Source organism: Citrobacter sp. wls613 (assembly GCF_005281195.1).
Taxonomy (GTDB): domain Bacteria; phylum Pseudomonadota; class Gammaproteobacteria; order Enterobacterales; family Enterobacteriaceae; genus Citrobacter; species Citrobacter gillenii.
The window spans coordinates 1-57,671 of record NZ_SZXN01000010.1 but is presented as its reverse complement, the minus strand read 5'-3'; the positions used below and the strand labels follow the sequence as shown (position 1 = coordinate 57,671).

The 57,671-nt window shown below is 53.6% G+C and carries 53 protein-coding genes and 5 tRNA genes (1 of these 58 running past the window's edge); 15 read left to right on the top strand and 43 right to left on the bottom strand.

All coding sequences use genetic code 11. The features are described 5' to 3' along the window. On the bottom strand, window positions 1–140 hold the start of the coding sequence (pldB, locus tag FDX01_RS02070) for a lysophospholipase L2 (protein ID WP_096758917.1). Its footprint begins 877 nt before the window's first position; only the first 140 of its 1,017 coding nucleotides appear in the window; it begins with the start codon at window positions 138–140; its stop codon lies beyond the left edge, outside the window. A gap of 110 nt (window positions 141–250) precedes the next feature. Here pldB and rhtB point away from each other — a divergent pair, with 110 nt between their 5' ends. Further along, window positions 251–871 (top strand): homoserine/homoserine lactone efflux protein, encoded by a 621-nt coding sequence (gene rhtB, locus FDX01_RS02065; protein ID WP_096758918.1) that lies wholly within the window; start codon window positions 251–253, stop codon window positions 869–871. 163 nt (window positions 872–1,034) lie between these two features. After that, window positions 1,035–1,919 (top strand): Rpn family recombination-promoting nuclease/putative transposase, encoded by an 885-nt coding sequence (locus tag FDX01_RS02060; RefSeq protein ID WP_137399140.1) that lies wholly within the window; start codon window positions 1,035–1,037, stop codon window positions 1,917–1,919. Between the two features lie 38 nt (window positions 1,920–1,957). Here the strand turns inward: FDX01_RS02060 and rhtC are convergent, their stop codons facing one another. From rhtC to pldA, 3 genes are all read right to left on the bottom strand, one after another. Then, the gene (rhtC, locus tag FDX01_RS02055) at window positions 1,958–2,578 is read right to left on the bottom strand and encodes a threonine export protein RhtC (RefSeq protein WP_096758919.1); all 621 of its coding nucleotides are present in this window, start codon (window positions 2,576–2,578) and stop codon (window positions 1,958–1,960) included. A gap of 63 nt (window positions 2,579–2,641) precedes the next feature. Beyond that, window positions 2,642–4,471: an ATP-dependent DNA helicase RecQ gene (recQ, locus tag FDX01_RS02050; protein WP_115259840.1), complete on the bottom strand. Its 1,830-nt coding sequence runs from the start codon at window positions 4,469–4,471 to the stop codon at window positions 2,642–2,644. Between the two features lie 88 nt (window positions 4,472–4,559). Next, a complete protein-coding gene (gene pldA / locus FDX01_RS02045) occupies window positions 4,560–5,429 on the bottom strand; it encodes a phospholipase A (protein ID WP_137399139.1) in 870 nt (289 codons plus the stop codon). Between the two features lie 165 nt (window positions 5,430–5,594). Between pldA and yigI the strand changes: the two genes are divergently transcribed. After that, on the top strand, window positions 5,595–6,062 hold the full coding sequence (yigI, locus tag FDX01_RS02040; RefSeq protein WP_005133301.1) for an acyl-CoA thioesterase YigI: 468 nt from the start codon (window positions 5,595–5,597) through the stop codon (window positions 6,060–6,062). Window positions 6,063–6,113: 51 nt separating this feature from the next. After that, on the top strand, window positions 6,114–7,010 hold the full coding sequence (gene rarD, locus FDX01_RS02035; RefSeq protein ID WP_096758922.1) for an EamA family transporter RarD: 897 nt from the start codon (window positions 6,114–6,116) through the stop codon (window positions 7,008–7,010). Window positions 7,011–7,127: 117 nt separating this feature from the next. Here rarD and corA read toward each other — a convergent pair whose 3' ends face one another. The 8 genes from corA to FDX01_RS02000 all read right to left on the bottom strand — a co-directional run bounded on the left by corA (window position 7,128) and on the right by FDX01_RS02000 (window position 14,147). Next, entirely contained in the window at window positions 7,128–8,078 is a 951-nt protein-coding gene (gene corA, locus FDX01_RS02030) for a magnesium/cobalt transporter CorA (protein ID WP_096758923.1), read from the bottom strand. Between the two features lie 154 nt (window positions 8,079–8,232). Further along, the gene (gene ysgD, locus FDX01_RS23130) at window positions 8,233–8,289 is read right to left on the bottom strand and encodes a YsgD/CorL family protein (RefSeq protein ID WP_212723238.1); all 57 of its coding nucleotides are present in this window, start codon (window positions 8,287–8,289) and stop codon (window positions 8,233–8,235) included. Window positions 8,290–8,536: 247 nt separating this feature from the next. Then, window positions 8,537–10,699 carry a DNA helicase II gene (gene uvrD / locus FDX01_RS02025; protein ID WP_096758924.1) on the bottom strand — a complete coding sequence of 721 codons (2,163 nt, stop codon included), beginning with the start codon at window positions 10,697–10,699 and terminating at the stop codon, window positions 8,537–8,539. Window positions 10,700–10,763: 64 nt separating this feature from the next. Then, the gene (yigB, locus tag FDX01_RS02020; protein ID WP_096758925.1) at window positions 10,764–11,480 is read right to left on the bottom strand and encodes a 5-amino-6-(5-phospho-D-ribitylamino)uracil phosphatase YigB; all 717 of its coding nucleotides are present in this window, start codon (window positions 11,478–11,480) and stop codon (window positions 10,764–10,766) included. Continuing rightward, on the bottom strand, window positions 11,480–12,382 hold the full coding sequence (gene xerC / locus FDX01_RS02015; RefSeq protein WP_137399138.1) for a tyrosine recombinase XerC: 903 nt from the start codon (window positions 12,380–12,382) through the stop codon (window positions 11,480–11,482). The genes yigB and xerC overlap by 1 nt, the downstream gene beginning before the upstream one ends. Next, complete coding sequence (locus tag FDX01_RS02010; RefSeq protein WP_115259843.1) at window positions 12,379–13,086, bottom strand: DUF484 domain-containing protein; 708 nt, start codon at window positions 13,084–13,086, stop codon at window positions 12,379–12,381. Before FDX01_RS02010 ends, xerC begins: the two co-directional genes overlap by 4 nt. Then, a complete protein-coding gene (gene dapF, locus FDX01_RS02005; RefSeq protein ID WP_003017933.1) occupies window positions 13,083–13,907 on the bottom strand; it encodes a diaminopimelate epimerase in 825 nt (274 codons plus the stop codon). The genes FDX01_RS02010 and dapF overlap by 4 nt, the downstream gene beginning before the upstream one ends. Before the next feature lie 36 nt (window positions 13,908–13,943). Further along, window positions 13,944–14,147, bottom strand: coding sequence for a lipoprotein (locus FDX01_RS02000; RefSeq protein ID WP_115259844.1), 204 nt, complete (start codon window positions 14,145–14,147; stop codon window positions 13,944–13,946). 139 nt (window positions 14,148–14,286) lie between these two features. Between FDX01_RS02000 and cyaY the strand changes: the two genes are divergently transcribed. Beyond that, entirely contained in the window at window positions 14,287–14,607 is a 321-nt protein-coding gene (cyaY, locus tag FDX01_RS01995) for an iron donor protein CyaY (protein WP_096758930.1), read from the top strand. Between the two features lie 95 nt (window positions 14,608–14,702). Here cyaY and cyaA read toward each other — a convergent pair whose 3' ends face one another. Continuing rightward, complete coding sequence (cyaA, locus tag FDX01_RS01990; protein WP_096758931.1) at window positions 14,703–17,249, bottom strand: class I adenylate cyclase; 2,547 nt, start codon at window positions 17,247–17,249, stop codon at window positions 14,703–14,705. A 394-nt stretch (window positions 17,250–17,643) separates the two neighbouring features. On the opposite strand from cyaA, the gene hemC reads away from it, so the two are divergent. From hemC to hemY, 4 genes are read left to right on the top strand one after another with little or no spacing between them, the layout of a single operon-like run. Next, window positions 17,644–18,585 carry a hydroxymethylbilane synthase gene (gene hemC / locus FDX01_RS01985; protein ID WP_137399137.1) on the top strand — a complete coding sequence of 314 codons (942 nt, stop codon included), beginning with the start codon at window positions 17,644–17,646 and terminating at the stop codon, window positions 18,583–18,585. Next, on the top strand, window positions 18,582–19,322 hold the full coding sequence (hemD, locus tag FDX01_RS01980; RefSeq protein WP_117343795.1) for a uroporphyrinogen-III synthase: 741 nt from the start codon (window positions 18,582–18,584) through the stop codon (window positions 19,320–19,322). Before hemC ends, hemD begins: the two co-directional genes overlap by 4 nt. A 21-nt stretch (window positions 19,323–19,343) precedes the next feature. Then, window positions 19,344–20,531, top strand: coding sequence for a uroporphyrinogen-III C-methyltransferase (hemX, locus tag FDX01_RS01975; protein WP_137399136.1), 1,188 nt, complete (start codon window positions 19,344–19,346; stop codon window positions 20,529–20,531). A 2-nt stretch (window positions 20,532–20,533) separates the two neighbouring features. After that, window positions 20,534–21,733: a protoheme IX biogenesis protein HemY gene (hemY, locus tag FDX01_RS01970; protein WP_096759491.1), complete on the top strand. Its 1,200-nt coding sequence runs from the start codon at window positions 20,534–20,536 to the stop codon at window positions 21,731–21,733. 634 nt (window positions 21,734–22,367) lie between these two features. On the opposite strand, the gene FDX01_RS01960 is transcribed toward hemY, so the two are convergent. The 20 genes from FDX01_RS01960 to trxA all read right to left on the bottom strand — a co-directional run bounded on the left by FDX01_RS01960 (window position 22,368) and on the right by trxA (window position 39,515). Then, window positions 22,368–22,444: transfer RNA gene (locus FDX01_RS01960), tRNA-Pro, on the bottom strand. A 41-nt stretch (window positions 22,445–22,485) separates the two neighbouring features. Further along, window positions 22,486–22,571, bottom strand: a tRNA-Leu gene (locus FDX01_RS01955). Between the two features lie 20 nt (window positions 22,572–22,591). Then, window positions 22,592–22,667, bottom strand: a tRNA-His gene (locus FDX01_RS01950). A 56-nt stretch (window positions 22,668–22,723) separates the two neighbouring features. Beyond that, window positions 22,724–22,800 (bottom strand) — tRNA-Arg (locus FDX01_RS01945). 102 nt (window positions 22,801–22,902) lie between these two features. Then, window positions 22,903–24,288 (bottom strand): amino acid permease, encoded by a 1,386-nt coding sequence (locus tag FDX01_RS01940; protein WP_115259850.1) that lies wholly within the window; start codon window positions 24,286–24,288, stop codon window positions 22,903–22,905. 279 nt (window positions 24,289–24,567) lie between these two features. Next, on the bottom strand, window positions 24,568–25,308 hold the full coding sequence (gene wecG, locus FDX01_RS01935) for a lipopolysaccharide N-acetylmannosaminouronosyltransferase (RefSeq protein ID WP_096758936.1): 741 nt from the start codon (window positions 25,306–25,308) through the stop codon (window positions 24,568–24,570). Between the two features lie 2 nt (window positions 25,309–25,310). Continuing rightward, window positions 25,311–26,663 (bottom strand): ECA oligosaccharide polymerase, encoded by a 1,353-nt coding sequence (gene wzyE, locus FDX01_RS01930; protein WP_096758937.1) that lies wholly within the window; start codon window positions 26,661–26,663, stop codon window positions 25,311–25,313. Beyond that, window positions 26,660–27,739: a TDP-N-acetylfucosamine:lipid II N-acetylfucosaminyltransferase gene (locus FDX01_RS01925; protein ID WP_115259852.1), complete on the bottom strand. Its 1,080-nt coding sequence runs from the start codon at window positions 27,737–27,739 to the stop codon at window positions 26,660–26,662. The genes wzyE and FDX01_RS01925 overlap by 4 nt, the downstream gene beginning before the upstream one ends. Then, window positions 27,736–28,986, bottom strand: a complete 1,251-nt coding sequence (gene wzxE / locus FDX01_RS01920; RefSeq protein WP_096758939.1) for a lipid III flippase WzxE — start codon at window positions 28,984–28,986, stop codon at window positions 27,736–27,738. The genes FDX01_RS01925 and wzxE overlap by 4 nt, the downstream gene beginning before the upstream one ends. Window position 28,987: 1 nt before the next feature. Next, window positions 28,988–30,118 carry a dTDP-4-amino-4,6-dideoxygalactose transaminase gene (gene rffA / locus FDX01_RS01915; protein ID WP_096758940.1) on the bottom strand — a complete coding sequence of 377 codons (1,131 nt, stop codon included), beginning with the start codon at window positions 30,116–30,118 and terminating at the stop codon, window positions 28,988–28,990. A 4-nt stretch (window positions 30,119–30,122) separates the two neighbouring features. Next, on the bottom strand, window positions 30,123–30,800 hold the full coding sequence (gene rffC, locus FDX01_RS01910; RefSeq protein WP_137399146.1) for a dTDP-4-amino-4,6-dideoxy-D-galactose acyltransferase: 678 nt from the start codon (window positions 30,798–30,800) through the stop codon (window positions 30,123–30,125). After that, on the bottom strand, window positions 30,778–31,659 hold the full coding sequence (gene rfbA, locus FDX01_RS01905; protein WP_137399135.1) for a glucose-1-phosphate thymidylyltransferase RfbA: 882 nt from the start codon (window positions 31,657–31,659) through the stop codon (window positions 30,778–30,780). The genes rffC and rfbA overlap by 23 nt, the downstream gene beginning before the upstream one ends. An 18-nt stretch (window positions 31,660–31,677) precedes the next feature. Beyond that, complete coding sequence (gene rffG / locus FDX01_RS01900; RefSeq protein WP_135912803.1) at window positions 31,678–32,745, bottom strand: dTDP-glucose 4,6-dehydratase; 1,068 nt, start codon at window positions 32,743–32,745, stop codon at window positions 31,678–31,680. Next, complete coding sequence (gene wecC / locus FDX01_RS01895) at window positions 32,745–34,007, bottom strand: UDP-N-acetyl-D-mannosamine dehydrogenase (protein ID WP_137399134.1); 1,263 nt, start codon at window positions 34,005–34,007, stop codon at window positions 32,745–32,747. Before wecC ends, rffG begins: the two co-directional genes overlap by 1 nt. Further along, window positions 34,004–35,134 (bottom strand): UDP-N-acetylglucosamine 2-epimerase (non-hydrolyzing), encoded by a 1,131-nt coding sequence (gene wecB / locus FDX01_RS01890; RefSeq protein WP_137399133.1) that lies wholly within the window; start codon window positions 35,132–35,134, stop codon window positions 34,004–34,006. The genes wecC and wecB overlap by 4 nt, the downstream gene beginning before the upstream one ends. A gap of 55 nt (window positions 35,135–35,189) precedes the next feature. Further along, window positions 35,190–36,236, bottom strand: coding sequence for an ECA polysaccharide chain length modulation protein (gene wzzE, locus FDX01_RS01885; RefSeq protein WP_115259857.1), 1,047 nt, complete (start codon window positions 36,234–36,236; stop codon window positions 35,190–35,192). Between the two features lie 11 nt (window positions 36,237–36,247). Then, the gene (gene wecA, locus FDX01_RS01880) at window positions 36,248–37,351 is read right to left on the bottom strand and encodes a UDP-N-acetylglucosamine--undecaprenyl-phosphate N-acetylglucosaminephosphotransferase (RefSeq protein ID WP_135912806.1); all 1,104 of its coding nucleotides are present in this window, start codon (window positions 37,349–37,351) and stop codon (window positions 36,248–36,250) included. Window positions 37,352–37,586: 235 nt separating this feature from the next. Then, the gene (gene rho, locus FDX01_RS01875; protein WP_096758948.1) at window positions 37,587–38,846 is read right to left on the bottom strand and encodes a transcription termination factor Rho; all 1,260 of its coding nucleotides are present in this window, start codon (window positions 38,844–38,846) and stop codon (window positions 37,587–37,589) included. A 78-nt stretch (window positions 38,847–38,924) separates the two neighbouring features. Next, window positions 38,925–39,053 (bottom strand): rho operon leader peptide, encoded by a 129-nt coding sequence (locus tag FDX01_RS01870; RefSeq protein WP_102191218.1) that lies wholly within the window; start codon window positions 39,051–39,053, stop codon window positions 38,925–38,927. A gap of 132 nt (window positions 39,054–39,185) precedes the next feature. Then, on the bottom strand, window positions 39,186–39,515 hold the full coding sequence (trxA, locus tag FDX01_RS01865; RefSeq protein ID WP_001280776.1) for a thioredoxin TrxA: 330 nt from the start codon (window positions 39,513–39,515) through the stop codon (window positions 39,186–39,188). 117 nt (window positions 39,516–39,632) lie between these two features. On the opposite strand from trxA, the gene rhlB reads away from it, so the two are divergent. Continuing rightward, complete coding sequence (rhlB, locus tag FDX01_RS01860; RefSeq protein WP_096758950.1) at window positions 39,633–40,901, top strand: ATP-dependent RNA helicase RhlB; 1,269 nt, start codon at window positions 39,633–39,635, stop codon at window positions 40,899–40,901. A 91-nt stretch (window positions 40,902–40,992) separates the two neighbouring features. Then, a complete protein-coding gene (gene gppA / locus FDX01_RS01855) occupies window positions 40,993–42,474 on the top strand; it encodes a guanosine-5'-triphosphate,3'-diphosphate diphosphatase (RefSeq protein WP_115259859.1) in 1,482 nt (493 codons plus the stop codon). Between the two features lie 47 nt (window positions 42,475–42,521). On the opposite strand, the gene rep is transcribed toward gppA, so the two are convergent. Then, window positions 42,522–44,543, bottom strand: coding sequence for a DNA helicase Rep (gene rep, locus FDX01_RS01850; RefSeq protein ID WP_117343783.1), 2,022 nt, complete (start codon window positions 44,541–44,543; stop codon window positions 42,522–42,524). Window positions 44,544–44,627: 84 nt separating this feature from the next. On the opposite strand from rep, the gene ppiC reads away from it, so the two are divergent. After that, entirely contained in the window at window positions 44,628–44,909 is a 282-nt protein-coding gene (gene ppiC / locus FDX01_RS01845; RefSeq protein ID WP_015960967.1) for a peptidylprolyl isomerase PpiC, read from the top strand. Between the two features lie 210 nt (window positions 44,910–45,119). On the opposite strand, the gene ilvC is transcribed toward ppiC, so the two are convergent. Next, window positions 45,120–46,595: a ketol-acid reductoisomerase gene (ilvC, locus tag FDX01_RS01840; RefSeq protein WP_096758953.1), complete on the bottom strand. Its 1,476-nt coding sequence runs from the start codon at window positions 46,593–46,595 to the stop codon at window positions 45,120–45,122. Between the two features lie 151 nt (window positions 46,596–46,746). Here ilvC and ilvY point away from each other — a divergent pair, with 151 nt between their 5' ends. Next, window positions 46,747–47,637, top strand: coding sequence for an HTH-type transcriptional activator IlvY (gene ilvY / locus FDX01_RS01835; RefSeq protein WP_117343782.1), 891 nt, complete (start codon window positions 46,747–46,749; stop codon window positions 47,635–47,637). 32 nt (window positions 47,638–47,669) lie between these two features. On the opposite strand, the gene ilvA is transcribed toward ilvY, so the two are convergent. The 6 genes from ilvA to ilvL all read right to left on the bottom strand — a co-directional run bounded on the left by ilvA (window position 47,670) and on the right by ilvL (window position 54,222). Further along, window positions 47,670–49,214 (bottom strand): threonine ammonia-lyase, biosynthetic, encoded by a 1,545-nt coding sequence (gene ilvA, locus FDX01_RS01830; RefSeq protein WP_096758955.1) that lies wholly within the window; start codon window positions 49,212–49,214, stop codon window positions 47,670–47,672. Window positions 49,215–49,218: 4 nt separating this feature from the next. Continuing rightward, window positions 49,219–51,069 carry a dihydroxy-acid dehydratase gene (ilvD, locus tag FDX01_RS01825; protein WP_137399132.1) on the bottom strand — a complete coding sequence of 617 codons (1,851 nt, stop codon included), beginning with the start codon at window positions 51,067–51,069 and terminating at the stop codon, window positions 49,219–49,221. 61 nt (window positions 51,070–51,130) lie between these two features. Continuing rightward, complete coding sequence (locus FDX01_RS01820) at window positions 51,131–52,060, bottom strand: branched-chain amino acid transaminase (protein WP_096758957.1); 930 nt, start codon at window positions 52,058–52,060, stop codon at window positions 51,131–51,133. A 17-nt stretch (window positions 52,061–52,077) separates the two neighbouring features. After that, the gene (gene ilvM / locus FDX01_RS01815) at window positions 52,078–52,341 is read right to left on the bottom strand and encodes an acetolactate synthase 2 small subunit (RefSeq protein WP_096758958.1); all 264 of its coding nucleotides are present in this window, start codon (window positions 52,339–52,341) and stop codon (window positions 52,078–52,080) included. Further along, entirely contained in the window at window positions 52,338–53,984 is a 1,647-nt protein-coding gene (ilvG, locus tag FDX01_RS01810) for an acetolactate synthase 2 catalytic subunit (RefSeq protein WP_115259864.1), read from the bottom strand. The genes ilvM and ilvG overlap by 4 nt, the downstream gene beginning before the upstream one ends. 139 nt (window positions 53,985–54,123) lie before the next feature. After that, entirely contained in the window at window positions 54,124–54,222 is a 99-nt protein-coding gene (ilvL, locus tag FDX01_RS01805; protein WP_001311244.1) for an ilv operon leader peptide, read from the bottom strand. 353 nt (window positions 54,223–54,575) lie between these two features. Between ilvL and FDX01_RS01800 the strand changes: the two genes are divergently transcribed. Beyond that, window positions 54,576–56,096, top strand: coding sequence for a YifB family Mg chelatase-like AAA ATPase (locus FDX01_RS01800; RefSeq protein ID WP_115259865.1), 1,521 nt, complete (start codon window positions 54,576–54,578; stop codon window positions 56,094–56,096). Between the two features lie 25 nt (window positions 56,097–56,121). On the opposite strand, the gene maoP is transcribed toward FDX01_RS01800, so the two are convergent. Continuing rightward, complete coding sequence (gene maoP / locus FDX01_RS01795) at window positions 56,122–56,460, bottom strand: macrodomain Ori organization protein MaoP (protein WP_096758961.1); 339 nt, start codon at window positions 56,458–56,460, stop codon at window positions 56,122–56,124. Between the two features lie 118 nt (window positions 56,461–56,578). Here maoP and hdfR point away from each other — a divergent pair, with 118 nt between their 5' ends. Beyond that, window positions 56,579–57,412, top strand: coding sequence for an HTH-type transcriptional regulator HdfR (gene hdfR, locus FDX01_RS01790; RefSeq protein ID WP_117343779.1), 834 nt, complete (start codon window positions 56,579–56,581; stop codon window positions 57,410–57,412). A 103-nt stretch (window positions 57,413–57,515) separates the two neighbouring features. Here the strand turns inward: hdfR and FDX01_RS01785 are convergent. Further along, window positions 57,516–57,591 (bottom strand) — tRNA-Trp (locus tag FDX01_RS01785). Window positions 57,592–57,671: the final 80 nt, after the last annotated feature.

Sequence of the window (57,671 nt, the reverse complement as noted above, 5' to 3'; positions counted from 1 at the left end):
CGAACAAAGCGTACGGGAACATTATCTACGCCAGTGAATTCCGCTTCCTCCCGCTGACGCCAGAAATCTGTCAGTGGCCCCATGGAAAAAGCGGCAAACGCGTTTTCTCTTGTTTCCCAGTCTTTTTGCTGCTGAAACATCGGGTATCCAGCCTCGTTGACCAAGTAAAATCGTTTTTTTTGCCGAGTCTGTTACAACGCATCGGCAGTAGCGTATTGTGGCATAAAAATAGACAAGTCGGGAGTTTCTCATGACCTTTGAATGGTGGTTCGCCTACCTGCTGACGTCCATTGTTTTGAGCTTGTCGCCAGGTTCAGGGGCGATCAACACCATGACAACCGCCATCAGCCATGGTTATCGGGGAGCAGCGGCGTCGATTGCCGGTTTGCAGACCGGGCTTGGCATTCATATCGTGCTGGTCGGTGTTGGGCTAGGAACGCTATTCTCACGGTCAGTGATCGCCTTTGAGGTACTAAAGTGGGCGGGGGCAGCCTATCTTATCTGGTTGGGCATTCAGCAATGGCGCGCGGCGGGAGCCATCGACCTGAACACCATCGCCAATACGCAATCACGCAGTCGCCTGTTCAAGCGCGCCGTCTTCGTCAACCTGACCAACCCAAAGAGCATTGTATTTCTCGCCGCCCTGTTCCCGCAGTTCATCATGCCGCAGGAGCCGCAGTTGATGCAGTACGTGGTGCTGGGCGTGACCACCATCGTGGTCGATATTATTGTGATGATCGGTTATGCGACGCTGGCCACCCGCATTGCGGGCTGGATTAAAGGGCCAAAGCAAATGAAGGCGCTGAACAAAGTGTTTGGTTCGCTGTTTATGCTGATAGGTGCCCTGCTGGCGTCAGCACGGCATGCCTAGATAACTGGAATCGTGCTCGCAATGAAATGCGAACGATCTGAACATCGCTATATGACTTCTCGAAACTCGCTACAAAGGGAGAAACATCTTTTATTCTGTGCTGTCAGGTGTTGAGTGCTAATGCCAGAATGCCGCCATATTCACCACTCAGGGATGATGAACAATGGCGGAAGCAACCACACCTCATGACGCAGTATTTAAGACCTTCCTCTCCCGTGTAGAAACCGCCCGGGACTTTATCGAACTCCATCTTCCGCCCTCGTTACTCAAAATCTGCAAACTGGAAACGCTACATCTGGAATCAGGCAGCTTTGTGGAGGACGATCTACGTCCCTATTTCAGTGACATACTTTATTCACTCGAAACGACCAGCGGCTGCGGCTATGTACATGTGCTCATTGAGCACCAAAGCTCACCAGACAAACATATGTCGTTTAGACTAATGCGCTATGCTATCGCTGCCATGCAGCGTCACCTTGAAGCGGGACACGACCGCCTGCCGCTGGTCATTCCTGTGCTTTTTTACCATGGGAAGCAAAGCCCCTGGCAGGGTTCAATGAGCTGGCTGGATCACTTTGAGGATCCGGCTACCGCCGGTCAGCTTTACAGCACACCGTTTCCGTTGGTGGATGTGACGGTTATTCCAGATGATGAGATCATGCAGCATCGCAGTATGGCGGCACTGACGTTAGTACAAAAACATATTCGCCAGCGCGACATGGCGCAGTTGCTGGATAAACTTACCCGCCTGTTTACGCTGGAGAAGATGAGCGGACAACAAGTAACCGTACTGGTAAACTACATGGTGCAAGCAGGGAATACACAAGATGTTCAGACATTATTGTATAAGCTGGCACAACGTGTGCCGCAGCATGGAGATAAATTGATGACAATGGCGGATCAACTAAAGCAAATAGGCCGCGAAGAGGGCAAGCGCATTGCTCTGACAGATGTCGCAAAAGCGATGCTCAAGCGGGGTCTTGATACCAACGCAATTATGGAAATGACCGGCCTTTCGAAGGACGAATTACAAAAGCTTGCGCAATAAACCGTATTCCGCCTGGGCCCCCCAGGCGGGTAACAAAGTTAACGCGAAATAATCAGATGAATGCCGAAGCCCGCGAATAACGCGCCGGCAAAGCCGTCAATCCACTTCGCCAGACGCTGATAGCCACGACGCATTTTCGGCAGCGCAAACAGGCTGGCGACCACGGTAAACCACGCCAGCGTCTCGACGATAATCAGCGCGAAAATACCCCAACGGGCAGCGGTACCGACGTTGTCGCCGACAAACAGCGAAAAGACGGAGCCAAAATAGATAATGGCTTTGGGATTCGCCAGGTTGGTCAGCAGACCTTTTAAAAAACTGCGACCGCTCTGCGCCAGCTCAACCTGCGGCGCGGGTGCCGCAACGTCCTGTTTTTTAAACGCGCCGCGCAGCATCTGATACCCCATCCAGCACAGATACAGACCACCGCCGACCATAATAATAGTGTGCAGCCAGGCCATTTTTTCGATGATCAGATGCAGACCGAGCAGTGCCACGCCCGCCCAGACCATGACGCCGCAGGTAATACCCAGCACACCCATCATCGCCTCTTTGCGCGAGCGGCTAACGGCCGTTTGCGAAACAAAGAAAAAATCGGGGCCAGGACTCATCAGCGCTACGATGTGTACCAACGCAACGGTAAAAAATAGCGTTAACATAAAAATGACTCGCGGGGAAATAGTTCAGAGAGTCACCATCCTGGCACTTTTTTGCCTGGCTGACTACTCTTCGTCGTCACCATCAACATGTGCGCGGATAAGTGCCATAAACTCTTTGCCAAAACGCTCAAGTTTACGCATTCCCACGCCGTTGACGCTCAGCATTTCGCTCGGTGACACCGGCATTTGCTCGGCCATTTCAATCAGCGTGGCGTCGTTAAAGACCACATACGGCGGGATATTCTCCTCATCGGCAATGGCTTTACGCAGCTTACGCAGTTTGGCAAACAGCTTACGATCGTAGTTACCGCCAAAGGATTTCTGCATTGCGCGTGGTTTAAGCGCCACAATACGCGGCACGGCAAGCTGTAGCGGCACAACGCCGCGCAGTACCGGACGCGCAGCTTCGGTTAACTGCAACGCGGAGTGGTGGGCAATATTCTGCGTCACCAGTCCGAGGTGAATCAGCTGGCGAATGACGCTCACCCAATGTTCGTGGCTCTGTTCACGACCAATACCGTAGACCGGCAGCTTGTCATGCGCCATCTCACGAATGCGCTGATTATTCGCCCCGCGCAGAACCTCGACGACATAGCCCATACCAAAACGTTGGTTAACGCGGTAGATCGTCGACAGCGCTTTACGCGCATCCATTAAGCCGTCGTACTGTTTTGGCGGATCGAGACAAATATCGCAGTTGCCGCACGGCTCCTGACGCCCTTCGCCAAAATAGTTCAGCAGCACCAGACGACGACAGGTTTGCGCCTCGGCAAAGGCCCCCATCGCGTTGAGCTTGTGACGCTCGATATCCAGCAGTTGTCCGGCGGGTTTCTCTTCGAGACAACGGCGGAGCCACGCCATATCGGCCGGATCGTAAAACAGCATCGCTTCTGCGGGCAGGCCATCACGCCCGGCACGCCCGGTTTCCTGATAGTAGGACTCGATATTACGCGGGATATCAAAATGCACCACGAAGCGCACGTTGGGTTTGTTAATTCCCATGCCAAACGCCACGGTCGCGACAACGATTTGCAGGTCGTCGCGCTGAAATTTCTCCTGCACGTCGGCGCGCACGTTGTTGTCCAACCCGGCATGATAGGCTCCGGCGCTTATCCCACGGCTTTGCAGACGCGCCGCGGTGTCTTCAACCTTCGCGCGGCTGTTACAGTAAATAATGCCGGACTTTCCGCGTTGCTCCTGCACGTAGCGCATCAGCTGATCGAGCGGCTTAAACTTCTCCATTAGCATGTAGCGGATATTGGGACGGTCAAAGCTGCTGATCTGAATGAGGGGATCGTTAAGCCCGAGCAGACGCACAATATCCAGCCGGGTGGTGTCATCAGCGGTGGCCGTGAGCGCCACAAACGGCAGTGCAGGGAAACGCTGACGCAGCTGACCCAGCGCGGCATATTCCGGGCGGAAATCATGCCCCCACTGGGAAATACAGTGCGCTTCATCTACCGCCAGCAGTACCGGGTTCCAGTGCGCCAGATTATCAAGGAAGTTATCCAGCATCAGGCGCTCGGGCGCAATGTACAGCAGGCGGATTTGCCCGCTACGGCAGCCTGCCATCACCTCTTGCTGCTGTTCACGGCTCTGGGTGGAGTTCAGGCACGCCGCCGCTACACCGTTTGCCAGCAGCTGATCGACCTGGTCTTTCATCAGGGAAATCAGCGGCGAGACAACAACGGTGAGGCCGTTCAGCAGTAATGCGGGAATTTGATAACAAAGGGATTTACCACCACCGGTTGGCATAACGACCAGGCAGTCGCGGCCAGAGAGCACGGTGTCGATGATTTCTTCCTGACCAGGGCGAAACTGTTGGTAGCCAAAGGTTTCCTGCAAAACCTGTTTAGCGCCCATTTCCAGATTCAACACTTCCGCCTGCGCCACATTAACCCCGTTAACCTTAAATAAAAACAGGCGCTATTTTCAGCGCCTGAGAGAGAAACTGCAATGATTAAAATACTCTCAATGCCGATCAGAAGATATCGTTGAGCATTACGCCCACGCCAACGCGCGTCTGATTAAAGTTATAGTCAATCAGCGACTCGCCATAACCACTGTAGACCTGGGTATAAAGACGAACATGTTTGGTGATGGGGTAGCTGACACCCAACTCAGCGCCGCCGTAGCCGGTATTCCAGTTGTACTGACCTTTCACGCTTAACACGGCGTCACCGAGGTGGTAACCCAGTTTGAGCTGATAGTAGCCCATATATTTAGTGATATCAGGGTTATCGTCAGTGCTGCCGATGACGTACCACGGCTTCACTTCTACCAGCCAGTTACCGTTTTCTGCCATCAGGCGGGTATACAGGCGGTTCCAGCTGCGCGAGGTCGGTTCGGAACGACCGTTAGAGTCGTGGTTGTATCCCATTTCCACATCACGTAGCGTCCAGCCGGCAACGCGGTAATCGGTGGCGAAACCGAGGAACAGTTGTGGTTCGTAGTTAGTTTCGCGAAACGGTGCCGATTCTTCGCTATTAGAAAGCTGCCACCAGGATTTCTGGGTATAGGAACCACCAAGCACGGAGTTCGGGCCTAAAATCCCGCGCCACAGCGGAAACGCCAGGCTCAGCTGAAACTTCACCTCATCTTTACGCGCATTTTCAGACCAGCTATAGCTGCTGATGGCCTCTTTATTCATGTCGCTGGTATTGGTGTAGATGAGGTAGTTGGTGTCATAAGGGTAAAGCGTGAAAGGATTGTCATGCTCTTGCAGCATGTTGGCAATAATACTGCCGCGCACAGCGGGTGCATCATGAATCTCTTTCACTGTCGCTTCCTGCGCATACACGGTCAACGGCAGCATAACTGCTGGTAGTAACCATCCCAGAATCGCCCGCATCGGTCATGTTCTCCTGAACTAAAATATTGATGAATTGTAAGATTTTATTGATAGCATTTTACATACTTAGTGCGCTCTTCGTTAGTTATCCCGTCCCAAAGTAGAAAACAACAATTAAGAAGCATAATATCAACACCTCATTAACCATCGAGAGTTAGGGATTGTATGTCTGCCGTACTGACTGCTGAGCAAGCACTGAAATTAGTGGGCGAAATGTTTGTCTACCATATGCCGTTTAACCGGGCGCTGGGGCTGGAGCTGGAACGTTACGAAAAAGAGTTTGCCCAACTGGCCTTTAATAACCAACCGATGATGGTCGGCAACTGGGCGCAAAGCATCCTGCATGGCGGTGTGATTGCCTCAGCATTGGACGTAGCAGCCGGACTGGTGTGCGTGGGCAGTACGCTGACCCGTCATGAAACCATCAGCGAGGACGAGCTGCGCCAGCGGATGTCGCGCATGGGAACCATCGATCTCCGCGTCGATTATCTGCGCCCGGGCAGGGGTAATCGCTTCACGGCTACCAGCAGTTTGCTGCGGGCAGGCAATAAAGTTGCCGTTGCACGCGTGGAGCTGCATAACGAAGAGCAGCTTTATATCGCCAGCGCCACCGCAACGTATATGGTGGGGTAAGCGCCTGAAACAAGGTAAACTGCCGTTACATTTCTGAAATGAGTTTTCCCGATGGATGCTAAGCAAACGCGGCAGGGCGTATTACTCGCTCTTGCTGCCTATTTTATTTGGGGCATTGCACCCGCATATTTCAAGTTGATTTACTACGTCCCCGCAGACGAGATCCTGACGCACCGTGTGATTTGGTCATTTTTCTTTATGGTGGTGTTGATGAGCATCAGCCGCCAATGGTCAGGGGTCAAAACGCTGCTGCAAACGCCAAAGAAGGTATTCCTGCTGGCGCTTTCCGCGGTGCTCATCGGCGGAAACTGGCTACTATTCATTTGGGCGGTCAACAACCACCATATGCTGGAAGCCAGCCTCGGCTACTTTATTAACCCCCTGGTGAATATTGTATTGGGCATGATTTTCCTCGGTGAGCGCTTTCGCCGCATGCAGTGGCTGGCCGTGCTGCTCGCCGCCTGCGGCGTGCTGGTACAGTTGTGGACGTTTGGATCACTGCCAATCATTGCGCTGGGACTGGCCTTCAGCTTTGCTTTTTATGGCCTGGTGCGTAAGAAGATCGCCGTCGAGGCGCAAACCGGCATGCTGATCGAAACCTTGTGGCTGTTACCGATTGCGGCAATCTATCTGTTTGGTATTGCCGACAGCCCAACCAGCCATATGGGACAGAACCCCATGTCGCTCAATCTGTTGCTGATTGCAGCAGGGGTCGTGACCACCATTCCACTACTGTGCTTTACCGGTGCAGCGACCCGTCTGCGTCTGTCCACGCTGGGCTTTTTCCAGTATATCGGGCCGACGCTGATGTTCCTGCTGGCGGTAACATTCTACGGCGAAGTACCGGGCGCAGATAAGATGGTGACGTTCGCCTTTATCTGGGTCGCGCTGGCGATATTCGTGATGGATGCGATTTATACCCTACGCAGAACGCGAAGGGGGCTGTGATTGCGCCTGATGGCACTGATTTTGTAGGCCGGATAAGACGGTTACGTCGCCATCCGGCATCTTTCTGCCTGATGGCGCTGCGCTTATCAGGCCTACGGGAGCGTTAATAATTCTCTGCTACAGCCAGTTCTTGCGCTTAAAGTACAAATACGGTGCCAGGCCCGCGAGCATCATAAAGACAATCGCTCCGGGATAACCGAAGCTCCAGTGCAGTTCCGGCATGAACTCAAAGTTCATGCCGTAGCTGGATGCCACCAGCGTCGGCGGCAGGAACACCACGGAAACCACCGAGAAGATCTTGATGATGCGGTTCTGTTCGATGTTGATAAAGCCCATCGCCGCCTGCATCAGGAAGTTAACCTTCTGGAACAGGGATTCATTGTGCGGCAGCAGGGATTCGATATCTCGCAGGATCTCGCGCGCCTGCTCCAGTTGACCGCCCGGCAGTCGCGCCTTACGCACCAGGAAGTTTAATGCGCGCTGGGTATCCATCAGACACAGACGAACTTTCCAGCCGATATCTTCCAGTTCCGCCAGCGTGGAGAGCGCTTCGTCATATTCATCGCCCTGACGCCCTTCCATAATCACGCGGCTGAGTTTTTCCAGATCGCTGTAGATATTCTCTATTTCATCCGCCAGCTGTTCAATTTTCGTTTCGAACAGATCGAGTAGCAACTCGTAAGCGTTACCGTCGACCATCGACTGGCTGCGCGCACGCATACGGTACAGGCGAAACGCCGGCAGTTCGCGCTCGCGCAGGGTAAACAGACGACCTTCGCGAATGGTGAATGCCACGGTTGAGTTGCCCGCATGATCGTCGGCATCTTCATAGAAGAAGAAGGAGTGGATGTGCAGGCCGTCTTCGTCTTCAAAAAAACGTGCGGATGCTTCGATGTCTTCCAGTTCAGGGCGCGTAGCCAGGTTCTGGCCCAAGTCCTTTTGCACACGGTTTCGTTCATCGTCATCCGGCTCGACTAAATCGACCCAAACCGAACTGGCGAGATGATCAATTTCATCCGCCTCAAGACGTATTAAACGATTGTTTTCCAGTTGAAATGCGCTCAGCATGACCGGGACTCCCAATGCAAAAAATTATCGGACAGTTCGGTGGGCACACAGAAACAAATTGGGTTTCAGACCATTAAACAGCCTGACTCGGCGCGACGAGAAAAAACAGAAGGTCGCTGACAACCGCGAAGGCTATCAGCAAAAAGGGATAGCCTTAGGAGTTGATCCTGGATGACAGGATAATGAGCCAGTATCTACTGGGTGTGTCCAAGGCGAATGTCCTCTTAGCGTAATCGTGCGCGCATGTTACGCCAGCAAAATTTTGACGTCAACACGCAACAGATGGCGAAAAAGTAATAATTTCCCCTCATGCTGCAAGGTTAGCAGAACGGGGGGATTTATCTATGATTTCAGAATATTAACCGAAAGATTGCCGGATGGTGGCTTCGCCTTATCCGGCCTACAAATCATAATATTAAGCGACATGCAGGCCTGATAAGCGTAGCGCCATCAGGCGATCAAACGGTTTCTAGTCTGGCGTAGGCGGCAACCAGCCATTTGATCCCCTGCCCCTGGAACGCGACCTGCAAACGACTGTGTTCACCGCTACCTTCCAGGTTGACGATGGTGCCCTCGCCAAATTTGGCGTGACGCACACGCTGACCGAGCTTATAGCCGGTGTCGTTCTCCGCCATCGGCGTACCCATCCGTTGATGACTTACCGGACGGCTGACCGTGGCGCGCAGGCGAACCTCTTCCACGCAGGTCTCTGGTAATTCACCAATAAACCGGGATGGACGGTGGTAAACCTCTTTGCCGTACAGGCGACGCGTTTCGGCGTAGGTCAACGTCAGTTTCTGCATCGCACGGGTAACGCCCACATAGGCCAGGCGGCGTTCCTCTTCGAGGCGCCCACCTTCATCGAGTGACATCTGGCTGGGGAACATGCCCTCTTCCATTCCGACGATAAACACCTGCGGGAACTCCAGACCTTTGGCCGAGTGCAAGGTCATTAGCTGGACCGCATCCTGCCAGGTATCCGCCTGCCCTTCGCCCGCTTCCAGCGCCGCGTGGGAGAGGAACGCCTGTAGCGGCATCAAGTCTTCGTCTTCTTCGTTGTAGCTGAACTGGCGCGTTGCCGTCACCAGTTCCTCTAAGTTTTCGATACGCGTCTGGCCCTTCTCACCTTTTTCCTGCTCGTACATCATGCGCAGGCCGGAGTCTTTTATTACCCGGTCGGTCTGCACGTGCAGCGGCATATCGGCGGTTTCCTGCGCCAGTGCGTCGATAAGTTCCATAAAGCGCTGTAGTGCGCTGGCGGCACGCCCGGCCAGGGCTTTTTCCTGCAGCAGTTCACGACACGCCTGCCACATTGTCAGCTGGCGGTCGCGCGAGGTCTGCCGCACCACGTCCAGCGTACGATCGCCGATACCGCGCGTGGGGGTATTCACCACACGCTCGAACGCGGCGTCGTCGTTACGATTAGCTATCAAACGCAGGTAAGAGAGCGCGTCTTTGATTTCCTGACGCTCGAAGAAGCGCATTCCACCGTAAATACGGTACGGCATACTAGCCTGCAACAGCGCTTCTTCCAGCACGCGCGACTGGGCGTTGCTGCGATAAAGAATGGCGCACTGTGTCAACTGACCGCCATTGTCCTGCCAGGCTTTGATGCGGTTAACCACAAAACGCGCTTCATCGAGTTCGTTGAACGCGCAATAGAGTGAGATCGGCTCACCGTCGACGCCCTCGGTCCACAGCTTTTTGCCCAAACGCCCGTTATTGTTTTCAATCAGGGCGTTAGCCGCGCTAAGGATATTGTTGGTCGAGCGGTAGTTCTGCTCCAGACGAATAGTTTCGGCACCGGGGAAGTCGTTGAGGAAGCGCTGGATGTTTTCCACCTGCGCCCCGCGCCAACCGTAGATTGACTGATCATCATCGCCGACGATCATCACCTTGCCGGTGTCACCCGCCAGCAGGCGGATCCAGGCGTACTGGATATTGTTCGTATCCTGGAATTCGTCCACCAGGATGTTGGTAAAACGTTCGCGGTAGTGCTGCAGAATGTGCGGTTTGTTGAGCCACAGTTCATGCGCGCGCAGCAGCAGCTCGGCGAAATCCACCAGCCCGGCGCGATCGCACGCTTCCTGGTAGGCCTGGTAAACCTTCTGCCAGGTTTGCTCGACCGGATTGCCGTAGCTCTGCAAATGGTGCGGGCGCAGCCCTTCGTCTTTCTGGCTGTTGATAAACCACATAGCCTGGCGCGCTGGCCACTGCTTCTCATCGAGGTTCATCGCTTTGATCAGACGCTTCAGCAGGCGCAGCTGGTCTTCGCTGTCGAGGATCTGGAAATCCTGCGGCAGGTTGGCATCCATATGGTGCGCACGCAGCAGGCGGTGTGCCAGACCGTGGAAGGTACCGACCCACATACCGCCCTGGCTGGTTCCCATGATCTGACCAATACGGTGGCGCATTTCTGCCGCCGCTTTGTTGGTAAAGGTCACCGCCATAATCGAGTATGGCGAGTTGTTTTCAACCGTCAGTAACCAGGCGATGCGGTGTACCAGCACGCGCGTTTTACCACTCCCCGCGCCTGCCAGAACCAGCATGTTGCTGCGTGGCGCGGCCACAGCCTGGCGCTGTTCGTCATTGAGGCTATCGAGCAGGTAAGAAACGTCCATTGGCACCGCCGGAATCAACAGGGCCCAGCCGGACCCCTGGGAATTTATACAGAGTTGTTGATGATTATATCAGCGAGGTCAGAGATGCCAACTGTGAAATTTCGATATGCGGCAGTAAACGGCTGTCAGCGGTTTGCATCAGGTCGGCATTTTCCGGCTTGATCCAGCAGGCCTGCATGCCACAGCGGATGGCCCCGGCGACATCTGTCGTCAGGTCGTCACCGACGTGCAGGATCTCACCCATGGGCATATTCAGTTTTTCCGCCGCCAGCAAATACATGTCGCTGAACGGTTTTGATCGCCCATCGGGGCCGGCACGCAGTACAAACTCAAAATATTCGCCCAGACCAAACAGCTCCGGCTGCGCGTTACCGTTGGTGATCGCCACCAGCGGCCACTTGCGGGCCAGTACCTTCAACGTGTCATGCGTAGATTGCGGGACGTCGATGCGGCTGCGCCATTTGGCGAAGTTCATCATCGCCGCGTTCGCCCCCATTTTCGCCTCTGCCGCCGACAGGCCAGCCTCCAGCATAGCGCGCTCTACGGCACGATGACGCCATTGGGTGACGTCATGGTAAATATCCGGCTCGGCGTCGCGCACAGCCTGGCGCAGGCGCTGCAGGTCGGTATTTTGTAAGGAGCTCAGCGCCGGGTGATAATTTTGCACAAACGCGAGCGCTTCCTGTTCGGTGCGCGTGATAACGGGACGGTTATCGTAAAGGGTGTCATCAAGGTCAAAGGTGAGCGCAGAAATACGCCCCAAAGGCCGGTAAAAACGCATTATTTCCCCCGTTTGGCGCGCGGATGCGCCGCATCGTACACTGAAGCCAGGTGTTGAAAATCAAGATGGGTATAGATTTGCGTGGTAGAGAGGTTGGCGTGTCCCAACAGCTCTTGTACCCCGCGCAGGTCGCCGCTCGACTCCAGCATATGCGTCGCAAACGAGTGGCGCAGTTTATGGGGATGCACATGGCTATTCAGCCCCTGCTTGATACCCCATTCGGCAAAACGTTTCTGCACGTTACGCGCGGAGATACGTTTGCCCAGTTTTGACAGAAAAAGCGCGTCTTCGTCACTGCCGAAAAGCCCGCGCAGATCCAGCCAGTGTTCAATCCAAGCCACCGCATTGCGGCCAATTGGCAGGCGGCGCTCTTTGCTGCCTTTACCCATCACCCACACTTCGCCGGTGTCGAGATCGAGATGTTTAATATCCAGGCCAACCAGTTCCGACAAACGCAGTCCCGCGCCGTACATCACCTCCAGCATAGCCCGGTCGCGCACGGCGAGGGGATCGTTGAGATCGATATCCAGCAGTCGGTTAATGTCATCCACATCAATATTTTTCGGCAGATGCCGCGGTGCCTTCGGCGCAGAAATACCTTTTGCCGGGTTGGCTTTCAGCTCACCCTGATTCACCAGCCAGTCGAAGAAACTGCGTAAGGCGGAGAGGCGCAATGCCAGGCTCGCCGGTCCCAGACCGTTGCGGCGACTGCGCACAGCAACGCTGCGCACCCTTGCAGCATCACATTGTTGCCAGCTTTGCAGGCCGGTTTCTTCGGCTATCGCGATGATGGCATCCAGCTGACGCCGATAATTGAGTAACGTGATGGGACTAAGCTGACGCTCCACGCCCAGATAGCGTAAGAAGCGTGCAACGTCCTGAGAAAGCGGTGAGCCGGTCATACGCGTTCAATCCAGCGCTCCAGCAGTTCCGGCAACATCAGCGAGATTTCCTGCAATAGCTGCGTGCCTTGCCCTTGCTGGTAATGATTAACATCACGGCTGCTGAACAGCATGACGCCAAGGGAACCATCTTGCCCCAACATCGACATGGCTACCGAACCAATCGCTTTCGCCTCCGGCATCATCACCAGCAGTTCCGGGCCATTGAGCGGACCCAGATAGTGCTGTGACTGCCCGAGACGCTGAATACGCAGCGGCTCGAAGGCCTGACGACTTAATGCCAGATGGGTAAACTTTGAAGGGGCACCAAGCCGCCAGCGATCCGGGAACAGACGAACCGTCGCGCCAGCCAGCCCCAGCTCACGTGCCCAGCGATGAAATCGCATCAGCATATCGTCGAGGCTGCTGGCCGCCGCCAGCCGTCCTTGCAGATTTAACAGGCGATAAAACAGACTTTCGTTGGCGTTAGCCTGTTCCATCAATAGCGTCATGTTCTCTTCAAGCACGTTGATGTGATTACGCGCTCGAGCCATATGCCATTCAACTAAAGAGATCGTACCCCGCACCGGGTGCGGGACGCGCATCGCTTCAACCGCTTGCGCATTACGGATAAAAAACTCAGGGTGACGTTGTAGATATTCGACGACCGCCCGATCGTCAAGTTCCATGAGTGTTTCCTGTAGTTCTTCCCCTGGTTGCTTCATAGATGAATAAATCCGTCGTAGACATGTGCCGCCGGGCCAGTCATATACAACGGATGACCCGGGCCTTTCCAGGCGATATCAAGGCGACCGCCCGGTAGTTCCACGCGCACTTCTTCTGCCAGCAGGCCCTGCTGAATACCAACAGCGACAGCAGCGCACGCTCCGCTGCCACAGGCCTGCGTTTCACCCGCCCCACGTTCATAGACGCGCAGCCGGATGTGCTCGCGTTTCACCACTTGCATAAATCCAATATTGGCGCGCTCCGGAAAGCGTTCATGGCTTTCCAGAACCGGTCCCAGCGTTTCCACCGTGGCCGTATCCACATCATCAACCTGAATGACGCAGTGTGGATTCCCCATTGATACCACGCCGCACAATACTGTCTGCTCGGCCGCCCGCATAATATAGGTCTTCTCTGCTTTATTGGCGCGAAAAGGCACCTGCGAGGGTTCAAAATTGGGCTCGCCCATATTGACCCGCACCAGCTCATCGTCCGTCACAGTTAATACCATGCGGCCATTCGCCGTACTGACGCGGATATCACGTTTATTGGTCAGCCCTTTCAGGCGTACAAAACGCGCAAAACAACGGGCACCGTTACCGCACTGCGACACTTCGCTACCGTCAGCATTAAAGATACGGTAATGGAAATCCAGCTCCGGATCATACGGAGGCTCAACCACCAGCAGCTGATCAAATCCCACACCAAGATGCCTGTCGGCCAGGCGGCGGATCAGCTCAGGTGAAAAAAAGACATTCTGCGTTACCGCGTCGACGACCATAAAATCGTTGCCAAGGCCATGCATTTTAGAGAATTGCATCGTTCACTCCGTTCACGCGGGTACAGAGACTTCGCTTTAGTAGTTTACCTGGGAAGGCCCATCTCCCGTTGCTCGATCGTTTCGATCGGGCACTGTGGACTGCGATTGCGTTTCAACTGGCTTCGTCGGTGGCGGCGCGGTTTTATCTGCTGGCGGGAAATAGAGTGGACCTTTCAGACCACAGCCCGTCAGGCTGAACAGAGTAAGAAGTACAGCGAGTGCCTGAAACACGTTTTTCATTATGGATTGCCCGTAAAGTTCATACTTTCTGTTTTCTATCATCGCAGGAGAAGACGTAAAAGCAAGAGTTTGGCTAAAACTGCAACGTGAATTCTTTCAGGTTATACTCTCGCCATCATGAAAAAACGGAAAAACACCAATGAACGACAGTGAATTTCACCGCCTTGCCGACACCCTGTGGATGACCATTGAAGAGCGTCTGGACGACTGGGACGGCGACAGCGATATCGACTGCGAGATCAACGGCGGCGTGCTGACCATCAGCTTTGAAAACGGCAGCAAGATTATTATTAACCGTCAGGAGCCGCTGCATCAGGTGTGGCTGGCGACCAAACAGGGTGGCTACCATTTTAACTTGAAAGGTGACGAATGGATTTGCGACCGTAGCGGTGAACGCTTCTGGGATCTGCTGGAGCAGGCTGCAACGCAACAGGCGGGAGAAGCCGTGAGTTTCCGTTGAGGTTTTGTGCCGGATGCGCTTTGCTTATCCGGCCTACCCGTTTCGCGTCAATTGTAGGCCGGATAAGGTGTTTACACCGCCATCCGGCACCATAATCACGAAAAATACTGCTGCAACATCGGCGTGTCATTATCCTGATTAGCCGGCGGGACCGGGTTAATCGGCTGGGTACGGAACGGGATAACCTGCGCGCGACCATCGGTTTTCACAATCTGATAGAACTGCGGCAGATTAAAGTTAATGAAGCTGGAGCCGTAGGTAAAGCGATCGTGCGACGAGGAGTAGAAGCGGCTAACATCGCGAACCAGCTCTTCTTTGCTGCCTTCGCAATGGTGATACACCTCGACCCGATTACTCTCGTCCAGAATGTAGATATTAAAGCCCTGCTCATCACCCGTTTCTTCGAAAAAGAACTGGATGATCCCTTCACTGGCAAAACCATCCACTACAGACGGTAATTTCACGTGATTGGTCTCAACCTGAACGGAAAGACCGTGCAGCTTGTTGTGTGAAATTGCGCCGTAGAATTCAATGGCGTTTTCCAGTTTCTGTACCGACACATTCAAACGCTCAAAGAACAGTCCCCACGTCTGCCCTGCAACGCGCAGCGCTTTGAAGCGACCGGTTTCATGGCGTGTACTGGAAAGGCGCAGCTCAATGCACTCGGACACCAGTTGCTGGACGCGTGTACGGATCAGGCCACGTAAATGCTGGCTATAACAGAAGACCTCGACGCTATCCGGCGGTGCCGCATCTTGATGCATTTTACCGAGAATCGTTTTTAACGCTTCTATCATCGCCTGCTCGCCGTTGAAGTGCAGCGTACGTACTTCGTTCCACGAGTTGCGGTACAGCAGGTCTACGCTACCGACCAGGCAATTTTGTTCTTCGCCAAAGCTGAAGACGTCCAGCTTACGGAAATCAAAATGCACCACCTGATTGCGGAATGCCGCCGTCGGGTCGTATTCAAGGTTGACGATAATCGCCAGATGGCGAATCTCACACGGGCTGTACAGCGCTTTCGGCGTAGGTGCCGGCAAGCGCAGCGGGAAGTGGTGCGATACGTCAGCGACCATCTCCTGCAGCTTCGGCAGATCGACAATGCCGTTGCCCTTAATAAACAAATGCGTACGTGATGTCAGCAGACCGTTAAACCACGCCCACGCCACCAGTTTGTTCAGGTAGCGGTTATATTCCAGCGGCTGATGGCTGATGATCGAATCCATGTTGGGCGCACGGTTGTAGAGATACCAACCTGAACGGTTAGCACGACCCGGCGGCACATGGATAAAGGTCAGATACGGTTCCGAGAGGTCCGGTGAGATCTGCGGGTTCACCAGCGTCACTTTGCCCGGCAGGGCCTCAAACGCAGCGTAAAGCTTACGGGTCAGCACGCCAATGTCCTGCGGGCTGGCGCTGACGCTGAGGTTGTTACGACGCGCGAAGCGGATCAGGTTACGGTAGCTCTGCATCATCGCATCGAGCAGTTCGTTGTGCGCTTCACGTACCTGGTCAATCTTCCAGTTGGCGCGGTTATCCAGCATGGTCAGACGGGCGTCGTCCCAGCCCCACTCTTTCACTAACTGACTTAGCACTTCACGACGCCAGCCCACACAGGCGCGCTCGCGGCTCAGTTTCTCGCACACTTTTAAGTAGAAACATCGACGAACTAAATCGAGGCGCGTCGGATCTTCGATTGCCGTGAGGTACTCGGTCACGCGCTCCAGCATCATGCAGTAAGGATCGAGACCAAAAGAGACGATCTCGCCGTCGTGCAGGCGCTGTTTAATGTCTTTCGCCAACAGGCGTGGATTGGGGTATTCCCAGGAGTACGCTTCCAACAGCAGCGTTTTCAGCACCGCTTTGTACGGGGAGTCGATACTCTTGTACAACTGCCAAAGGCTGGCGCCAAAGTACTCTTCGGCGGAAAGCGAGCTGAGCCCACCCAGATCCAGCCATTCGTTTGGCGTTAACACCCCCTGTGCGTAGAGCGTCATAACGTAATCGTCGTAATGCTCTTCTTCGTCGCCCGGCACCATATTCCATAGAATACGTTTGCCCGCGAGGCGCACGGCGGTGCGATAAAATTCATCAAGCAACAGGATGTGCTGCGTTGAGCCACAGTCTTCACCACCCAGACTGCCGCTTTCATTGTGACGGAAACGGTTTTCATCAATCAGGAAGAAACTGACTTCCACGCCCAGCGAGGCGGCCCAGCTTTCCAGCAGGCTGCATTTACGCTGCAGCAACTGGCGCTCTTCGCTATCCAGCCAGGATTGATGGCAGACCCAGATATCCAGGTCAGAGGAACAGCTTTGCCCGACTGAAGAGGTGCTGCCCATCGAGTAAACGCCGGTAATCGGCAGCTCACCCTTCGGGGGGTCCTGCGGCGACATGCCGCGGTACAGCTCCAGCTCATTCAGGTAGTGACGTTGGGTTTCATCAGGCGTGTAAAAGCATATGCCTTTGGGAACGTTACCATCGAGGTAACCCGGCATCAGCGGATGGTGGTAGTGCAATAATGTCGGCAGCAGACTGTATACCTGCTGAAAAGCAGGGCCCATGGCAGCAAGCGCGCGATCGACACGCAGTTGATTTATGGCATCCAGTCTCTGTTTCAGAGTCTCAATATAGAGGTACAAGACGTATCGCCTGATTTTGCTATCCGTCATGGTGTCGACTGCTGCAGCGCATGCGCTTACCAACACTCTTCAGCAATTCGGATAAACCGTATGTCAAAAATAACCGTTACCTTTTTTTCTCCGCACTTTTTTTAGGGAGTACAGCCGAAAAAATGGTCTAAAACGTGATCAATTTAACACCTTGCTCATTGACCGTAAAGAAAGATGCGCTACATACAAGTGTAGCACCGTTCGTTGCGTGTAAATTCCTTCATACGGTCGGGAGGTATCTCGTCATTAATCACTGCCAGTGATGATGCAGCGCCTTTTCGTCTCACTACGTTTGAGCGTAACGCTGACATCCCTTTGATAAGGATGTTAGGATGGTTAATGATTGATAATGACGGTAACAAGCATGTTAGACAATGTTTTGAGAATTGCCACACGCCAAAGCCCCCTTGCGCTCTGGCAGGCACATTATGTCAAAGACGCTTTAATGGCAAATCACCCCGGTCTGGTCGTTGAACTGGTCCCTATGGTGACCCGTGGCGACGTGATCCTGGATACCCCGCTGGCGAAAGTCGGGGGGAAAGGTTTATTTGTCAAAGAGCTGGAAGTCGCGCTGTTAGAAAAACGCGCCGATATCGCCGTGCATTCCATGAAGGATGTGCCGGTCGAGTTCCCTGAAGGGCTTGGGCTGGTCACTATCTGTGAACGCGAAGATCCGCGCGATGCGTTTGTCTCAAATAAATTTAACTCACTGGATGACCTCCCGGAAGGCAGCATCGTTGGGACGTCGAGCCTACGTCGCCAGTGCCAATTGGCGAAGCAGCGCCCGGATCTTGTTATCCGCTCATTGCGTGGCAACGTGGGCACACGCCTGAGCAAACTGGATAACGGCGACTATGACGCCATTATTCTTGCCGTCGCCGGGCTAAAGCGTTTAGGGCTTGAGTCACGCGTCCGGACCGCGCTGCCGCCAGAGGTCTCTCTGCCAGCTGTCGGGCAAGGTGCTGTGGGCATAGAATGTCGACTTGACGATCTACGTACCCAGGCGCTGCTGGCCCCGCTCAACCATGAAGAAACCGCCCTGCGCGTCAAAGCGGAACGCGCCATGAACACCCGCCTGGAAGGGGGCTGTCAGGTGCCTATTGGCAGCTATGCAGAACTCATCAACGGTGAGATTTGGCTACGTGCGCTGGTCGGTGCACCTGACGGGTCGCAGATGGTGTGTGGAGAGCGTCGTGGTGCACCGCAGGATGCCGAACAAATGGGCATTTCCCTGGCGGAAGAACTGTTAGAGAACGGTGCGCGCTCCATTCTGGCTGACGTTTATAACGGAGAAGCACCGGCATGAGTATTCTGGTCACCCGCCCGTCTCCCGCAGGGGAAGAGTTAGTGAGCCGTCTGCGCACACTGGGGCAGGTGGCCTGGAGTTTTCCGCTTATCGAGTTTTCGCCCGGTCGGGAACTGGCAACGCTAGCCTCCCGACTGTCGGCGCTCACGGAAAACGATCTGGTCTTTGCTCTCTCGCAGCATGCCGTCAACTTTGCCGATGCCGAGCTTTCGCAGCAGGGGGCAAACTGGCCCACTCTCCCGCGCTATTTTGCTATCGGTCGCACAACAGCGCTGGCATTGCATACCGTGAGCGGATGCAATATTCACTATCCGCTGGATCGGGAAATCAGCGAAGTCTTGCTACAATTACCTGAATTACAAAATATTGCGGGAAAACGCGCGCTTATTTTACGCGGCAACGGCGGTCGTGAGCTGATAGGCGAAACCTTAACAGCTCGTGGTGCAGATGTTGATTTTTGTGAATGTTATCAACGCAGTGCAAAACATTACGATGGTGCAGAAGAGGCGATGCGCTGGCATTCACGCGGTGTGACGACGGTGGTTGTCACCAGCGGAGAGATGCTGCAACAGCTCTGGTCTCTTATTCCGCAGTGGTATCGTGAGCACTGGTTACTACGCTGTCGGCTGCTGGTCGTCAGTGAGCGTCTGGCGCACCTCGCCCGGGAACTGGGCTGGCAAGATATTAAGGTCGCTGATAACGCCGACAACGATGCGCTACTGCGCGCATTACAATAACTCTCATAATGGGATGCCATAATGACGGAACAAGAAAAATCCTCCGCCGTGGTTGAAGAGACCAGGAAGGCCGTGGAAACAACGCCACAGCCAGTCAAAGCAGAAAAAAAGAACCACAACAACACCGCACTGATCCTGAGCGCAGTGGCAATTGCGATTGCACTGGCGGCGGGCGTGGGTCTGTATGGCTGGGCGAAACAGCAGGCAACAACGCAAACAGCAACCAGCGATGCGCTGGCGACTCAGCTCATCGCGCTACAAAAAGCGCAGGAAAGTCAGAAGAGCGAGCTGGAAGGCATTATTAAACAGCAGGCCACACAGCTGGATGAAGCCAGTCGACAGCAGGCCGCGCTGGTCAAACAGCTTGATGAAGTCCAGCAGAAGGTCGCCACCATCTCCGGCAGTGATGCAAAAACCTGGCTGCTGGCACAGGCTGATTTCCTGGTGAAACTGGCCGGACGTAAATTATGGAGCGATCAGGACGTTACGTCTGCGGCAGCGCTGCTGAAAAGCGCCGATGCCAGCCTGGCAGACATGAACGATCCCAGTTTGATTACCGCCCGTCGCGCCATCACCGATGATATCGCCAGCCTGTCTGCGGTTTCACAGGTCGACTACGACGGCATTATCCTCAAGGTAAATCAGCTCTCTAACCAGATTGATAACCTACGCCTGGCGGACAACAACACCGACGATTCACCGATGGATTCCGACAGCAGTGAGCTTTCCAGCTCTATTAGCGAATGGCGCGTCAATCTGCAAAAAAGCTGGCAGAACTTTATGGACAGCTTTATTACCATTCGCCGTCGCGATGAAACTGCCGTTCCGCTACTGGCACCAAATCAGGACGTTTACCTGCGCGAAAATATCCGTTCTCGCCTGTTAGTGGCCGCACAAGCCGTGCCACGTCATCAGGAAGAAACCTATCGCCAGGCGCTGGAGAATGTCTCCACCTGGGTACGCGCCTATTACGACACCGACGATGCAACCACCAAAGCGTTTCTTGATGAAGTGGATCAGCTGAGCCAGCAAAGCATCAGTATGAACGTGCCGGACACGTTGCAGAGCCAGACCATTCTCGAGAAGCTCATGCAAACCCGCGTGCGTAATTTACTGGCACAGCCAACAACCTCTCCAGCCGAGGCTGAAACTGCACCTGCACCTGCACCTCAGGCTGACACGCCGGCAACCGCGCCGCAGGGAGAATAATGATGCTAAAAGTATTATTGCTCTTTGTGCTGCTGATCGCCGGGATCGTCGTCGGCCCAATGATCGCCGGTCATCAGGGATACGTGCTGATCCAAACAGACAACTACAACATTGAAACCAGCGTGACGGGTCTGGTGATCATCCTGATCGTCGCCATGGTCATTCTGTTTGCGATTGAATGGCTGCTGCGCCGTATTTTCCGCACCGGTGCGCATACGCGCGGCTGGTTTGTGGGTCGCAAGCGCCGCCGTGCACGTAAGCAGACCGAGCAGGCTCTGCTCAAGCTGGCAGAAGGCGACTATCAGCAGGTTGAAAAACTGATGTCGAAAAATGCCGATCACGCGGAACAGCCGGTAGTCAATTATCTTCTGGCAGCAGAAGCGGCTCAGCAGCGTGGTGATGAAGCTCGCGCTAATCAGCACCTTGAACGTGCAGCTGAACTGGCCGGGAACGATACAATCCCGGTGGACATCACCCGTGTTCGCCTACAGTTGGCCCGCAATGAGGACCACGCCGCGCGCCACAGCGTCGACAAGCTGCTGGAAGTGACGCCGCGTCACCCGGAAGTTCTGCGTCTGGCTGAGCAGGCTTACATTCGCACCGGTGCATGGAGTTCCTTACTGGATATCATTCCTTCTATGGCCAAAGCACGCGTGGGTGATGAAGAACACCGTGCCATGCTGGAACAACAAGCCTGGGTGGGCCTGATGGATCAGGTTCGCGCCGATCAGGGTAGTGAGGGTCTACGCGCATGGTGGAAAAACCAGAACCGTAAAACCCGTCATCAGGTTGCCCTGCAGGTCGCCATGGCTGAGCATCTGATTGAGTGCGACGATCATGATACGGCACAGCAAATCATCATTGAGGGTCTGAAACGCCAGTATGACGACCGCCTGGTACTGCCTATCCCGCGTCTGAAAACCAACAACCCTGAGCAGATAGAAAAAGTGCTGCGCCAGCAGATTAAAGCCGTGGGCGATCGCCCGCTTCTGTGGAGTACGCTTGGTCAGTCGTTGATGAAGCACGGTGAATGGCAGGAGGCAACGATCGCCTTCCGTGCGGCCCTTAAACAGCGTCCGGATGCCTACGACTACGCCTGGCTGGCCGACGCGCTGGACAGACTGCATCAACCAGAAGAAGCCGCCACGATGCGTCGTGATGGCCTGATGCTGACGCTACAGAACAACAATCCTTCGCAGTGATTCCCTCTTGCCCGGTGACACTTCGCTTACCGGGCAATCGTATACACAAAATCATTCAAGATGCATCAAGGCGGCAAGTCTGGGAATCCACAAGCGCTTACATAAGTAAGTGACTGGGGTGACAAATCTGTCAGGAACAGATTTGAACGCTGTTTGCGGCGGCCCCGTAGGGGTGAGGCCCAGGGATGGGCCGAATAACTCAGGCGTAGCCAACAAAGAGGCAGCTTGAAGGATGACGTGTATATGCATAAAAAAACGCCCGCTCTTTTGGAGCAGGCGTTAAACAGGTCTGTATGACAACATAAATGGGTGCTTCACTCAACGTTATGTCCATGGTGTTTGATGAGGCTAACGCGACATCTGTCAGTGGACGATAAGCACCGGAAACGGCTCTGCGTCATTCCTGAGTTTATGAGGCCAGATGGCGAACATAAGAGATGGAATGAGCATCTACACGCATATTATTGCACAAGGCATGCCATGATTGCACTGCAAAAACTAGTTATTCGGACTTTTTAAGACATCAGGTAATTCGGGACATGGCAGCGATATCACACAGGTCTTTCTTTGTGTAAGTGCCTGAAAGAAGAGAAAATCAGAAAACAAAAAACCCCGCCGAAGCGGGGTTCAAAATTGGTCGGCGAGAGAGGATTCGAACCTCCGACCCACTGGTCCCAAACCAGTTGCGCTACCAAGCTGCGCTACTCGCCGTTTTACTGCTTTTTGAATTTTTAGTTCAATTCTTTAAGTCGTGGTGCGAGGGGGGGGACTCGAACCCCCACATCCTAAGGACACTAACACCTGAAGCTAGCGCGTCTACCAATTCCGCCACCTTCGCATTTCACAACTTTAAATTAATGGGGTGGCTAATGGGATTCGAACCCACGACAACTGGAATCACAATCCAGGGCTCTACCAACTGAGCTATAGCCACCACTGCAAATCTTTTACGCGGTATTAAAACCACCGCAGCTCTGGCACCCTACTAAATGGTGCGCCCGACAGGATTCGAACCTGAGACCTCTGCCTCCGGAGGGCAGCGCTCTATCCAGCTGAGCTACGGGCGCTTAGCGCCGTTGCGGGGCTGGATATTACGGAGGTCTCGGTCTGCTGTCTAGTGCTTTTTTAAAATAAATTACCGTTTGGTCACGGAATGTGCGTTTTGTCGCTTATTCCTCCAATTTTTGGCTTTCCCCATGCCGATTCAGACCAAAAACCTTATAAATGAGCGTCACAGCCAGTATGAAGCCCATACCCACAAACAGCGACATTCGGGTATCTTCATTAAAATACATGCCGATCAATACGCAAATCAGGAACGCCATCGTCAAATAATTCGCCCACGGGAACAGAATGGAGCGGAAAGGATGGCTGGCAATCGCCTCTTTGTGTGCCTGACGAAAACGCAGCTGGCTAATCAGGATAACAAACCACGGTACCATCCCCGGCAATACACTGGCGCTATAGACATACACAAAGACACGCTGCGGATTCGGAATAACGTAATTCAGGCATGAGCCAATCAGCAAGATAGCGATAGAAATCGCTACGCCAGCAACCGGCACGCCATGACGAGAGACTTTTCCAACAACGGCAGGTAGTTGACGGTTCTTCGCCAGCGCGTACAGCATACGACCACAGCTATACATCCCGCTGTTGCAGCCAGACAGCGCGGCGGTCAGGACCACGAAGTTGATAATCCCGGCCGCAGCGGTAATTCCAATTTTGGCAAACGTGAGAACGAACGGGCTGCCGTTGCTGCCAATCTCATTCCACGGGAAGATAGTGACGATCACAAATATCGCGCCGACGTAGAAAATCAGGATACGCCACAGCACTTTCCCTACCGCGCTACGCAATGTGACCTGCGGATTTTTGGCTTCACCCGCCGTGATGCCGATCAGCTCCACCCCCTGGTAGGAGGCCACCACGATACATAACGCGGTCAGGAAGCCTTTCCAGCCACCGGCAAAAAAGCCGCCGTGCTCGGTCAAGTTGCCGAAACCAATCGCCTGGCCACCATTACCAAAGCCAAAGAAGATAACGCCGACCCCAATGACGATCATCACAATGATGGTGGTCACTTTGATCATCGCAAACCAGAACTCAATTTCACCGTACAGCCGAACCGCCGCCAGGTTTGCCAACGCCACTAACCCGACTGCAATCAGCGCGGGTATCCACTGTGCCATATCCGGGAACCAGAACTGCACGTAGACGCCAATGGCGGTAATTTCCGAGATCCCCACCGCCATCCACATAAACCAGTACGACCAGGCAGTGAGATAACCAAAGAAGGGGCTCATATAACGGTGGGCATACACCGCGAATGAACCGGCAACCGGCTCCAGAAACAGCATCTCGCCCATGGAACGCATAATGAAAAAGACGAACAGCCCGGCGACAATATAGGCCAACAGAACTGATGGCCCCGCCCATTTGAGGGTGCTGGCGGCGCCCATAAACAATCCAACGCCAATAGTGCCCCCAAGGGCGATTAACTCGATATGACGAGCCTCCAGCCCACGCTGTAGCTCAGGTTTACTTTCTGCCATAAATCCTCTTGTTGTGTTTGTATGCTTTCCGGTATGACCGGTTATCGTTATGGGTACATCGTTTTTTTGCCATAACAGGCCATACGGCGCCGACCGCTTGACGGTTGGCACCCAAAACACCACGGCACTATCATGATTGTTGCGAATGGTTTCCTAAAATCACTTAAATGGCAATTAAAGCATTCAAAAAATGAATAGATTGTTTGAGAAAGCAGCGATTATGTTGTGAATAAGTAGCGCACTCAGCAGAATGCGCTACATACCAAAGAAGGGAGGAAATCAGAGATTGCCGGTATAGTGCCAGCGCAGATAACGTAATAAGCGAAGTTGACGCGTGATACGGCTCGGCTGCGACAGCAAGCGGTATAGCCACTCCAGCCCGAGGTTTTGCCAGACTTTAGGCGCACGCTTTACATGGCCAGTAAAGACGTCGTAGGTGCCACCCACGCCCATATACAGCGCATCGGGATGAACCTGGCGGCAATCACGCATAAAGATTTCTTGTTTCGGTGACCCCATCGCTACGGTAACAATCTGCGCACCGCTGGCGTGAATCCGCTCGAACAGCGCCTGGCGCTGCTGCGGCGTAAAATAGCCGTCCTGGCTGCCCACAATGTTCACGTTCCATTGTGTGCGCAGTTTTGCTTCCGTCTGCGCCAGCACCTCCGGCTTGCCGCCAATCAGGAAGACCGGCGTTCCTTCCCGGCCAGCTCGTGCCATTAAGGCCTCCCACAGATCGGCACCGGCCACACGTGAAACCTGGGCCTGTGGAAATTTTTTTCGCACGGAACGCACGACGCTGATCCCATCGGCGTATTTGAACTCAGCGGCATCGATCAGCGCGCGTACCTCAGGGTTATCTTCCGCTGTCAGCAACTTCTCAGCATTGATCGCCACTAGCGTCCCCTGCCTAAGATGCCCTTCTGCAAACAGGTAATTCAGCGCATGCTGCATATCGCGCCAGCCAATCAGTTGTAATCCGCGCAGTGAATACAACGGCGCAGTGGTGTTATCAGTCATTACTATCCTTCAACCTGTGTCCGGGGCAGCGATTTTATGCGTTTATGAATCAGTCCGGCACTGTCAAACAGCCAGAACAACAGTTTTGCCACCAGCAAACAGACACCAAAAATCACGAGGAAAAAGACCACTCGCGAGACAAACGAATCCAGTCCTTCACGTGCTAACACGATCATATTGAAAATGGCACCGAAACAGAAACTGTGCAAAATCGCCGACTTGTAGCGGTTTGTTTCCCGGTTACCTAACTCGTACAGCCAGTCGAACCATTTGATGATAAGTCCAACCACAATCGCGCCTAACGGGATAAACAACGCCCCGCCCATCACCACCAGCGAGCCAATTAATGTTGGCGAGATAGCCAGCCCCGAGTGGTTGTTCAACACTTCCCAGGTAAAGTAGTTCGCCGAATTGAGTACGATGCTCGGTCGCCCAGGCCACAGCCAACTGGGGATAAACACATAGAAGTCACGCACGATCGGCGCCAGACCCTGGAACTCAATATTGTGGTAATTCTGCAGCAACAATGCCAGGTTTTCCCACGGCGAGAAGGTGTCGCGCGTCAGATACAGGAAAGTATAGAACGCTTCGTCTCCGCTGACGTTCATGCCGTAGCGCTTCAGCGCCAGCCAGAACATCCCCACAATGCCCAGCACGCCAGCGGCCGCCAGCATCCACAGCGAAATCCAGCCGCGAATAATGCCGATAAACAGGAAGATGGCAAAGGCGATGATGATATTGGCGCGCGTGCCGCCCACAATCATATAGGTCAGCAAGCCAAACGCGACGGTGCTTACCAGAAAAAACAGCCACGCTTTGCTGTCCTGACGCAGGAAGTACACCACCAGCATCGCTGGGATGAAGAAGTAGAAGAAGCGCTTCAACGCCACACCGGAAACTTCACTGGAGAAGATCTGGCTGTAGGACTGCAGTCTGAACAGCAGGAAGCCGTTGTGCATAAAGAATATGCCCACGCTCACTAGCGCAATCGCCATCAATATTATCCACGTCAGATGAGCCTCAACGCGGTTGATAGTAAACAGTGGCTTACGCGGTCTTTCCGCCGTTCGCCTGCGTAAACGGGTTTTATAGGTCACGTAATAGACAGCATAGAAACAGGCGGCTGACAGCAGCGCCTGCAGCAGAATTTCCGGCGGGGCCACCGCCACGTCGAAGCGGAATACCAGCACGCTGGTCAGCGGAAAGCCAAAGAAAAACGTCAATAAAAACAGCAATGAGAAGAACACATTGAAGTTAAAGCGTACCCGTCGGAACTCAAACCAGGTCAACGTGGCGATAAACAGTGTGGAGAGCAGCCACACCACCAGCAGACCGCTGAATTGCATCAGGCTCATACCGTTTCTCCGGAAGCAATTTTCAGCGCGTTATGCCACGGCTGTAGGTAATTCGGGCTAAAGAAGGTAATGGCGCTCTTATCGACCGAGGCCAGCTGACGCTGCGCTTCGCGCACAATACCTTCATTGAGTTCATCGGTGGTAAACAATACCGGCAAGTTTTGCTCTGCCATATCCTGCCAGAAGGGGTTTTCGCGGTTAAGCACACACGGAATACCGGCCTGGATCAACAGACACAAGGTGCCGATCCCCTGCTGACGAGCAAAAATAAAGTAGCCCAAATCGCACTGACGCAGTAACGCCAGATAAGCCTCAAATTCCAGCTTTTCGCTGAGAATGTGCAGGTTTTCCGCACGAAATAATGCCAGTCCAGCCTGACGAACATCATCGATATACGCCGCATTATTGGCAGGGTAACCCATGGGCACAATCACGTTCACCGTATCGCCAAACTGCTGATGCACGGCGCGCAGCGCGGCAATATGTTCATTGCTGCGGTCGCCGGAGTTTCCCACCAGAATGGTCATTTTCCCGCTGCGTTCACGCCCGTCGCTCATCGTATTGAGCGATGGATCCATGCGCGTCGGGAAATACAGCAGCTCACCGCGCACGCGCGGATGCAGCCCAGCGAAATAGCGCAAATCACCCCGCGTGGCAAACACGCAGCCCACGCGGTTTTGCGCCAACCGACGAAGCGGATAAAACAGGCGGAATTTCAGTCCACTGGAGACTTCATACAGATCGGCGCCCCAGATGTGCCAGTAAAACTGCTCGGGTTTAATTCCCCCACTCAGCAGTGCCAGCCATAAGCTGGTATTGAACTGACCGTGAAAGAAGAAACGCTGTTGACGATCCGCTTTCGCTTTCTTAATAACCGCCTCTGCCAGCGCCTTTTTCCCGCTATAGAAACTCAGCGATAACGCCGGGCAACTTTCGCTGAATCCCGCATCCTGCCCGGCAACCATAAACACGCGCGCGTGCTCGCTCGTCGCAGCCAGCGAGTCGTTGAAAAACCGCAATACGGTTTGGTTATGGTGAGGGATATCCGATCCCAGAACGTGAATCAGTACTGTCATGCCCGCCTACGCCAGAGTAAAAATACGCCGCAACAGAGAGAAAAATAGACCACATAGGTTGCCATATATGCCTGGGCTGCTCCCAGAGCGCCATGCGCAGGGATCAGCCAGTGGGCAAATGCCGTCAATAACGTGAACTGGCTAATTTCAGCCAAAATATAAAACCGTAGCGACGCTTTCGCGATCACCAAATAGCCAAAAACGTAAGCCCCTACTTTCAGGACATCGCCCACCAGCTGCCAGGCAAACAGATCGCGCATCGCGGTAAATTTAGCCGAAAACAGCAGCCAGATAGCAAAATCACGCAGCAGCCAGACGGTGAAACTCGCGGCAGCAACCGCCGGTAGCACAAACTTCAGCGACTTTACGACCTCGCGCGAAATGTCATGCTTTTCAGTTAAGCGCGACAGCGTCGGCAGCAAGTAAACGCTGAATGAGGCGGTGATAAATTGCAGATACGCATCGGAAATACTGCTCACCCCCTGCCAGATCCCCACGTCATCCCAGCTGTAATGGGCTGCCAGCAGGTTTCGCATCATTACGTACGCCACCGGCAGCGTCACGGAGGTGATCAACGCCATCAGCGTGAACTTGCTTAACTGCCCGGCCAGACCGTTATCCCAGCAGGGTTTCAGGTAGCGCAGTGGGATAGTTCCACGCTTAATCAACATCGCAGCAGCGGGGATCACTACCAGCGCAGGCACCAGCGCCAGCCCTAACAACGCACCTTCGTAACCCCCGAGACGATAGCAACCATAATAGGCCACCACGCCCACCAGGCTACCGACAATCAGCGATAGCGCATTGCCGGCAGCATCGCGAAAACCTTTCATCAGCGCCAGCAGCAGGTTCGCCCAGGCTATGCCCATCTGTACCAGTGCAACCAGCCGCACTAACCCTTGATAATGCGTATGACCAAATAAACCCTGGCTGATCGGCGCTGCTGCCAGCAGAAAAAGGGCGGCCATCAGCGTGGAGAATCCCAGCACCATCGCCGAAGAGGTACCGACCACACGGCGTAACTGCGCCGGATCGTCATGATGCTGTGCGACGTACTTCGTGACGCCGTTGAATATTCCGGCCCCCGCCAGTACACCGAGCACGGTAACCATCTGGCGGAAGTTACCCGCCTGCCCAACACCCGCCGGGCCAAATGAAACCGCCAGCAGTTTCACCACCAGCAGGCCCGCACCAATTTTTACCAGCGTACTGGCTGCCGTCCACAGGGACGCTTTAGCAAGCGACATATCAGGCGAAGTAGTTCAGTAAGGTCGTAATCACTGTGCGCTGGTTGACCGGCGACAGATTGTAAAACAGCGGCAGGCGCAGCAGACGTTCGCTCTCCTGAGTGGTGTAACGATCAACTCCGGCAAACTCACCAAATTTATCGCCAGCCGGGCAATCGTGCAGCGGGATATAATGGAATACCGCCATGATTTCGGCTTCTTTCAGGAAGTTGATCAGCGCACTGCGATCGTCGATATCGCGCAGCTTGATATAAAACATATGGGCATTTTGCACGCAATCCTGCGGGATGGAAGGCAGTTCAATACGCCCGGCGCGTGCCAGCGGTTCCAGCGCATCATAATAATTCTGCCACAGCGCCAGACGCTGCTGATTGATACGATCCGCCGCTTCCAGTTGTGCCCACAGATAGGCGGCCTGCAGATCGGACATCAAATAGCTGGAACCAATATCTCGCCAGGTGTATTTATCCACTTGGCCACGGAAGAACTGGCTACGATTGGTCCCTTTTTCGCGGATGATCTCAGCACGTTCGATTAATTTTTTATCATTAATCAGCGTGGCTCCACCTTCGCCACCCGCGGTGTAATTTTTGGTTTCGTGGAAGCTAAAGCAGCCAATATGACCAATTGTTCCCAGCGCGCGGCCTTTGTAGGTCGACATCACGCCCTGAGCGGCATCTTCCACCACGAACAGGTTGTACTTAGCCGCCAGTGCCATAATGGTGTCCATTTCGCAGGCAACGCCCGCGTAATGCACCGGTACGATAGCGCGGGTTTTGTCGGTGATCGCCGCTTCAATCAGCGTTTCGTCAATGTTCATGGTATCCGGGCGGATATCGACAAAGACGACTTTGGCCCCACGCAGCACGAAGGCGTTGGCGGTGGAGACAAAGGTGTAGCTCGGCATGATCACTTCATCACCAGCCTGGATATCCAGCAGCAATGCCGCCATCTCAAGCGAGGCGGTACAGGAGGGTGTCAGCAGCACTTTCGCGCTGCCAAAATGTTGCTCCAGCCACTGCTGGCAACGACGGGTAAAGCCGCCGTCACCGCACAGTTTTCCGCTGCTCATCGCAGACTGCATGTATTCAAGCTCGGTGCCCACCACCGGCGGTGCGTTAAATGGGATCATGTTGTCACCTGTATAACCAGTACGCGGTGCTTTCTACATTGGCACCGCTCTGTATGTAACGTTTAAGCGCGGCGATATTGCCCATCTGGGTCGCCACGCGCAATGTTGTTTTACCGCGAGCCTGCGCCCAGCACAGCGCAGCCTGCATCAGTTCTGCGCCCGCACTGCGACCAGCCAGTAGGCCAATACGCGCATCGGTCTCATTCAGTTCACGCAGTGAGACATAGCCACGAATATCGCCAGCCTGTGTGCGAAAAACGAGACACTGATGGTCGAACGTGCCCAGTACGGCATTTTCAATCCACTGCGCGTAGAAACGCACGCTGGCATCGGGCGCATACCACGGCGCACGAAAACGGCTTTGCGCGAACGCCTGCCCCGCCAGCTGGCGTAACGCCGGGATATCTGCAGTTTGTGCGACCTGCGCGCTAGGATTGTCATAAACGCCCGTGACCGACAGCGCTAAATCCACTTCCCCTTCGACCAGCGAGAAACCCAGCTGCTGCAATGCATCTAACTCCTGGGCGTTCGCCGCAGGAATTTTCGCCTGTACCCGCTCCCAGGGCTGCAACGAATCCGCAGTCAGAACCGGCGCATGCGGGTCAACACGCACAATGGCGCTCTTCACGCCAAAGAACGTATTCTCCCAATTCAGCGGCTCAATACTGGCGCGGACGAGCACGGAGTAGCTCCAGCAGATATTGACCATAACCGGTTTTAGCCAGAGAACTGGCGGCACGCTTCACGCCTTCATCATCCAGCCAGCCGTTGCGCCAGGCGATTTCTTCCAGGCAGGCAATTTTAAAACCCTGACGTTTCTCAACCGTTTGTACGAACATACTCGCTTCAATCAGGCTGTCATGCGTACCGGTATCCAGCCAGGCAAAGCCACGGCCGAGCAGTTCCACCGTCAGGTTACCCGCGTCAAGATACATCTGGTTGATGGAGGTAATCTCCAGCTCTCCACGCTCGGAAGGCTTCACGCATTTTGCGTACTCCACCACCTTACTGTCGTAGAAATAGAGTCCCGTCACCGCCCAGTTAGATTTCGGTTCTTTCGGCTTCTCTTCCAGCGAGACGGCGCGGAAATTGTCGTCAAACTCCACCACGCCGAAACGCTCAGGATCCATAACCTGATAGCCAAATACCGTCGCCCCTTCCGTTCGGGCAGCAACGTGGCGCAGTTTTGGACTAAATCCCTGCCCAAAGAAGATGTTGTCACCTAAAACCAGACAGGAAGGCTCACCGTTAAGGAACGTTTCCCCGATGATAAACGCCTGCGCCAGTCCGTCCGGGCTGGGCTGCTCGGCATAGTGCAACTCGATGCCAAACTCAGAGCCATCGCCCAGCAAACGCTGGAAATAGCCTTTATCTTCCGGCGTGGTGATAATCAGGATTTCACGGATCCCCGCCAACATCAGCACCGATAGCGGGTAGTAAATCATCGGCTTGTCGTAAATCGGTAATAGCTGTTTCGATACGCCACGCGTAATGGGGTGCAGGCGAGAACCCGAACCTCCCGCCAAAATGATACCTTTCATGCGTACCTCCTCCGGAAATTAACCCTTCAGACCTAAACGTTCACCCTGGTAGCTGCCGTCCTGCACGGGCTTCCACCACGCCTCATTCGCCAGATACCATTGCACGGTTTTGCGCATGCCGCTCTCAAACGTTTCCTGCGGCATCCAGCCAAGTTCACGTGCAATCTTCGACGCATCAATGGCGTAACGTTGATCGTGGCCAGGACGATCGTCAACAAAGGTGATCAGTGAGCGGTACTGCGCAAGGCCCTGTGGCTTGTTGGGGGCCAGTTCTTCCAGCAGACAGCAAATCGTCTCGACTACGTCCAGATTCTTACGCTCGTTGTGCCCGCCGATGTTATATGTTTCACCCACGGCCCCGGTGGTCGCTACGCAATACAACGCGCGGGCATGATCCTCCACGTACAGCCAGTCGCGGATCTGCTGCCCGTTGCCGTATACCGGCAGCGGTTTGCCCGCCAACGCGTTAAGAATCGTCAGTGGGATCAGCTTTTCCGGGAAGTGGTACGGGCCGTAGTTGTTGGAGCAGTTGGTAATCAGCGTAGGTAAACCGTACGTACGTAGCCAGGCACGGACAAGATGGTCGCTACTGGCTTTCGATGCGGAATAAGGGCTGCTTGGTGCATACGGCGTGGTTTCAGTGAAAAAATCATCCGTAGAATGGAGATCGCCATACACTTCATCGGTCGAAATATGATGGAAACGAAACGCCGATTTTTTCTCATCGGTTAATACGTTCCAATAAGCGCGCGCCGCTTCCAGCAGGGTGTAGGTACCCACAATATTGGTTTCGATAAACGCAGCCGGACCATCAATGGAACGATCAACGTGGCTTTCCGCCGCCAGGTGCATGACGCAGTCTGGCTGATACTGTTGAAAGACAGCGTCAAGCGCAGCCCGATCGCAGATATCAACTTTCTCAAAGGCAAAACGGTCATTCTGTGCGACCGGCGTTAGCGACATCAGGTTGCCGGCATAGGTCAGTTTATCGACCACCACCACAGCATCCTGCGTCTCGTTAATGATATGCCGTACAACCGCGGAGCCGATAAATCCGGCGCCACCGGTGACCAGAATTCGTTTCATTATCGCCAGACTCCTTTGGTATCAACCACGTACTGCTGGTGTACCGCATCGCCTTTAATCGCTTTAAATTCATTATGGTCGACCAGCATCACCAGCACATCAGCGCTTGCCAGTGCGTCGTCCAGTTTCGCCAACGTACACAGGCCATCCAGTTTTTTTGGCAGTTGATGAACATTCGGTTCCACCACCAGCGTTTCACCGCCGTGCCACTGGGCGATACTCAGCGCGATACCCATCGCCGGGCTTTCACGTAAATCGTCAATATTCGGTTTAAATGCCAGGCCAAAACAGGCAATTTTCACCTCGCTGGCGCGTTTGTTTGTCTTCGCCAGACAATCCGCGACGGCGGCTTTTACCCGATCAACAACCCAGTGAGGTTTGCCATCATTGACTTCACGGGCGGTGCGGATCAATTTCGCCTGCTGCGGGTTCTGCGCCACAATAAACCATGGATCGACTGCAATACAGTGACCGCCAACGCCGGGACCAGGTTGCAGTATATTGACGCGCGGGTGTCGGTTCGCCAGGCGAATCAGTTCCCAGACGTTAATCTCCTGTTCGGCGCAAATCAGCGACAATTCATTGGCAAAGGCGATATTCACGTCGCGGAAGCTATTTTCAGTAAGTTTACACATTTCCGCTGTGCGGGCGTTAGTCACCACACATTCACCTTCAAGGAAGATGTTGTACAGCTCGCTGGCGCGCGCGGAACAGACGGGCGTCATCCCGCCAATCACGCGATCGTTTTTAATCAGCTCGACCATCACCTGGCCCGGCAGCACGCGCTCTGGACAATAGGCAATATTGACGTCTGCCTGTTCCCCAGCCTGTTGCGGGAACGTCAGATCAGGCCGAATTTCGGCAAGCCATGCGGCCATCTGCTCGGTCGCCCCGACGGGTGACGTTGACTCGAGGATCACCAGCGCACCTTTTTTAAGCACCGGTGCCACTGACTTCGCCGCCGCTTCGACGTACACCATATCGGGTTCATGCTCCCCTTTGAACGGGGTAGGCACAGCGATTAAATACGCATCCGCTTCCGTGGGTTTGGTGGTCGCCCGAAGATACCCCTCTTCTACAGCTGTTTTCACCACCGCACCGAGGTCGGGTTCAACGATATGGATCTCACCACGGTTAATGGTGTCCACCGCATGCTGATTAACATCTACGCCAATCACGTGTTTTTGACGGGAAGTAAAAGCAGCTGCGGTTGGCAGCCCGATATAACCCAGCCCAATGACAGAAATGGTCGTAAAACTCATAGCGATATCCGATTGTTTTTTAACGCGTCTAAAATGCGACCACACGCTTGCCCATCGCCATACGGATTATGGGCTCGGCTCATGGTCTGATATTCATCTTCGTCATGCAGCAAACGCGTGACTTCTTCCACAATACGCTGCGGATCTGTCCCCACCAGCCGCACCGTGCCTGCAGTAATGGCCTCCGGGCGCTCCGTCGTTTCGCGCATCACCAGCACTGGCTTACCCAGTGATGGGGCTTCTTCCTGAATACCGCCAGAATCGGTCAGGATCAGCCAGGCGTGGTTCATCAGCCAGACAAACGGCAGGTACTCCTGCGGCTCGATCAAAATCACATTGTCAACGTGACCCAGGATGCGATTAACCGGTTCGCTGACGTTAGGGTTCAGGTGCACCGGGTAGACAATCTGCACATCCTGATTCGCCGCTGCAATTTCTGCCAGCGCATGGCAGATTTGCTCAAAACCGCGACCAAAGCTTTCCCGACGATGACCGGTCACCAGGATCATCTTTTTATCCGCGCTCAGGAAAGGATAATGCTCGGCCAGTTCGGCCCGCAGTTCATCGCTCGCCAGTACGCGATCGCGAACCCAGATCAACGCATCAATCACCGTATTGCCGGTGACAAAAATGCGGTTATCGGCAATGTTTTCGCGTAACAAGTTCTGCCGCGAGTTTTCCGTAGGTGCAAAATGATACATCGCCAGACGCCCGGTCAGCGTGCGGTTTGCCTCTTCCGGCCACGGAGAATAGAGATCGCCGGTTCGCAACCCGGCCTCAACATGTCCGACAGGAATACGCTGATAAAACGCGGCCAGACTGGTGGCAATGGTCGTTGTCGTATCACCATGTACCAGTACGACATCCGGTTTAAACTCAGCCAGAATCGGCTTTAACCCTTCAAGGATTCGGCAGGTAATTTCGGTGAGTCCCTGACCGGGCTGCATAATATTGAGATCGTAGTCAGGCACAATGGAAAAGAGGTTCAACACCTGATCAAGCATCTCCCGATGCTGCGCTGTGACGCAAACTTTCGCATCAAAATCAGGATCTTTTGCCAGCGCATGAACCAGAGGTGCCATCTTGATGGCCTCCGGTCGCGTGCCAAATACAGTCAGTACTTTCACATCGATTCTCTTCGGATTGGCAGCGAGGGCCCAGCCCCTCACTGCAACGGTATTGCTAAATCGGGCGGCGACGGGTTAACGCGACACCGGCACCGATCAAGGCCCCGACAATGCCCCACATAATCATCAGGAAGGCACGGCGCGGGCTATCACGTTTTACCGGTTCTTCCGGCGTCCGCAAATAACGATAGGTCTGAAAACGTGGGTCCAGAGTAGGACCGACGTTCAGCGTATTGAGCATGGCTCTGTTTTGGAAATAATCCAGATCGAACTCTGGACCAACGGCCTGCAAGTTTTCGAGTCGCGCCTGCAGCATAGGACGTCCGAGCAAAAACAGCTCAGAGTCCGGTAATTCATCCGCAGGTACATCGGTTGAAGTGCGAGAAATATTATGTTGCTCGGCTATTTTGAGCGCTTGTTCAATGTTGTGAGCGCGACGAGAAAAGAGTGATTTCGCCACCTCTTCCTGGCGTTTAACCTGCGCTTTCATCTGTACCGTGCGCGCAGCCCACGCGCCTTTTAACTCATCGTTCAGATGGCGTGCTGCACGCTGGCTGGCAAATGCCACATACTGGCGCAGCAGGTTGTTAGCATCTGGCGCCGTTTCCGCAATCAGCTTCACGCTGTCATTAGTGTTGCGCTGTGCATCACCAGGCATAAACTGAATGTTATTAATCAGCTCATCCAACAATGCCGCATCGGCTTTACTGTTGCCGACCATCCGTTGCTTAAAGTAATCGGTCTGCTGCCAAAACTCACGGCGCGTATCCCACGAGGCAACCTGCATGACAAATTCTTTATACGCTTCGTCCATCACCGACGGTTGATCCGCCGGAGCCAGGCTAGCCTTAATATCCAGGTTACGTAAAAACTGCTGCTGAGAGTAATAGCCCCCCAACATATTCACCGTAGGTCGGTCAGAAATGGCGGTCGCACTCCACTCCTGACGCGCAAAAAACGTATAGGCGAGAGCAACAAGCGCAAAGACGAGGGCCATACCGACAATCCACACCTTCCCTGCCCATAAGGTCCGAAACAACCCACGGATGTCCAGTTCATTTTCAGTGTTCACGGCACGCTCTCCCGGTAATGGCTGTGTCATCGCATCCTCATTTACTTGGTTAAGTTTGGTTTGTTTTCGCGGTTTCTTCGTAGCCTGCGTTTCATACGTTTGATAAATCTTGCCACCTTCCAGGCACGCTTGATGCAATAACCGTAGAAGAAGAATGCTAGCAAAAACAGCACCAGCATGACCCATTCAGGAACAAAATGAGAATATTCTGCCAGCACGCCAATGGCGGCCAGAATCGCAGCAGCCAGCGTAATCAGGACAAACGCTTGTCGGGAAGTAAACCCGGCACGCATGATCAAATGATGAATATGCTGGCGATCCGCAGAAAAAGGACTCATCCCCTTACGCAAACGACGGTACATGATGGCTACCATATCCATCAGAGGAATGGCGATAATCCACAGCGCAGTGACCGGGCTAATAGGATGGGTTTTACCCTGTGTGGTTTCCAGCAGGATCCAGATAACGGTGAAGCCAATTAGCGTACTGCCCGCATCGCCCATAAACACCTTGTAGCGACGACCTAACACGCCGAGGTTGAGCAGAATATACGGCAGAATGGCGGCAATCATCGCGAAGCACCAGATTGCCAGGCTAGTTTGTCCATCAAACCAGAGGATCAGGCCCATTGCGGCAAAGGATACGCTGGACAGCCCGCCAAGCAGGCCATCAATACCATCAACCATATTGAAGGCGTTAATTGCCGCCCAGACGGCGAAGAGCGTCAGGAAATAGCCGAACGGACCGAGGACCATCTCCCAAGGGCCAAAGATGTAGCCCAGACTGCTGAGATAGAGTTTACCAACCACCATCATAATGACGCCGATGGCCGCCTGAATTGTGGCGCGAATTTTTACGCTGATATCATAACGATCGTCCAGCGCGCCAATAAAAACCAGCACACCGGCACAGGCGAGGTAGAGAGAAGCATGTGGGATGTAATAATCTGCGATTAAGAACATAAAGCAAATACCGGCGTAAACCGAGATCCCCCCAACCAACGGTATCAGCCCCTGATGACGTTTACGATAGTTGGGCTTATCCACTAAACCGATCTTTTTTGCGACCTTACGCGCAAAAAAAAGGAACAGTGTCGTGAATAGAAAAATACTGATGAGATCAGTACTTGCTGTCAGTAAATTCACAATGCGTGCTCTCAGAGAAAATTATTAGCAGAAGTATAACCACGAAGACCTTTATTCAGAAGGGAAACTCCGTTCCGAAATGCCTGTTTTGTATAATTATTAATCACACAACACGAATGACGTATCGAGCGCAAAATAAAGGTGAGTGACATCACTATTGCTTATGTGTCGCTTAGGTTACAGGCATAAAAGCAAAACGCCACGTAAAACGTGGCGTTTTCAGAGGATGCCCGACTTAAGAGCGCTTCATCATATCGAAGAAGTCGTCGTTGGTCTTGGTCATCGCCAGCTTGTTAATGAGGAATTCCATCGCGTCGATTTCACCCATCGGATGAATGATTTTGCGCAGGATCCACATTTTCTGCAGCTCTTCCTGAGTGGTGAGCAGCTCTTCTTTACGGGTACCGGAACGGTTGTAGTCGATAGCCGGGAAGACGCGTTTTTCAGCAATCTTACGCGAGAGGTGCAGTTCCATGTTGCCGGTACCTTTAAACTCTTCATAGATAACTTCATCCATTTTAGAGCCGGTATCGACCAGCGCAGTCGCGATGATGGTCAGGCTGCCGCCCTCTTCCACGTTACGTGCCGCACCGAAGAAACGCTTCGGACGGTGCAGGGCGTTGGCATCAACACCACCAGTCAACACTTTACCGGAAGCCGGTACCACAGTGTTGTAGGCACGCGCCAGACGGGTGATGGAATCAAGCAGGATGATAACGTCTTTCTTGTGCTCAACCAGACGTTTCGCTTTCTCGATAACCATTTCCGCAACCTGAACGTGGCGAGATGCGGGTTCGTCAAAGGTGGAAGCAATCACTTCACCTTTAACCAGACGCTGCATCTCAGTCACTTCTTCCGGACGTTCGTCGATCAGCAGTACCATCAACACGCAGTCTGGGTGGTTGTAAGCGATGCTCTGTGCAATGTTCTGCAGCAGCATGGTTTTACCGGCTTTCGGCGGTGCCACAATCAGACCACGTTGGCCGCGACCGATCGGAGACGCCAGATCCAGGACACGAGCCGTTAAGTCTTCTGTAGAACCGTTACCACGTTCCATACGCAGACGTGAGTTTGCGTGCAGCGGGGTTAAGTTCTCGAACAGAATCTTATTACGCGCGTTTTCCGGCTTGTCGTAGTTAACTTCGTTAACTTTCAACAATGCAAAGTAACGCTCACCCTCTTTAGGAGGACGAATCTTACCGGAAATGGTGTCACCAGTGCGGAGGTTGAAACGGCGGATTTGGCTAGGGGATACGTAGATGTCGTCTGGGCCTGCGAGGTAGGAACTGTCTCCAGAACGAAGGAAACCAAATCCATCCTGCAATATCTCCAGCACACCGTCACCAAAGATATCTTCGCCACTCTTTGCGTGCTGCTTCAGGATGGCAAAAATAATGTCCTGCTTGCGCATACGAGCCAGGTTTTCCAGGCCCATATTTTCGCCGAGAGTGATCAGCTCAGAAACCGGCGTATTCTTTAATTCGGTAAGATTCATAATGGTGTGAGTTCTTAAACTTGGGGTAAATCTCGAACTTAATGTTGTGAATGGTATGGCAGGGTCATCCATGCCTGTTTACGGCCATCGACTCATGTCTGTTCGCTGTCTGGTCACAGGAAAGTACGCAGAACTGAAACGACAAGACGGATTGAGCGACAAGCCAGGAATCTGTCCACTTCTCGCGCGAGAAACAACGGGAAGCATTGGATAAACAAGATTCAAACTTAATAAGGTATGTTTAATACGAAGTCAACACTAACTTAGCACGACTCAAGTCGGGCGTCCAGTCATCCGAAGAATTTTGGAATCAGGTCGCCCGAACTTGATAATTCCATCTTACGCCAGGTTAGCGTCGAGGAACTCTTTTAGCTGACCTTTGGACAGTGCGCCGACTTTTGTCGCCGCAACTTCGCCGTTTTTAAACAGCAGCAGGGTCGGGATACCACGGATACCATATTTCGGTGCGGTGCCTGGGTTTTGGTCAATGTTCAGTTTCGCAACCGTCAATTTACCCTGATACTCGTCAGCGATTTCATCCAGAATTGGAGCGATCATTTTGCACGGACCGCACCACTCTGCCCAGAAATCAACGAGGATAGCTCCGTCCGCTTTGAGTACATCCGTGTCAAAACTGTCGTCTGTCAGGTGAATAATTTTATCGCTCATAATAACTCCACAGGAAAAAGCCTGGTGTGTTGGTGTAGCATTAACCAACTAAAGGTTGACTTTATTTCACCGTATACGCTTTCGTAAAGCAATAGTAAGCTGATATTCTACCACACTATGAGCAAAACACATTTAACAGAACAGAAGTTTTCCGACTTCGCACTGCACCCACAGGTGATAGAAGCCCTTGAAAATAAAGGGTTTCATAATTGCACGCCCATTCAGGCACTGGCCCTCCCGCTAACGCTGGCAGGTCGTGATGTCGCAGGACAGGCGCAAACCGGAACCGGGAAAACGATGGCGTTTCTGACGTCAACGTTTCATTATCTTCTCTCTCATCCCGCGATTGCCGATCGCAAGGTGAACCAACCGCGTGCGCTAATTATGGCGCCAACGCGTGAGTTAGCCGTGCAGATCCATGCCGATGCGGAACCGCTGGCGCAAACTACCGGTCTGAAATTAGGCCTGGCTTATGGCGGCGACGGTTACGACAAACAGCTGAAAGTGCTGGAAAGCGGCGTCGATATCCTTATCGGCACCACGGGCCGTCTCATTGACTACGCAAAACAGAACCACATCAACCTGGGTGCCATTCAGGTCGTGGTACTGGATGAAGCCGATCGCATGTACGATCTGGGCTTTATTAAAGATATCCGCTGGCTGTTCCGTCGGATGCCGCCAACCAACCAGCGTCTGAATATGCTGTTTTCCGCGACCCTCTCTTACCGCGTTCGCGAACTGGCGTTCGAACAAATGAACAACGCCGAGTACGTAGAAGTCGAACCGGAACAGAAGACGGGCCACCGTATCAAAGAAGAGCTCTTCTATCCTTCAAACGAAGAGAAAATGCGTTTACTGCAAACGCTGATCGAAGAAGAGTGGCCAGATCGCGCCATTGTTTTTGCAAACACCAAGCACCGTTGCGAAGATATTTGGGGCAGCCTTGCCGCTGACGGCCATCGCGTCGGTCTGCTGACCGGTGACGTGGCACAGAAAAAACGTCTGCGCATTCTGGAAGAGTTCACCCGTGGCGATCTCGACATTCTGGTTGCAACCGACGTTGCCGCGCGTGGTCTGCATATTCCGGCTGTTACGCATGTATTTAACTATGACCTGCCGGATGACTGCGAAGACTACGTACACCGTATTGGTCGTACCGGTCGTGCAGGCGCAAGCGGACACTCCATCAGCCTGGCCTGCGAAGAGTACGCGTTGAATTTACCTGCTATCGAGACCTATATCGGCCACTCGATTCCGGTCAGCAAGTATAACCCGGATGCACTGATGACCGATTTGCCGAAGCCGCTTCGCCTGACGCGAACGCGCCCTGGTAATGGCCCACGCCGCACCGGTGGTGCTCCGCGTAATCGTCGTCGTTCAGGTTAAGAAACGTTATGCCATACACAAAATCATTCAGCCTGTATCAAGGCGGTGAGAAAACGCAGCCAACACAGATACAGGTTGAAGGATGAAGTGTATGAATTCTACCTCGTTGTATGCAGCAATCGATCTCGGCTCCAATAGTTTTCATATGCTGGTTGTACGCGAGGTAGCGGGAAGCATCCAGACGCTCACGCGGATTAAACGCAAAGTGCGTCTGGCCGCTGGCCTGAATAGTGATAATGCGCTCTCTGCTGAAGCCATGGAGCGCGGTTGGCAGTGTCTACGGCTGTTTGCAGAGCGCCTGCAGGATATTCCTCAGCCACAAATTCGCGTGGTTGCCACGGCAACACTGCGTATCGCCACCAATGCCGACATTTTTATTGCCAAAGCGCAAGAGATCCTCGGCTGTGCCGTTCAGGTTATTAGCGGTGAAGAAGAAGCCCGGCTGATTTATCAGGGGGTTGCCCACACCACCGGCGGTGCCGATCAGCGTCTGGTCGTCGATATCGGCGGAGCCAGTACCGAACTGGTCACCGGCTCAGGTGCACAAACCACCTCCTTGTTTAGCCTGTCAATGGGCTGCGTCACGTGGCTCGAACGGTACTTTACCGATCGAAATCTGGCGCAGGAAAACTTTGACGAGGCAGAGAAGGCAGCGCGTGAAGTCTTGCGTCCTGTCGCTGACAATCTACGTTTTCACGGCTGGAAAGTGTGTGTCGGGGCTTCTGGCACCGTACAGGCACTGCAGGAAATCATGATGGCGCAGGGCATGGACGAGCGCATTACGCTGGCAAAACTTCAGCAATTAAAGCAGCGCGCCATTCATTGCGGACGTCTTGAAGAGCTGGAAATCGAAGGGTTAACGCTGGAACGTGCGCTGGTGTTCCCCAGCGGACTGGCAATCCTAATCGCCATTTTCACTGAGCTCAATATCCAGTGTATGACCCTTGCTGGCGGCGCATTACGTGAAGGTCTGGTCTATGGCATGCTGCATCTGGCCGTGGACCAGGACATTCGCAGTCGCACGTTGAGAAATATTCAGCGTCGATTTATGGTCGATACCGATCAGGCGCATCGTGTCGCTAACCTGGCAAGTAAGTTCCTCGATCAAGTAGATAAAAAGTGGCATTTGGAAGCTATCAGCCGCGAACTACTGATTAGTGCCTGTCAGTTGCATGAAATTGGACTTAGCGTCGATTTTAAGCAAGCGCCGCAGCATGCGGCCTATCTGGTGCGCAATCTCGATCTTCCGGGATTTACCCCCGCACAGAAAAAACTGTTAGCCACGCTGTTACTCAACCAAACCAACCCGGTCGATCTCTCTTCGCTCCACCAGCAAAACGCGGTGCCGCCGCGTATTGCGGAACATCTTTGCCGTTTGCTCCGTCTGGCGATCATTTTTGCCAGCCGTCGCCGGGACGATTTAGTACCGGAAATTCATCTCGAAGCAAAGAATGAACATCTTACGATAACACTGCCTGAAGGCTGGCTGGTGCATCATCCGCTGGGTAAAGAGCTTATCGATCAGGAAAGCCAGTGGCAAAGCTATGTCCATTGGCCTTTAGAAGTGCACTAACCCTCAAGTATTGCCGGATAGCCTACGTTTATCCGGCCTACAAAAACCTACTTCTCTTTTGCTTTCGCCATCATTGCCCGAATATTCGCGATGCTGGCTTGCCCTTTCTGCATCCGCTCCTCAGCGCTGACCACTTTTCGCTCCTGCTCCCAGATAATATCGTCCTGCGGTAATTCCAGCAGAAAACGACTCGGCTCCGGGCGCACCAGTTCACCGTACTGACGACGCTCTTTACACAGTGTAAAAATCAGTTCTTTCTGCGCGCGAGTGATGCCAACATAGGCCAGACGACGTTCTTCATCGATGTTATCTTCATCAATGCTGCTCTGATGTGGCAAAAAGCCTTCTTCCATGCCCACCATAAACACGTACGGGAACTCCAGCCCTTTGGAGGCATGTAACGTCATGAGTTGTACCTGATCCAACTCTTCTTCACTCTCGCCACGTTCCATCATGTCGCGCAGAGTAAAGCGGGTAACAACCTGGGTCAGCGTCATCGGTTCATCAATATCACTACCTTCCAGCATTTCCGTCATCCAACTGAAGAGTGTATTGACGTTTTTCATACGCATTTCGGCAGCTTTCGGGCTGGGTGAGGTTTCATAGAGCCACGATTCGTAGTCAATGCCGTGGATCAGATCGCGCACAGCCGCAATCGGGTCACGCTCGGCCAGGCGCTGAATTTCACCCAACCACTGTGTAAAGCGGGTCAGCGACTCATAGCCGCGCCCGGTTAGCGTCTGGCTAAGCCCCATATCAAAGCTGGCGGTAAACAGGCTTTTATTACGCGTCATCGCCCACTCGCCCAGTTTTTGCAGCGTCGCCGGACCAATTTCCCGTTTTGGCGTATTCACGATACGTAGAAATGCGCTGTCATCATCCGGGTTACTCAGTACCCGCAGATAGGCCAGCAGATCTTTAATCTCCGGACGGGAGAAAAACGACGTGCCGCCAGAAATTTTGTACGGGATGCGGTTCTGCATCAGGAATTTTTCGAACACCCGCGACTGATGATTACCGCGGTACAGAATCGCGTAATCTTTATACTGCGTCTTGTTAACAAAGTGGTGGGCAATCAGTTCGCCGGTCACGCGCTCTGCTTCATGTTCTTCGTTATTGGCGCTTAATACCTTAAGTTCGACACCGTAACCCAGCTCGGAAAAAAGTCGTTTTTCAAAAACATGTGGGTTGTTGGCAATGAGGATGTTTGCCGCTTTCAGGATACGTCCGGAAGAACGATAGTTCTGTTCCAGCTTAACCACCTGCAACGCCGGGAAATCTTTGCTCAGCAGCACCAGGTTTTGCGGACGTGCACCGCGCCAGGAATAGATAGACTGGTCGTCATCGCCCACCACGGTAAAGCGCGCACGGCTACCCACCAGCAGTTTTACCAGCTCGTACTGGCTGGTGTTGGTATCCTGATATTCATCCACCAGCAGATAACGAATCTTGTTCTGCCAGCGTTCACGGACCTCTTCATTGCGCTGAAGCAGCAGCGTAGGCAGCAAAATCAGATCGTCAAAATCGAGGACGTTACACGCTTTCATGTGCGCGTCGTACAAACCGTAGCAGTGGGCAAAAATACGATCGCGCTCGCCTTTGGCGCTGGCTGCCGCCTGTGAGGGCGTCATCAGATCGTTTTTCCAGTTGGAGATCGTCGAGATCAGCTGCTGGAGGATCAACTTATCGTCTTCGATGAGCCCTTCGGTCAATTCCTTCAGCAACGCCACCTGGTCGGTGTCATCGAACAATGAAAAGTTCGACTTCATGCCCAGCGCTGCGTATTCACGCTTGATAATGTCCAGCCCCAGGGTGTGGAAGGTGGAGATCATCAGCCCGCGCGCCTCTTTACGGCCCAGCGTCTGCGCCACACGCTCTTTCATCTCACGCGCGGCCTTGTTGGTAAAGGTCACCGCCGCAATATGCCGTGCCTGATAGCCGCAAACGCGGATTAGGTGCGCAATTTTGTTGGTGATCACGCGGGTTTTGCCGGAGCCAGCACCCGCCAGCACCAGGCAGGGTCCGGTGACGAATTCGACGGCTTGTTGTTGTCCGGGGTTTAAACGCATAAAGATCACTCAATGAAAGTCGGGAGGGGAGATTTAGAGCATGGTAGTATAGCCAGCCTCAACCACCCCACTCAAGGCACGATCATGGCAAAAACAGCAGCAGCACTGCATATCCTTGTTAAAGAAGAGAAACTGGCACTGGATCTTCTGGAGCAAATTAAAAATGGTGCCGACTTCGAGAAGCTGGCGAAGAAACACTCCACCTGCCCGTCAGGTAAGAAAGGCGGTCACCTGGGTGAATTCCGTCAGGGCCAGATGGTTCCGGCGTTTGATAAAGTGGTCTTCTCCTGCCCGGTGCTGGAGCCAACAGGCCCGCTGCACACCCAGTTCGGTTACCACATCATTAAAGTGCTGTACCGCAACTAATAGAAAGCCCGGAGTATAAACCTCCGGGCTTTTTTGCCTGATGACGCTTCGCTTATCAGGCCTACTAAATTCTATAAATATGACATTCTTCTATGCATTTCGTCTTAGCGGAAGGCGGCAAGGAAGTTCATCTCCAGTCACATAGATAACTATGTGACTGGGGTGTACGAATGTAGCCAACGCATCAACAAGTTGAAAGACGATGGGGAGTTAGCCTGCGACAGCGATACGCTTCATGTCAGTCATGTAGCCGCGCAGTTTCTGGCCAACTTCTTCAATCGCATGGCTACGAATAGCATCGTTGACGTCACGCAGCTGAGCATTATCGACCGCACCTTCAGCAATGGCTTTGCCCAGGTCACCAGTTTGCAGCGTGGTCATGAACTCTTTCAGCAGCGGTACGCAAGCGTAAGAGAACAGGTAGTTACCGTACTCAGCGGTATCGGAGATTACCACGTTCATTTCATACAGACGCTTACGGGCGATAGTGTTGGCAATCAGCGGCAGCTCATGCAGTGATTCGTAGTAAGCCGACTCTTCGATGATGCCGGAATCCACCATGGTTTCGAATGCCAGCTCAACGCCCGCTTTCACCATCGCGATCATCAGAACGCCTTTATCGAAGTACTCCTGCTCGCCGATTTTACCGTCGAACTGGGCAGCGGTTTCGAACGCGGTTTTACCGGTCTCTTCACGCCAGGTCAGCAGTTTCTTATCGTCGTTAGCCCAGTCAGCCATCATGCCGGAAGAGAATTCGCCGGAGATGATGTCGTCCATATGTTTCTGGAACAGCGGCGCCATGATTTCTTTCAGCTGTTCGGACAGCGCATAAGCACGCAGTTTCGCCGGGTTAGACAGACGGTCCATCATCAGGGTGATGCCGCCCTGCTTCAGCGCTTCGGTGATGGTTTCCCAGCCGAACTGAATCAGTTTTTCCGCGTATGCCGGATCAGTTCCTTCTTCCACCAGCTTGTCGAAGCACAGCAGAGAACCGGCCTGCAGCATACCGCACAGGATAGTCTGCTCGCCCATCAGGTCAGATTTCACTTCCGCGACGAAAGAGGATTCCAGCACACCCGCACGGTGACCGCCGGTTGCGGCTGCCCAGGCTTTAGCAATTGCCATGCCTTCGCCTTTCGGGTCGTTTTCCGGGTGAACCGCAATCAGGGTCGGTACGCCGAAACCGCGTTTGTATTCTTCACGCACTTCGGTACCCGGGCACTTCGGCGCAACCATCACGACGGTAATGTCTTTACGGATCTGTTCGCCCACTTCCACGATGTTGAAACCGTGGGAATAGCCCAGCGCCGCGCCGTCTTTCATCAGCGGCTGTACGGAACGCACCACGTCGGAGTGCTGTTTGTCTGGCGTCAGGTTAACCACCAGGTCAGCCTGCGGAACCAGCTCTTCGTAGGTACCGACTTTAAAGCCGTTTTCGGTCGCTTTACGCCATGAAGCGCGCTTCTCAGCAATCGCCTCTTTACGCAGTGCGTAGGCGATATCCAGACCGGAGTCACGCATGTTCAGGCCTTGGTTCAGACCCTGAGCGCCACAGCCGATGATGACCACTTTTTTACCCTGAAGGTAGCTCGCGCCATCGGCGAATTCGTCGCGGCCCATAAAGCGACATTTACCCAGCTGTGCCAGCTGCTGGCGCAGGTTCAGTGTATTAAAGTAGTTAGCCATGATGGTGTACTCCGTGATGTTGTGTGTCTTATTGTTCGGTTCGCTTTTGCGAGAATGAACCCACTATATGACAGGAAATTTATTGCGGAAATTGATATATTCACAACGTCACGTTGCAATTTATGCAATGTAAAATCGTGGAGTGCGAGCCGTGGATTTACGCGATCTAAAAACCTTCCTGCACCTGGCGGAAAGCCGCCACTTTGGCCGCAGCGCGCGGGCGATGCACGTCAGCCCCTCCACGCTTTCCCGGCAGATTCAGCGACTCGAAGAGGATCTTGGCCAGGCGCTGTTCGTGCGGGATAACCGCACGGTCACGCTGACCGAAGCGGGCGAAGAGCTGCGCATTTTTGCCCAGCAGACGTTATTGCAGTATCAGCAACTGCGCCACACCCTCGATCAGCAGGGACCCTCGCTGTCGGGCGAGCTGCATATCTTCTGTTCGGTCACCGCCGCCTACAGCCATCTGCCGCCATTCCTTGATCGCTTTCGCGCAGAACACCCTTCGGTCGAGATTAAGCTCACCACCGGCGATGCCGCCGATGCGATGGAAAAAGTGGTCACCGGAGAAGCGGATCTGGCAATAGCCGGGAAACCGGAAACCCTGCCTGGTGCGGTGGCATTCTCTATGCTGGAAAATCTGGCGGTGGTGTTAATTGCTCCGGCATTGCCGTGCCCGGTACGCAATCAGGTGTCCATCGATGATCCCGATTGGTCCACTGTGCCGTTTATCATGGCCGACCAGGGCCCGGTACGCCGCCGCATTGAGCTGTGGTTCCGCCGTCATAAAATCAGTAATCCATCAATCTATGCCACGGTCGGCGGTCACGAGGCGATGGTCTCGATGGTGGCGCTGGGCTGCGGCGTGGCGCTGCTGCCGGAAGTGGTGCTGGAAAACAGTCCAGAGCCGGTGCGTAACCGCGTGATGATTTTAGAACGTAGCGACGAGAAAACGCCGTTTGAGCTGGGCGTTTGCGTACAAAAAAAGCGGCTGCATGAGCCGCTGATTGAGGCATTCTGGAGCTTGCTGCCTGGCCACTAATGCCGGATGGCGGCACAAGCGCCTTATCCGGCCTACCCTGCCAGAAAGAACCTGAACGCCGGGTTATGACTCTCATCATGGCAGTCGTAGCCCAGTTCGTTGATCCGCGTTTCAAAATCCGGCTCATGATCGCCCAATTCAAACGCCGCCAGCACGCGACCATAGTCGGTGCCGTGACTGCGATAATGGAACAACGAGATATTCCAGTGGGTCCCTAAGGTATGCAGGAATTTCAGCAGCGCCCCTGGCGACTCGGGGAACTCAAAGCTATAAAGACGTTCCTGTAGCGGTTTCGAGGGGCGTCCACCGACCATATAGCGCACGTGTAGCTTGGCCATTTCATCATCGGACAGATCCACCACGCTGTAACCGCCGTCGCTAAGCAACTGGAGGATTTCTTTGCGCTCTTCCAGACCGCGGCTCAGGCGTACGCCGACAAAAATGCAGGCATCTTTCGCATCGGCAAACCGGTAGTTAAATTCGGTCACCGAACGTCCACCCAACAGCTGGCAGAATTTCAGGAAACTCCCCTTTTCTTCCGGGATTGTCACCGCCAGCAGCGCTTCACGTTGTTCACCCAGCTCGCAGCGTTCAGACACATAGCGCAGGCCGTGGAAATTGACGTTGGCACCGGACAGCACGTGCGCCAGACGTTCACCACGAATATTGTGCTGGGCGATGTATTTTTTCATCCCCGCCAGCGCCAGTGCACCAGACGGCTCCGCCACCGCACGCACGTCTTCGAACAAGTCTTTCATCGCCGCGCAGATTGCATCGCTATCAACGGTGATAATGTCGTCGAGGTATTCCTGACACAGGCGGAAGGTTTCATCACCGATGCGTTTCACCGCCACGCCTTCAGCAAACAGGCCTACGCGCGGCAGATCGACCGGGTGGCCCGCATCCAGTGCCGCCTTCAGGCAGGCTGAGTCTTCGGCTTCCACGGCAATAACTTTGATTTGTGGCATCAGCTGTTTAATCAGCACCGCCACACCCGCCGCCAGACCGCCGCCGCCAACCGGAACAAATATCCGATCGAGATGCGCATCCTGCTGCAGCAGCTCAAGCGCCAGTGTGCCCTGCCCGGCAATCACCATCGGGTGATCGAATGGCGGAACCCAGGTGAAACCTTGTTGCTGTGCCAATTCAATCGCTTTGGCTTTCGCTTCATCAAAATTGGCACCGTGCAGCAGCACTTCGCCACCGAAACTGCGAACGGCATCGACTTTGATATCCGCGGTAGCCGTTGGCATGACGATCAGCGCCTTCACCCCAAGGCGCGCAGAGGAGAAGGCCACGCCCTGAGCATGGTTTCCTGCCGACGCGGTGATCACGCCCTGCGCTTTTTGCGCTTCAGTCAGGCCTGCCATCATCGCGTAGGCCCCGCGCAGCTTGAAACTGTGTACCGGCTGTCGGTCTTCGCGCTTCACCAGGACCACGTTATCGAGGCGCGAAGAGAGTTTTTCCATTTTTTGCAGCGGCGTAACCTGCACCGCTTCATAGACCGGCGCACGCAGCACCGCCCTGAGATATTCTGCCCCCTCAGGGGAGCCGGACAGGGGTTGTGAATCAGCCATGGTATTAGCCCCCCAGCTTCGATTTATCGCGCACCGCGCCTTTGTCAGCGCTGGTTGCCAGGCTGGCATAGGCACGCAGCGCGAAGGAGACCTGACGCTGGCGATCTTTTGGCGTCCAGGCTTTGTCACCGCGAGCATCCTGCGCTTCACGACGGGCCGCGATCTCCGCATCGCTCAACAACAGCTCAATGCCACGATTCGGGATATCAATCGCAATCATGTCGCCATCTTCAATAATCGCGATGTTACCGCCGCTCGCCGCTTCCGGAGAAACGTGACCGATAGACAGACCTGACGTCCCGCCGGAGAAACGACCGTCGGTGATCAAGGCACAGGCTTTACCCAGCCCCATGGATTTCAGGAAGGTGGTTGGGTAGAGCATTTCCTGCATCCCTGGTCCGCCTTTCGGCCCTTCGTAGCGAATCACCACCACATCACCAGCAACCACTTTGCCACCGAGGATGGCTTCAACGGCATCGTCCTGGCTTTCGTAGACTTTCGCCGGGCCGGTGAATTTCAGAATGCTGTCATCCACGCCTGCGGTTTTTACGATACAGCCGTTTTCCGCAAAGTTACCGTACAGCACCGCCAGACCGCCGTCTTTGCTGTAAGCGTGTTCCAGCGAGCGGATACAGCCTTCAGCGCGATCGTCATCCAGCGTGTCCCAGCGACAATCCTGCGAGAACGCCTGGGTGGTACGAACGCCCGCCGGGCCGGCGCGGAACATGTTTTTCACCGCCTCATCCTGGGTCAGCATGACATCATAGCGATTCAGGGTTTGTGGCAGGGTCAACCCCAGCACGTTTTTCACATCACGATTCAATAACTCGGCACGATCCAACTCGCCTAAAATCCCCAGCACACCGCCCGCGCGGTGAACATCTTCCATATGGTATTTCTGGGTGCTCGGCGCGACTTTACACAGCTGTGGCACTTTGCGGGACAGCTTGTCGATATCACTCATGGTGAAGTCGATTTCAGCTTCCTGTGCAGCCGCCAGCAGGTGCAGAACGGTGTTCGTGGACCCCCCCATGGCGATATCCAGTGTCATGGCATTTTCAAACGCCGCCTTGTTGGCAATATTGCGCGGCAGCGCAGAATCATCATTCTGTTCGTAATAGCGTTTGGTCAGCTCAACGATACGTGAACCCGCATTGAGGAACAGCTGTTTACGATCGGCGTGGGTGGCCAGCAGCGAACCGTTACCCGGCTGCGACAGGCCCAGCGCTTCAGTCAGGCAGTTCATCGAGTTAGCGGTGAACATCCCCGAACAGGAACCACAGGTCGGACAGGCGGAGCGCTCAATCTGATCGCTTTGCGAATCAGAGACTTTCGGGTCCGCACCCTGAATCATCGCATCCACCAGATCGAGTTTGATTATCTGATCTGAGAGTTTGGTTTTACCGGCTTCCATCGGGCCGCCGGACACAAAGATCACCGGGATGTTCAGGCGCAGGGAAGCCATTAACATCCCCGGGGTGATTTTGTCGCAGTTAGAGATACAGACCATCGCATCGGCGCAGTGGGCGTTCACCATGTACTCCACCGAATCGGCGATCAGCTCACGTGACGGCAGGGAATACAGCATGCCCCCGTGGCCCATGGCGATACCGTCATCCACGGCGATAGTATTAAACTCTTTGGCTACGCCGCCGGAGGCTTCGATCTGTTCGGCAACCAGCTTACCGAGATCGCGCAGATGCACGTGGCCCGGCACGAACTGGGTAAACGAGTTTACGACGGCGATAATCGGCTTACCGAAGTCATCGTCAGTCATCCCGGTAGCGCGCCACAGCGCGCGGGCTCCCGCCATATTGCGGCCATGTGTTGTTGTGGCGGAACGATACTTAGGCATGCTTTATTTACTCCCGTCTGACTATTTAAATGGGACGGTGCGTGCCGTCCCAAATTTATACTTAGTGATTAACCTGATCCAACCAGCCGTATTTATCTTCCGTTTCACCGGTGAAGAGGCCAAAGAAGGCCTGCTGAATGCGCTTGGTGACCGGGCCACAACGGCCTTCACCCACCTGGATACCATCAACGCTGCGCACCGGGGTAATTTCTGCCGCCGTACCGGACATGAACACTTCATCGGCCAGATACAACGACTCGCGAGACAGCACCTGTTCACGCACTTCGATATCGAGGTCTTTCGCCAGTTTGATAATCGCATCACGTGTGATGCCCGGCAGCGCGGAAGAGGTAAACGGTGGAGTAAACAGAATGCCGTCTTTAACTTCAAACAGGTTTTCACCCGCGCCTTCGGAGATGTAGCCGTTCACATCCAGCGCAATACCTTCCTGATAACCATGACGACGCGCTTCGCTACCCACCAGCAGTGAAGACAGGTAGTTACCACCCGCCTTGGCGGCGGTAGGAATGGTGTTGGGTGCGACACGGTTCCAGGAAGAAACCATCGCGTCGATCCCCTGATCCAGGGCATCAGCACCCAGGTAAGCCCCCCACGGGAACGCAGCAATGATCACATCCGTGGTGTATCCCGCCGGTGGGTTAACGCCCATGCCGACATCGCCAACAAACACCAGCGGGCGGATGTACGCACTGGTCAGGTTATTTTTACGGATCACCGCACGGCAAGCTTCCATCAACTCATCAACGCTCTGAGAAACCGGAAAACGATAAATTTTGGCTGAATCACGCAGACGCTGCATGTGCTCGCGATGACGGAACACCACCGGCCCTTTGTGAGAATCATAGCAACGGATACCTTCAAATACTGATGTACCGTAGTGCAGCGCATGGGACATCACGTGAACCTTCGCGTCTTCCCAACGAATCATCTCGCCATTAGACCAAATGAAATCAGCTTTTTTCGTCGTCATTTCTCTTCCTTTTGCGCTCAGGCGCGAATTTGTTGTGATGTGGTTGTGCTCTGGCAGATAGCAACATGTGCAACATCGACCAGTTTACTTAACTGACTAAACAGTAAGTCGACCGACCGTGGGCTGGCAACGGTCAATTCAATATTTATATTCTGCGCATCGCTGGCAGCATTCATATTCATGGAGCACACCTGAAAACCACGATGGCGTACCACGCGCAAAACACGTTCTAACGTTTCCGGATTGAAACGAGCCTCAACGGCGACCTGATGTTGCATCATGATGATTTCTCCAGCATTTCTGAGTTACTGGCACCAGGAGGTACCAGAGGCCAGACATTCTCAAGTTCGTCGATTGAGACATGAAGCAGGTATGGCCCATTACTGTTCAGCATGGTGTCGAGAGCCGCTTCAACCTGGTCTTTACGGGTGATGTGTTGGCCAGGGATGCCGAAGGCGCCGGCCAACATAAGGAAATCGGGATTATCGGTCAGGGTAGTTTCGCTATAGCGTTCCTGGAAAAACAGCTGCTGCCATTGTCGCACCATGCCTAACCGCTGGTTGTCGAGTAAGACGATTTTCAGCGGCAACTGCTTGCGTTTTACGGTGCCCAGCTCCTGCACATTCATCATGAAGGAGCCATCACCGGAGATACAGATGACCGTATCATTCGGACGGGCCACCTGCGCCCCCACTGCTGCAGGTAAGCCAAAGCCCATCGTCCCCAGGCCGCTGGAGGTGATGAAGTTCTCCGGGCGAGTGTAGGTCATGTGTTGTGCTGACCACATCTGATGCTGACCAACATCCGTCGTCACCACGCTATCCTTATGTTTCCTTTCGGACAACTGTTTTAACAACAGCGGAGCGTAAATAGCCTCCCCCGGATGATCATAGCGCCAGGCATGTTCTGCACGCATGTCGGCGGCATACTGGCACCATTCGTTGATGGCCAGCGGTTGTTGCAATGCAGGTAACAGCGTATTTAAATCGCCTTGCAGCGCAACGTGTGCCAGGCGCAGTTTGTTCATCTCGGCCGGATCGATATCCATGTGGATCACGCTGGCATTGGGGGCAAAAGTGTTCAGCTTGCCAGTCACCCGGTCATCAAAACGCGCACCGACGGCGATCAGCAAATCGCACTCCTGCACCGCAAAGTTTGCCGCTTTGGTGCCATGCATGCCCAGCATACCCAGATAGTACGGGTAATCTGCATCCACCGCGCCAAGGCCTTTCAACGTACAAACCACCGGCACATGCGTTGCGGCGATAAACTCACGCAGCGCTGGAACTGCCTGCGCCATCCCTACGCCACCACCTACGTACAGCACGGGTTTCTGTGCCTTCGCCAACATCTTGCGGGCTTGTTCAATCTCAGCATGTGGGAAAGCAACTACGTTTTCGACGGTGGTGAAATAGGGCTCCAGCGTACCACTGGCTAACTGAATGTCTTTCGGGATATCAACCAGAACCGGACCCGGACGACCAGAGTTCGCCACGTCGAAGGCCTCGGCCATGATACGCGGCAACTCTTCCAGCGACTGCACCAGGAAACTATGTTTGGTACATGACAGCGACATGCCGAGTACATCCACTTCCTGGAACGCATCGGTGCCGATAAACGGGGAAGAGACTTGACCAGTGATCGCCACAACGGGAACGGAATCTAACAGCGCATCTGCCAGGCCGGTGATCAGGTTGGTTGCACCAGGACCGGAAGTCGCGATACAGACACCGGTTTTACCGGTTGAGCGGGCATAGCCAATCGCCGCCATCGCCGCCCCCTGCTCGTGTCGACACAACAGGTGTTCTACGCCGCCGTCGTACAACGCATCGTAAACCGGCATAATTGCGCCACCGGGATAGCCAAAGACGGTTTTCACCCCTTGTGCACGCAACGCATGTACCACCCACTGTGCCCCATTCATAGTTACATCCCCGCCGTAAATCTTGAGAAACAGAATTTTATGCTAGTGTTCACTTTCTGCTCCTCGTTTAAGTTTTTAAGGTCAAAAAAAACCCCCGAACCTTTCGGTGCGGGGGTCTTAGTTCGTTAAGGCTTGTTTTTTAAGCCTTTCCTCGTCCAAGTGCAGCCCCGCACGGTGGGATAATAATCACCACCACGCTAATCACGACCAGGCTAATCACTCGTAGAAGGGCTGTCATTTTTGTATTTTCTTGCATCTTGTTCGAAGGAATACCTAAAGAGTTACCATAGAGTTTCACTATGGCACAAGATATTTCTGCATTCATTTTTCTGACACGGTTAACGGTTTCTATAAATCGCGTTGTTTTTTATACAAAAAATAGAAAATGAAAATATTTCACGTTATTCAGTAAACACGATCATGTTTTCCCTCTGCAGGCGGCACTTTGAGCGGCGCTTGTGAGCGTTGTTCCAGAGGTTACGTAAAATATTAACCCTTGCATAAAAATACATGAATCAGCATCTAAAAGTATCAATCAAGCAAGATATTGTCGCCATCTATTAAGACATAATGCCTGCATCAGGAGGGGTTATGTCACTGTCGATAGTCCACACGCGCGCCGCATTAGGCGTCAATGCACCACCCATTACTATTGAAGTCCATATTAGTAATGGCTTGCCCGGTTTAACCATGGTTGGACTACCCGAAACCACCGTGAAAGAGGCTCGAGATCGAGTTCGCAGTGCGATTATTAATAGCGGGTATGAATTTCCGGCCAAGAAGATAACCATCAACCTTGCCCCGGCAGATCTGCCTAAAGAAGGAGGGAGATATGATTTACCTATCGCCATTGCGCTTCTGGCTGCGTCAGAGCAGCTTACAACACATAATCTCGATACTTATGAGTTAGTCGGTGAACTAGCGCTTACAGGTGCTCTACGTGGCGTTCCCGGAGCAATATCCAGCGCAACTGAAGCAATTCGCGCAGGTAGGCGAATTATTGTCGCAAAAGAGAACGCTGCAGAAGTGGGGCTAATACACGGCGAGGGCTGCCTGATTGCCGATCACCTGCAAGCCGTGTGCGCATTTCTCGAAGGTAAGCATGAATTAGAAAGGCCTGTTTGCGTAGAGATTCCACCTTCAGGCTCATCTGATGACCTCAGTGACGTCATCGGCCAGGAACAGGGCAAGCGAGGGCTGGAGATTACCGCTGCAGGCGGCCACAATCTCTTGCTCATCGGCCCGCCGGGTACGGGAAAAACGATGCTTGCCAGTCGCCTTCGCGGATTGTTACCACCGTTAAGTAATGATGAGGCTCTGGAAAGCGCGGCAATTCTCAGCCTGGTCAATTCCGACACCATACAAAAACAGTGGAAGCAACGCCCCTTTCGCTCACCCCATCACAGCGCGTCCTTAACCGCAATGGTAGGAGGAGGATCGATACCGGCACCGGGTGAGATTTCTCTGGCACATAACGGCATATTATTTCTGGATGAATTGCCCGAGTTTGAACGCCGTACGCTGGATGCCCTGCGTGAGCCTATTGAATCCGGACAGATTCATTTATCACGCACCCGGGCAAAAATAACCTACCCGGCACGCTTTCAATTGATAGCAGCAATGAATCCAAGCCCAACAGGGCACTATCAGGGAAACCACAACCGTTGTACCCCAGAGCAAACGCTACGTTACCTCAATCGCTTATCTGGCCCTTTTCTCGACCGCTTCGATTTGTCCCTCGAAATACCCCTTCCACCGCCCGGTATACTCAGTCAGCGAGCAGCAAAGGGAGAAGACAGTGAGACGGTGAAGAAACGGGTTATGGCCGCGCGTGAGCGCCAGTATCAGCGGCAAAATAAGTTAAATGCGCATCTGGGCAGCCAGGATATACATCAATTCTGCGTCTTACACAGGGATGACGCACGCTGGCTGGAGGAAACGTTAGCACATCTTGGATTGTCCATCCGCGCATGGCTGCGCTTGATAAAGGTCGCTCGCACAATTGCGGATATTGAGCAATGTGACCAGATCACCCGTCAACATTTACAGGAAGCCGTTGGCTATCGGGCAATAGACAGGTTGTTAATCCATTTACAGAAACTACTGGCATAAAAAAAGGGCTTTCGCCCTTTTTTTATTAATCCTCTGACTCGGTGTAATCTTCTGCACCTTCCACCTGAGGTTTGCCGCCAGACAGCGTGTGGAAACGTTTTGGACGCTTAATACGCGTCATGTATTTAGACCACACACGTTCCGCTTCGGTAACCGGCTCACGTTCACCACGGCATACCGCCACAAACAACTTCTCTTCTTCAGTTACCGGCTCACGCTTGCCCAGATCCAGCTCATTAAAGGCATAGCCGTGACGCTCAAGCAGCTGTGCCTCTTTAATGGTGAAATCACCATGACGGGAGAATCCGCGGGGATAATATTTATTGTCGAAATATCGATTAGTCGTCGTAAAGCTTTCCGCCATCCTGCACGCTCCTAATTCTTTGGCCGAGCTATTTATGGCGCGGAGTATTAGTTACGCTTGACAGAGCGTCAAACAAAAGATTTAAATCATAACGACAAATAATTTTATGGGGTGAGTTGTGGATACGGAATTGTTAAAGACTTTCCTGGAAGTTAGCCGAACGCGCCACTTTGGCCGGGCAGCTGAAGCGCTCTATTTGACCCAATCGGCGGTCAGTTTTCGCATCAGACAACTGGAAAATCAACTGGGTGTGAACCTCTTCACCCGACACAGAAACAATATCCGTTTAACCGCTGCGGGTGAAAAATTATTGCCATATGCTGAAACGCTGATGAATACGTGGCAAGCAGCACGTAAGGAGGTCGCAAATACCTCACGCCATAATGAGTTCTCTATCGGTGCCAGCGCTTCCCTTTGGGAATGCATGCTCAATAGCTGGCTGGGTCGTTTATATCAGTCGCAGGTGCCGCAAACCAGCCTGCAGTTTGAAGCCAGGATCGCGCAGCGCCAGTCGCTAGTAAAGCAACTCCATGAACGACAGCTTGATCTGCTGATTACTACTGAATCCCCAAAAATGGACGAATTTAGCAGTCAACTACTGGGGTATTTCACGCTGGCGCTCTATTGCAGCGCTCCATCACAAACAAAAGATGAACTGAATTATCTGCGTCTGGAGTGGGGACCTGATTTTCAACAACACGAAGCGGGATTAGTTGCCGGCGACGAAGTTCCTGTGCTAACCACCAGTTCTGCTGAGCTAGCAAGACAGCAACTTCCTGTACTGAAGGGTTTTAGTTGGCTTCCCGTGTGTTGGGCGAAAACAAAAAGCGATCTCCATATAGTTTCTGACAGCACGACACTTTCACGTCCGTTGTATGCGGTCTGGCTGCAAAATAGCGATAAACATACACTTATCTGCGATCTGCTGAAAACGAATATTCTTGATGATTAAAATGGACGCTGGCAAGGATGCCAGAAACAGGAAATAAACAGTATGAAGGTGGCGTGATTTTCAGATAAAAAAAATCCTTAGCAAAAATGCTAAGGATTGTTTCTGGCAGGGGCGGAGAGACTCGAACTCGCGACACCCGGTTTTGGAGACCGGTGCTCTACCAACTGAGCTACGCCCCTATATTTCTTATCATTAAGCCTGCTAAGGTAGCAGGCTTAATTTTCTAATAAGTGGCGGAACGGACGGGACTCGAACCCGC

Bases quoted from the DNA above. Each gene is read 5' to 3' on its own strand.
- rhtB (WP_096758918.1), top strand. From the start codon at position 251: ATGACCTTTGAATGGTGGTTCGCCTACCTGCTGACGTCCATTGTTTTG.
- FDX01_RS02060 (WP_137399140.1), top strand. From the start codon at position 1,035: ATGGCGGAAGCAACCACACCTCATGACGCAGTATTTAAGACCTTCCTC.
- rhtC (WP_096758919.1), bottom strand. From the start codon at position 2,578: ATGTTAACGCTATTTTTTACCGTTGCGTTGGTACACATCGTAGCGCTG.
- pldA (WP_137399139.1), bottom strand. From the start codon at position 5,429: ATGCGGGCGATTCTGGGATGGTTACTACCAGCAGTTATGCTGCCGTTG.
- yigI (WP_005133301.1), top strand. From the start codon at position 5,595: ATGTCTGCCGTACTGACTGCTGAGCAAGCACTGAAATTAGTGGGCGAA.
- rarD (WP_096758922.1), top strand. From the start codon at position 6,114: ATGGATGCTAAGCAAACGCGGCAGGGCGTATTACTCGCTCTTGCTGCC.
- corA (WP_096758923.1), bottom strand. From the start codon at position 8,078: ATGCTGAGCGCATTTCAACTGGAAAACAATCGTTTAATACGTCTTGAG.
- uvrD (WP_096758924.1), bottom strand. From the start codon at position 10,699: ATGGACGTTTCTTACCTGCTCGATAGCCTCAATGACGAACAGCGCCAG.
- yigB (WP_096758925.1), bottom strand. From the start codon at position 11,480: ATGCGTTTTTACCGGCCTTTGGGGCGTATTTCTGCGCTCACCTTTGAC.
- xerC (WP_137399138.1), bottom strand. From the start codon at position 12,382: ATGACCGGCTCACCGCTTTCTCAGGACGTTGCACGCTTCTTACGCTAT.
- FDX01_RS02010 (WP_115259843.1), bottom strand. From the start codon at position 13,086: ATGAAGCAACCAGGGGAAGAACTACAGGAAACACTCATGGAACTTGAC.
- dapF (WP_003017933.1), bottom strand. From the start codon at position 13,907: ATGCAATTCTCTAAAATGCATGGCCTTGGCAACGATTTTATGGTCGTC.
- FDX01_RS02000 (WP_115259844.1), bottom strand. From the start codon at position 14,147: ATGAAAAACGTGTTTCAGGCACTCGCTGTACTTCTTACTCTGTTCAGC.
- cyaY (WP_096758930.1), top strand. From the start codon at position 14,287: ATGAACGACAGTGAATTTCACCGCCTTGCCGACACCCTGTGGATGACC.
- hemC (WP_137399137.1), top strand. From the start codon at position 17,644: ATGTTAGACAATGTTTTGAGAATTGCCACACGCCAAAGCCCCCTTGCG.
- hemD (WP_117343795.1), top strand. From the start codon at position 18,582: ATGAGTATTCTGGTCACCCGCCCGTCTCCCGCAGGGGAAGAGTTAGTG.
- hemX (WP_137399136.1), top strand. From the start codon at position 19,344: ATGACGGAACAAGAAAAATCCTCCGCCGTGGTTGAAGAGACCAGGAAG.
- hemY (WP_096759491.1), top strand. From the start codon at position 20,534: ATGCTAAAAGTATTATTGCTCTTTGTGCTGCTGATCGCCGGGATCGTC.
- FDX01_RS01940 (WP_115259850.1), bottom strand. From the start codon at position 24,288: ATGGCAGAAAGTAAACCTGAGCTACAGCGTGGGCTGGAGGCTCGTCAT.
- wecG (WP_096758936.1), bottom strand. From the start codon at position 25,308: ATGACTGATAACACCACTGCGCCGTTGTATTCACTGCGCGGATTACAA.
- wzyE (WP_096758937.1), bottom strand. From the start codon at position 26,663: ATGAGCCTGATGCAATTCAGCGGTCTGCTGGTGGTGTGGCTGCTCTCC.
- FDX01_RS01925 (WP_115259852.1), bottom strand. From the start codon at position 27,739: ATGACAGTACTGATTCACGTTCTGGGATCGGATATCCCTCACCATAAC.
- wzxE (WP_096758939.1), bottom strand. From the start codon at position 28,986: ATGTCGCTTGCTAAAGCGTCCCTGTGGACGGCAGCCAGTACGCTGGTA.
- rffA (WP_096758940.1), bottom strand. From the start codon at position 30,118: ATGATCCCATTTAACGCACCGCCGGTGGTGGGCACCGAGCTTGAATAC.
- rfbA (WP_137399135.1), bottom strand. From the start codon at position 31,659: ATGAAAGGTATCATTTTGGCGGGAGGTTCGGGTTCTCGCCTGCACCCC.
- rffG (WP_135912803.1), bottom strand. From the start codon at position 32,745: ATGAAACGAATTCTGGTCACCGGTGGCGCCGGATTTATCGGCTCCGCG.
- wecC (WP_137399134.1), bottom strand. From the start codon at position 34,007: ATGAGTTTTACGACCATTTCTGTCATTGGGCTGGGTTATATCGGGCTG.
- wzzE (WP_115259857.1), bottom strand. From the start codon at position 36,236: ATGACACAGCCATTACCGGGAGAGCGTGCCGTGAACACTGAAAATGAA.
- rho (WP_096758948.1), bottom strand. From the start codon at position 38,846: ATGAATCTTACCGAATTAAAGAATACGCCGGTTTCTGAGCTGATCACT.
- FDX01_RS01870 (WP_102191218.1), bottom strand. From the start codon at position 39,053: ATGCTTCCCGTTGTTTCTCGCGCGAGAAGTGGACAGATTCCTGGCTTG.
- trxA (WP_001280776.1), bottom strand. From the start codon at position 39,515: ATGAGCGATAAAATTATTCACCTGACAGACGACAGTTTTGACACGGAT.
- rhlB (WP_096758950.1), top strand. From the start codon at position 39,633: ATGAGCAAAACACATTTAACAGAACAGAAGTTTTCCGACTTCGCACTG.
- gppA (WP_115259859.1), top strand. From the start codon at position 40,993: ATGAATTCTACCTCGTTGTATGCAGCAATCGATCTCGGCTCCAATAGT.
- rep (WP_117343783.1), bottom strand. From the start codon at position 44,543: ATGCGTTTAAACCCCGGACAACAACAAGCCGTCGAATTCGTCACCGGA.
- ppiC (WP_015960967.1), top strand. From the start codon at position 44,628: ATGGCAAAAACAGCAGCAGCACTGCATATCCTTGTTAAAGAAGAGAAA.
- ilvC (WP_096758953.1), bottom strand. From the start codon at position 46,595: ATGGCTAACTACTTTAATACACTGAACCTGCGCCAGCAGCTGGCACAG.
- ilvA (WP_096758955.1), bottom strand. From the start codon at position 49,214: ATGGCTGATTCACAACCCCTGTCCGGCTCCCCTGAGGGGGCAGAATAT.
- ilvD (WP_137399132.1), bottom strand. From the start codon at position 51,069: ATGCCTAAGTATCGTTCCGCCACAACAACACATGGCCGCAATATGGCG.
- FDX01_RS01820 (WP_096758957.1), bottom strand. From the start codon at position 52,060: ATGACGACGAAAAAAGCTGATTTCATTTGGTCTAATGGCGAGATGATT.
- ilvM (WP_096758958.1), bottom strand. From the start codon at position 52,341: ATGATGCAACATCAGGTCGCCGTTGAGGCTCGTTTCAATCCGGAAACG.
- ilvG (WP_115259864.1), bottom strand. From the start codon at position 53,984: ATGAATGGGGCACAGTGGGTGGTACATGCGTTGCGTGCACAAGGGGTG.
- ilvL (WP_001311244.1), bottom strand. From the start codon at position 54,222: ATGACAGCCCTTCTACGAGTGATTAGCCTGGTCGTGATTAGCGTGGTG.
- FDX01_RS01800 (WP_115259865.1), top strand. From the start codon at position 54,576: ATGTCACTGTCGATAGTCCACACGCGCGCCGCATTAGGCGTCAATGCA.
- maoP (WP_096758961.1), bottom strand. From the start codon at position 56,460: ATGGCGGAAAGCTTTACGACGACTAATCGATATTTCGACAATAAATAT.